Origin of the sequence: Mesorhizobium sp. M0119 (genome assembly GCF_040322615.1) — a bacterium.
Taxonomy (GTDB): Bacteria; Pseudomonadota; Alphaproteobacteria; order Rhizobiales; family Rhizobiaceae; genus Mesorhizobium.
The window spans coordinates 110,753-168,423 of the sequence record NZ_JAMYTU010000009.1; the positions used below are offsets into that span (position 1 = coordinate 110,753).

The 57,671-nt window shown below is 62.1% G+C and carries 51 protein-coding genes and 1 pseudogene (2 of these 52 running past the window's edge); 22 read left to right on the top strand and 30 right to left on the bottom strand.

Features of this window, described 5'->3' with window-relative positions; translation table 11 throughout:
• Positions 1-41, bottom strand: partial view of a GntR family transcriptional regulator gene (locus NKJ40_RS11715; RefSeq protein ID WP_352466231.1) — the beginning only. The gene continues 631 nt to the left of window position 1, outside the view; only the first 41 of its 672 coding nucleotides appear in the window; its start codon is at positions 39-41; the stop codon falls past the left edge of the window.
• A 139-nt stretch (positions 42-180) separates the two neighbouring features.
• Between NKJ40_RS11715 and NKJ40_RS11720 the strand changes: the two genes are divergently transcribed.
• The 8 genes from NKJ40_RS11720 to NKJ40_RS11755 all read left to right on the top strand — a co-directional run bounded on the left by NKJ40_RS11720 (position 181) and on the right by NKJ40_RS11755 (position 9,013).
• Positions 181-768, top strand: a complete 588-nt coding sequence (locus NKJ40_RS11720; RefSeq protein WP_352466232.1) for an amino acid synthesis family protein — start codon at positions 181-183, stop codon at positions 766-768.
• Positions 761-2,560, top strand: a complete 1,800-nt coding sequence (locus tag NKJ40_RS11725; RefSeq protein WP_352466233.1) for an alpha/beta fold hydrolase — start codon at positions 761-763, stop codon at positions 2,558-2,560. Before NKJ40_RS11720 ends, NKJ40_RS11725 begins: the two co-directional genes overlap by 8 nt.
• 5 nt (positions 2,561-2,565) lie before the next feature.
• A complete protein-coding gene (locus tag NKJ40_RS11730) occupies positions 2,566-3,636 on the top strand; it encodes an LLM class flavin-dependent oxidoreductase (protein ID WP_352466234.1) in 1,071 nt (356 codons plus the stop codon).
• Positions 3,633-5,108 (top strand): aldehyde dehydrogenase, encoded by a 1,476-nt coding sequence (locus NKJ40_RS11735; protein WP_352466235.1) that lies wholly within the window; start codon positions 3,633-3,635, stop codon positions 5,106-5,108. The genes NKJ40_RS11730 and NKJ40_RS11735 overlap by 4 nt, the downstream gene beginning before the upstream one ends.
• An 83-nt stretch (positions 5,109-5,191) precedes the next feature.
• Entirely contained in the window at positions 5,192-6,211 is a 1,020-nt protein-coding gene (locus NKJ40_RS11740) for an ABC transporter substrate-binding protein (RefSeq protein WP_352466236.1), read from the top strand.
• Positions 6,212-6,277: 66 nt separating this feature from the next.
• Complete coding sequence (locus NKJ40_RS11745) at positions 6,278-7,138, top strand: ABC transporter permease (RefSeq protein ID WP_352466237.1); 861 nt, start codon at positions 6,278-6,280, stop codon at positions 7,136-7,138.
• Position 7,139: 1 nt separating this feature from the next.
• Positions 7,140-7,940, top strand: coding sequence for an ABC transporter permease (locus NKJ40_RS11750; protein ID WP_352466238.1), 801 nt, complete (start codon positions 7,140-7,142; stop codon positions 7,938-7,940).
• A complete protein-coding gene (locus NKJ40_RS11755) occupies positions 7,937-9,013 on the top strand; it encodes an ABC transporter ATP-binding protein (protein WP_352466239.1) in 1,077 nt (358 codons plus the stop codon). The genes NKJ40_RS11750 and NKJ40_RS11755 overlap by 4 nt, the downstream gene beginning before the upstream one ends.
• A 598-nt stretch (positions 9,014-9,611) precedes the next feature.
• Here NKJ40_RS11755 and NKJ40_RS11760 read toward each other — a convergent pair.
• From NKJ40_RS11760 to NKJ40_RS11775, 4 genes are all read right to left on the bottom strand, one after another.
• A complete protein-coding gene (locus NKJ40_RS11760; RefSeq protein WP_352466240.1) occupies positions 9,612-10,649 on the bottom strand; it encodes a phosphatidylglycerol lysyltransferase domain-containing protein in 1,038 nt (345 codons plus the stop codon).
• Positions 10,650-10,915: 266 nt separating this feature from the next.
• A complete protein-coding gene (locus tag NKJ40_RS11765; RefSeq protein WP_352466241.1) occupies positions 10,916-11,638 on the bottom strand; it encodes a glycosyltransferase in 723 nt (240 codons plus the stop codon).
• Between the two features lie 108 nt (positions 11,639-11,746).
• Entirely contained in the window at positions 11,747-12,520 is a 774-nt protein-coding gene (locus NKJ40_RS11770; RefSeq protein ID WP_352466242.1) for a glycosyltransferase family 2 protein, read from the bottom strand.
• Between the two features lie 113 nt (positions 12,521-12,633).
• Positions 12,634-13,797, bottom strand: a complete 1,164-nt coding sequence (locus tag NKJ40_RS11775) for a glycosyltransferase family 4 protein (RefSeq protein WP_352466243.1) — start codon at positions 13,795-13,797, stop codon at positions 12,634-12,636.
• Here NKJ40_RS11775 and NKJ40_RS11780 point away from each other — a divergent pair.
• Positions 13,765-14,979, top strand: a complete 1,215-nt coding sequence (locus tag NKJ40_RS11780) for a glycosyltransferase family 2 protein (protein WP_352466244.1) — start codon at positions 13,765-13,767, stop codon at positions 14,977-14,979. The two genes, NKJ40_RS11775 and NKJ40_RS11780, sit on opposite strands and share 33 nt — an antisense overlap.
• 30 nt (positions 14,980-15,009) lie before the next feature.
• On the opposite strand, the gene NKJ40_RS11785 is transcribed toward NKJ40_RS11780, so the two are convergent.
• From NKJ40_RS11785 to NKJ40_RS31880, 12 genes are all read right to left on the bottom strand, one after another.
• Positions 15,010-15,699: a sulfotransferase family protein gene (locus NKJ40_RS11785; protein ID WP_352466245.1), complete on the bottom strand. Its 690-nt coding sequence runs from the start codon at positions 15,697-15,699 to the stop codon at positions 15,010-15,012.
• Positions 15,700-15,719: 20 nt separating this feature from the next.
• A complete protein-coding gene (locus NKJ40_RS11790) occupies positions 15,720-16,508 on the bottom strand; it encodes a sulfotransferase domain-containing protein (protein WP_352466246.1) in 789 nt (262 codons plus the stop codon).
• 301 nt (positions 16,509-16,809) lie between these two features.
• A complete protein-coding gene (locus NKJ40_RS11795; RefSeq protein ID WP_352466247.1) occupies positions 16,810-17,988 on the bottom strand; it encodes a glycosyltransferase family 9 protein in 1,179 nt (392 codons plus the stop codon).
• On the bottom strand, positions 17,978-19,165 hold the full coding sequence (locus tag NKJ40_RS11800; protein ID WP_352466248.1) for a glycosyltransferase family 9 protein: 1,188 nt from the start codon (positions 19,163-19,165) through the stop codon (positions 17,978-17,980). The genes NKJ40_RS11795 and NKJ40_RS11800 overlap by 11 nt, the downstream gene beginning before the upstream one ends.
• Positions 19,166-19,174: 9 nt before the next feature.
• A complete protein-coding gene (locus NKJ40_RS11805) occupies positions 19,175-20,356 on the bottom strand; it encodes a glycosyltransferase family 9 protein (protein ID WP_023674979.1) in 1,182 nt (393 codons plus the stop codon).
• A gap of 6 nt (positions 20,357-20,362) precedes the next feature.
• Positions 20,363-22,075 carry an ABC transporter ATP-binding protein gene (locus tag NKJ40_RS11810; protein ID WP_352466249.1) on the bottom strand — a complete coding sequence of 571 codons (1,713 nt, stop codon included), beginning with the start codon at positions 22,073-22,075 and terminating at the stop codon, positions 20,363-20,365.
• 312 nt (positions 22,076-22,387) lie between these two features.
• The gene (locus tag NKJ40_RS11815) at positions 22,388-23,014 is read right to left on the bottom strand and encodes a class I SAM-dependent methyltransferase (RefSeq protein WP_031211300.1); all 627 of its coding nucleotides are present in this window, start codon (positions 23,012-23,014) and stop codon (positions 22,388-22,390) included.
• 382 nt (positions 23,015-23,396) lie between these two features.
• Positions 23,397-23,651 carry a DUF6894 family protein gene (locus NKJ40_RS11820; RefSeq protein WP_023674976.1) on the bottom strand — a complete coding sequence of 85 codons (255 nt, stop codon included), beginning with the start codon at positions 23,649-23,651 and terminating at the stop codon, positions 23,397-23,399.
• A 113-nt stretch (positions 23,652-23,764) separates the two neighbouring features.
• The gene (locus NKJ40_RS11825) at positions 23,765-23,989 is read right to left on the bottom strand and encodes a hypothetical protein (RefSeq protein WP_352466250.1); all 225 of its coding nucleotides are present in this window, start codon (positions 23,987-23,989) and stop codon (positions 23,765-23,767) included.
• A gap of 263 nt (positions 23,990-24,252) precedes the next feature.
• Complete coding sequence (locus NKJ40_RS11830; RefSeq protein ID WP_352466251.1) at positions 24,253-24,420, bottom strand: hypothetical protein; 168 nt, start codon at positions 24,418-24,420, stop codon at positions 24,253-24,255.
• Between the two features lie 387 nt (positions 24,421-24,807).
• Positions 24,808-25,056 (bottom strand): hypothetical protein, encoded by a 249-nt coding sequence (locus NKJ40_RS11835; protein ID WP_156937288.1) that lies wholly within the window; start codon positions 25,054-25,056, stop codon positions 24,808-24,810.
• A 535-nt stretch (positions 25,057-25,591) separates the two neighbouring features.
• Positions 25,592-26,260 carry a DUF982 domain-containing protein gene (locus tag NKJ40_RS31880; protein ID WP_502896931.1) on the bottom strand — a complete coding sequence of 223 codons (669 nt, stop codon included), beginning with the start codon at positions 26,258-26,260 and terminating at the stop codon, positions 25,592-25,594.
• On the opposite strand from NKJ40_RS31880, the gene NKJ40_RS11845 reads away from it, so the two are divergent.
• The 5 genes and pseudogenes from NKJ40_RS11845 (at position 26,150) to NKJ40_RS11865 (ending at position 33,808) form a co-directional block, all read left to right on the top strand.
• Positions 26,150-27,211: a glycosyltransferase family 4 protein gene (locus NKJ40_RS11845; RefSeq protein WP_023674971.1), complete on the top strand. Its 1,062-nt coding sequence runs from the start codon at positions 26,150-26,152 to the stop codon at positions 27,209-27,211. The two genes, NKJ40_RS31880 and NKJ40_RS11845, sit on opposite strands and share 111 nt — an antisense overlap.
• Before the next feature lie 47 nt (positions 27,212-27,258).
• Entirely contained in the window at positions 27,259-29,421 is a 2,163-nt protein-coding gene (locus NKJ40_RS11850) for an amylo-alpha-1,6-glucosidase (RefSeq protein ID WP_023674970.1), read from the top strand.
• 180 nt (positions 29,422-29,601) lie between these two features.
• A complete protein-coding gene (locus NKJ40_RS11855; protein ID WP_352466252.1) occupies positions 29,602-31,383 on the top strand; it encodes an alpha,alpha-trehalose-phosphate synthase (UDP-forming) in 1,782 nt (593 codons plus the stop codon).
• Positions 31,380-32,222 carry a trehalose-phosphatase gene (gene otsB, locus NKJ40_RS11860; protein WP_352466253.1) on the top strand — a complete coding sequence of 281 codons (843 nt, stop codon included), beginning with the start codon at positions 31,380-31,382 and terminating at the stop codon, positions 32,220-32,222. The genes NKJ40_RS11855 and otsB overlap by 4 nt, the downstream gene beginning before the upstream one ends.
• 139 nt (positions 32,223-32,361) lie before the next feature.
• Positions 32,362-33,808 (top strand): annotated as a pseudogene (locus NKJ40_RS11865) (NCS1 family nucleobase:cation symporter-1).
• Between the two features lie 30 nt (positions 33,809-33,838).
• Here the strand turns inward: NKJ40_RS11865 and NKJ40_RS11870 are convergent.
• From NKJ40_RS11870 to tpiA, 5 genes are all read right to left on the bottom strand, one after another.
• Positions 33,839-34,378: a DUF1697 domain-containing protein gene (locus NKJ40_RS11870; protein ID WP_352466254.1), complete on the bottom strand. Its 540-nt coding sequence runs from the start codon at positions 34,376-34,378 to the stop codon at positions 33,839-33,841.
• A 10-nt stretch (positions 34,379-34,388) separates the two neighbouring features.
• A complete protein-coding gene (pyrG, locus tag NKJ40_RS11875) occupies positions 34,389-36,017 on the bottom strand; it encodes a CTP synthase (RefSeq protein ID WP_254817292.1) in 1,629 nt (542 codons plus the stop codon).
• 147 nt (positions 36,018-36,164) lie between these two features.
• Complete coding sequence (locus NKJ40_RS11880) at positions 36,165-37,286, bottom strand: L,D-transpeptidase (protein ID WP_352466255.1); 1,122 nt, start codon at positions 37,284-37,286, stop codon at positions 36,165-36,167.
• A 199-nt stretch (positions 37,287-37,485) separates the two neighbouring features.
• Positions 37,486-37,932 (bottom strand): preprotein translocase subunit SecG, encoded by a 447-nt coding sequence (gene secG / locus NKJ40_RS11885; protein WP_352466256.1) that lies wholly within the window; start codon positions 37,930-37,932, stop codon positions 37,486-37,488.
• Between the two features lie 162 nt (positions 37,933-38,094).
• A complete protein-coding gene (gene tpiA, locus NKJ40_RS11890) occupies positions 38,095-38,862 on the bottom strand; it encodes a triose-phosphate isomerase (protein ID WP_352466257.1) in 768 nt (255 codons plus the stop codon).
• Positions 38,863-39,004: 142 nt separating this feature from the next.
• On the opposite strand from tpiA, the gene NKJ40_RS11895 reads away from it, so the two are divergent.
• Genes NKJ40_RS11895 through NKJ40_RS11915 form a run of 5 tightly spaced genes read left to right on the top strand, consistent with a single transcriptional unit; the run spans position 39,005 to position 44,435 of the window.
• Positions 39,005-40,897, top strand: coding sequence for a SurA N-terminal domain-containing protein (locus NKJ40_RS11895; protein ID WP_352466258.1), 1,893 nt, complete (start codon positions 39,005-39,007; stop codon positions 40,895-40,897).
• Entirely contained in the window at positions 40,894-41,904 is a 1,011-nt protein-coding gene (trpD, locus tag NKJ40_RS11900; RefSeq protein ID WP_352466259.1) for an anthranilate phosphoribosyltransferase, read from the top strand. The genes NKJ40_RS11895 and trpD overlap by 4 nt, the downstream gene beginning before the upstream one ends.
• A 4-nt stretch (positions 41,905-41,908) precedes the next feature.
• A complete protein-coding gene (gene trpC, locus NKJ40_RS11905; protein ID WP_352466260.1) occupies positions 41,909-42,721 on the top strand; it encodes an indole-3-glycerol phosphate synthase TrpC in 813 nt (270 codons plus the stop codon).
• A gap of 2 nt (positions 42,722-42,723) precedes the next feature.
• Positions 42,724-43,230 (top strand): cyclic pyranopterin monophosphate synthase MoaC, encoded by a 507-nt coding sequence (gene moaC, locus NKJ40_RS11910; RefSeq protein WP_352466261.1) that lies wholly within the window; start codon positions 42,724-42,726, stop codon positions 43,228-43,230.
• Positions 43,230-44,435: a molybdopterin molybdotransferase MoeA gene (locus NKJ40_RS11915; RefSeq protein WP_352466262.1), complete on the top strand. Its 1,206-nt coding sequence runs from the start codon at positions 43,230-43,232 to the stop codon at positions 44,433-44,435. Before moaC ends, NKJ40_RS11915 begins: the two co-directional genes overlap by 1 nt.
• Before the next feature lie 7 nt (positions 44,436-44,442).
• On the opposite strand, the gene NKJ40_RS11920 is transcribed toward NKJ40_RS11915, so the two are convergent.
• Together NKJ40_RS11920 and kynU are read right to left on the bottom strand one after the other, a co-directional pair.
• Entirely contained in the window at positions 44,443-45,273 is an 831-nt protein-coding gene (locus NKJ40_RS11920) for a hormone-sensitive lipase (RefSeq protein WP_352466263.1), read from the bottom strand.
• 97 nt (positions 45,274-45,370) lie between these two features.
• A complete protein-coding gene (kynU, locus tag NKJ40_RS11925) occupies positions 45,371-46,618 on the bottom strand; it encodes a kynureninase (RefSeq protein WP_352466264.1) in 1,248 nt (415 codons plus the stop codon).
• A 448-nt stretch (positions 46,619-47,066) separates the two neighbouring features.
• Between kynU and lexA the strand changes: the two genes are divergently transcribed.
• Positions 47,067-47,801: a transcriptional repressor LexA gene (gene lexA / locus NKJ40_RS11930; protein WP_023674949.1), complete on the top strand. Its 735-nt coding sequence runs from the start codon at positions 47,067-47,069 to the stop codon at positions 47,799-47,801.
• On the opposite strand, the gene NKJ40_RS11935 is transcribed toward lexA, so the two are convergent.
• Complete coding sequence (locus tag NKJ40_RS11935) at positions 47,795-50,260, bottom strand: ComEC/Rec2 family competence protein (protein WP_352466265.1); 2,466 nt, start codon at positions 50,258-50,260, stop codon at positions 47,795-47,797. The two genes, lexA and NKJ40_RS11935, sit on opposite strands and share 7 nt — an antisense overlap.
• 96 nt (positions 50,261-50,356) lie before the next feature.
• Here NKJ40_RS11935 and gltX point away from each other — a divergent pair, with 96 nt between their 5' ends.
• Positions 50,357-51,778 (top strand): glutamate--tRNA ligase, encoded by a 1,422-nt coding sequence (gltX, locus tag NKJ40_RS11940; RefSeq protein ID WP_352466266.1) that lies wholly within the window; start codon positions 50,357-50,359, stop codon positions 51,776-51,778.
• A 179-nt stretch (positions 51,779-51,957) separates the two neighbouring features.
• Positions 51,958-53,286, top strand: coding sequence for a citrate synthase (gltA, locus tag NKJ40_RS11945; RefSeq protein ID WP_292653520.1), 1,329 nt, complete (start codon positions 51,958-51,960; stop codon positions 53,284-53,286).
• Between the two features lie 95 nt (positions 53,287-53,381).
• On the opposite strand, the gene lpxB is transcribed toward gltA, so the two are convergent.
• The 5 genes in view from lpxB to lpxD are tightly spaced (at most 13 nt apart) and all read right to left on the bottom strand, a layout consistent with a single transcriptional unit that may run on beyond the window.
• Entirely contained in the window at positions 53,382-54,548 is a 1,167-nt protein-coding gene (gene lpxB, locus NKJ40_RS11950) for a lipid-A-disaccharide synthase (protein ID WP_352466267.1), read from the bottom strand.
• Positions 54,538-55,440 carry an LpxI family protein gene (locus NKJ40_RS11955; RefSeq protein WP_502903705.1) on the bottom strand — a complete coding sequence of 301 codons (903 nt, stop codon included), beginning with the start codon at positions 55,438-55,440 and terminating at the stop codon, positions 54,538-54,540. The genes lpxB and NKJ40_RS11955 overlap by 11 nt, the downstream gene beginning before the upstream one ends.
• Before the next feature lie 6 nt (positions 55,441-55,446).
• Positions 55,447-56,280, bottom strand: a complete 834-nt coding sequence (gene lpxA, locus NKJ40_RS11960) for an acyl-ACP--UDP-N-acetylglucosamine O-acyltransferase (RefSeq protein WP_352466268.1) — start codon at positions 56,278-56,280, stop codon at positions 55,447-55,449.
• A 13-nt stretch (positions 56,281-56,293) separates the two neighbouring features.
• Positions 56,294-56,758: a 3-hydroxyacyl-ACP dehydratase FabZ gene (gene fabZ / locus NKJ40_RS11965; RefSeq protein WP_023674942.1), complete on the bottom strand. Its 465-nt coding sequence runs from the start codon at positions 56,756-56,758 to the stop codon at positions 56,294-56,296.
• Positions 56,751-57,671: the 3' portion of a UDP-3-O-(3-hydroxymyristoyl)glucosamine N-acyltransferase gene (gene lpxD, locus NKJ40_RS11970; RefSeq protein WP_352466269.1), read on the bottom strand. The gene runs 138 nt beyond the window's last position; 921 of the gene's 1,059 nt are visible here — the last part of the coding sequence; its start codon lies beyond the right edge, outside the window; the stop codon is at positions 56,751-56,753. The genes fabZ and lpxD overlap by 8 nt, the downstream gene beginning before the upstream one ends.

Below are 57,671 nucleotides of genomic sequence, written 5' to 3' on the forward strand. Positions count from 1 at the left end.
GTCTTGGCAGAGCGGTCGATCCGCAGCGTATCGCCTGACATTTTCTCTCCCTATTCGATCCGGCCACAAAACAGATTCCATAGCCGATTGACAAGGCTTCTGGTGCTCCATATTATGGTATACCATAAGATGGTGTAAAGATTTCGGCGCCGCACAGCGCCGTGGCGACCGAGGACTTTCATGAAACCAGCCATTCGAAAGATCGTCACCTACATCGAGAACACGTTAATCGAGGGCGGCAAGGAAGCCCCAAAACCGTTGCGCCTGATCGGCGTCGCCGCCGTGCTGACAAACCCTTGGGCGGGCCGCGGTTTCACCGACGACCTGTCGCCGGAGATCCGCGTCATTGCTCCCGTCCTCGGCGAACTGCTGACCAGCGAGATTATCGCCGTTGCCGGTTCCGGCGAGGCAATAGAAGGTTATGGCAAGGCCGCGGTCTGCGGCACGGCGGGCGAGATCGAGCATGCATCGGCGCTGATCCATACGCTGCATTTCGGCAACCATTACCGTCGCGCCGTTGGCGCCAAGACCTATCTCGCCTTCACCAATCTGCGCGGAGGACCGAACACCCCGATCATGATCCCGCTGATGGACAAGAACGACGAAGGCCGCCGCTCCCACTATCTGACCGTACATTTCCAAATCGGCGACGCGCCCGCGCCCGACGAGCTGGTGGTGGCGCTTGGCGCTTCGATTGGCGGCCGCCCGCACCATCGTATCGGCGACCGCTATCAGGACCTCAAGGAGGTCGGAGACCTGCATGGCTGACGTCGCTGCCACCGCATGGGTCCGGGACACGGCTCCGGACGGCACCGGCTTCATCCGCGCCGGCTCCGGCGCGCCGGTTCTGCTCATTCACGGTGTCGGCATGAACGCCGCGATCTGGCACGATCAGATCGCGGCGATGAAAGACCATCATGACCTGATCGCCATCGACATGCTCGGCCACGGCGTTTCACCGCTGCCGCCGGAAGAAGCCAGCCTGTCGGATTTCGCCGATCAGGCGGTTCGCTTGCTCGACCATCTTGGCCTGGCATCGGTGTCGATCGTCGGCCATTCGATGGGCGCGCTGGTCGCTCTGGAGATCGCCCTTCGCACCCCTTCGCGCGTTCGCTCCATCGTCTGTCTCAATGCGGTATTCCGCCGCCCCACGGCCTTGGCGCAGGCCGTACGCGAACGTGCGGCCGCGCTCGGCCCCCATGGCAACCCTTTCGCCATTGCGGCTACGCTTGCCCGCTGGTTCGGCGACCCGCTGCCGGCGAACCTTATCGGGGCGGCCACCACCGCGCGCGCCGCCCTTGAAAGAGTCGACCCCGAAGGCTACGCGCGCACCTATCGCCTCTTTGCCCATGCCGATGCCGAGCACGCCGATGCTCTCCCCGGTCTTGCCGCGCCGGCCCTGTTCTTAACCGGGTCGCAAGACAGCAATTCGACCCCGGCCATGTCGGCGGCGATGGCGAGGCTAGCGCCGCACGGCCAATGCCTCGTGCTCAATGGAGAAAGGCACATGATGGCAATGGCTTCTCCTGAAAAAGTGACCAAACACATCATGGAATTTCTCGACACGGCAGGAGACGCTGGCGTGAAGCCGGAGACGGATACCGTCTTTGACAGCGGCGAATTCCGGCGCGCGCTCGGCTCCTTCCTGACCGGTGTCACCATCGTCACAACGATCGGAGCGGAAGGCGAACCGCGCGGCTTCACCGCCAATTCGTTCACCTCGGTCTCGCTCGAGCCGCCGCTGGTGCTTGTCTGCATCGCCAAGAGGGCGCTGGGACACAGTGCTTTTTCGACATCGAGAGGTTTCGCCATCAACATCCTATCGGAGCGCCAGAAGGCCCATTCCGGCATCTTCGCTTCCAAAGCAGCGGACAAGTTCGCGGCCGTGGCCTGGCAACCGGGCCGCACCGGCAATCCGCTGATTGACGGCTGCGTTGCGGTGTTCGATTGCGGCATGGAGCAGCTGGTCGATGCTGGCGATCACTCGATCCTCATCGGCCGCGTCCGCGACTTCAGCCACAACGGCGCCCAGCCCCTCGGTTATTGCAGAGGCACCTACGTCACGCCCGGCCTCAGCCAGGAGGCGCTGGCGGCAGCTCCCCCCGATACGGAGGTCGGCACCATTCTCGAGAACGATGGCCGTGTGCTGTTCGTCGAAACGGCCGACGGATTTCATGAATTGCCTGCGGGGCGCGGACTGGGCACGCCGAACGATGCGCGTAGTCTCAAGGGGCGCCTTGCCGCCAGAGCTATAGAGGCCCAGCTCGGCTTCCTGTTCGCGGTGTGGGACGATGCCGCCGAACCTTGGCGCACGCATGTTTATTATCGCGGAACGGTCGAGGGCCCCTATTCCGACGATCGCCAGATGCGGCTTGTCGACATCGAGCAGATCGCCGATCTGAAGATCGCCGATCCCGCAGTGCGTTCGATGCTTGCCCGCTATGCGCGCGAACGTACGGAAGATGCATTCGGCGTCTATGTCGGCAACGAGGTCGAAGGCGAAGTCCGGCCGCTCGCCAAGCCCTCGCCTTCTCAAATTCCTCTTTCCGGCCGCGGGTGAAACCGATGAAGTTTTCGCTTTTCGTGCACATGGAGCGATCGGATCCGGCCAAGCCGCATTCCGAGCTTGTCGGCGAGCTGGAGGAGCTGGTTCTGCAGGCCGAAGAGGCAGGATTCGAGACTGCCTGGATCGGCGAGCATCACGGGATGGAATTCACTATCTCGCCGAACCCGTTCATCAACATCGCCTGGCTCGCCGCCAAAACCAGGCGCATCCGGCTCGGAACAGGAACCATCGTCGCGCCGTTCTGGCACCCGATCAAGCTTGCCGGCGAAGCGGCGATGGCCGACGTCATCACCGGCGGCCGTCTAGACATCGGCATTGCGCGCGGCGCCTACGCTTACGAATACCAGCGGCTTTTCCCAGGCCTCGAGGCCTGGGGTGCCGGCCAGCGTATGCGCGAGATGGTGCCGGCGATTCGCGGCCTGTGGGATGGCGATTTCGAACTCGCCGGCGAGTTCTGGTCGTTTCCTTCAACCACCTCGTCGCCCAAACCGTTGCAAAAGCCTTATCCGCCGATCTGGGTGGCCGCACGCGATCCGAACTCGCACGACTTTGCGGTTTCCAGCAAATGCAACGTCCAGGTGACGCCGCTTGCCTCCGGCGATGGCGAAGTGGCCAGCCTGATGGAGCGTTTCAACGCGGCGTGCAATGTCCACCCCGACGTATCAAGGCCGGAGATCATGCTGCTGATGCATACTTTCGTTGCCGAGGACGCCGCGGAGGCTGACCGGCTCGCGCAGGATCTGTCGCAGTTCTACTGCCAGTTCGGCGCCTGGTTCCAGAACAAGAAGCCGGTGCGTCAGGGCATAATGGAAGCGCTGACCGAGGACGAGATCGTGGCGTTGCCGCAGTATGCGCCAGACAAGATCAGGCAGAACCTCGTCATTGGCGAAGCCGACGAGGTGATCGCCAGGCTGAAGGCCTACGAAGCGCTCGGCTACGATCAGTATTCGATCTGGATCGACAGCGGCCTTTCCCATCAGCGCAAGAAGAAATCGCTGCAGCTCTTCATCGACAGGGTGATGCCGGCCTTTTCCGGGCCGAAAGCTGGACCGAAAGCTGGATTGCGATGAGCACCACTCAATTCAGGAACTATATAGACGGCAGCTTCGTCGAAGTGGCGGCGACCTTCGACAGCATCGATCCCTCGACTGGCGCGCCATGGACGACGATGCCCGCTGCATCGTCGGATGATGTCGACCGCGCCGTCGAAGCCGCTCACCGGGCGCTGCGCTCCGCCCCGTGGGCAGCCATGACGGCAACGGCACGCGGCAAGCTTCTGGTGCGGCTCGGCGATCTGGTGGTCGCCAATGCCGACCGGCTGGCTGAACTCGAGACGCGCGACACCGGCAAGATCATCCGCGAGACCCGCGCCCAGATCGCCTATGTCGGCGACTACTACCGCTATTATGGCGGGTTGGCCGACAAGCACGAGGGCTCATTCGTCCCCATCGATAAGGCCGACATGGAAGTAACCATCCGGCCCGAACCGATCGGAGTGGTCGCCGCCATTGTGCCGTGGAATTCGCAGCTCTTCCTGTCCGCCGTCAAGCTCGGGCCGGCGCTGGCGGCCGGCTGCACCATCGTTCTGAAAGCATCGGAAGACGGCCCTGCCCCGTTGCTGGCCTTCGCCGAACTCGTCCATGAGGCGGGATTTCCCGCCGGGACCGTCAACATCCTGACCGGCTTCGGCCACGATTGCGGTCACCGGCTGACCAGTCATCCGCTCGTCGCCCGCGTCGCCTTCACCGGCGGTCCCTCGACCGCTCGGCAGATCGTCAGGAATACGGCGGAAAACCTCGCCTTCACGACGCTCGAGCTCGGCGGCAAAAGCCCGGTCGTGGTGTTCGCCGATGCCGATCTGGACAGCGCCGCCAACGCGGTCGTTGCCGGCATCTTCGCTGCCACCGGCCAGAGCTGCGTCGCCGGCTCGCGGCTGCTGGTCCAGCGCTCCGTGAAGGACGAATTCCTCGCCCGGCTCAAGCGCAAGGCCGAGGCAATCAGGATTGGCGATCCGCAGGATCCCACGACCGAAATGGGACCGCTCGCCACCTCGCGCCAGCGCGAATGGATAGAGAAGATCGTTGCTGAAAGCCTGGCCGCCGGCGGGCGGCTGGTCACCGGCGGCATCCGCCCCACGGGCATGGCGGATGGCTTCTACTACGCGCCGACGATTATCGACGCGCCTGATCAGGCCCTTGCCTGCGTGCGCGAAGAGCTCTTTGGCCCGGTGCTCTGTGTGCTAGCCTTCGACAGCGAAGCGGAAGCGCTTTCGCTCGCCAACGACACGAAGTTCGGTCTGGCGTCCGGCGTGTTCACCACCAATCTGGCAAAAGCCCACCGCATGGCGCGCGGCATCCATGCCGGCGTGGTCTGGATCAACACCTACCGAGCGGTCTCGCCGCTGGTTCCGTTTGGCGGCTACGGCCAATCCGGGCTCGGCCGCGAGGGCGGCCTCGATGCGATCCGCGACTACACGCGTTCGAAATCGGTGTGGATACGCACCTCCGACGACCCGATTCCCGATCCTTTTGTCATGCGGTAGCCGCCGCTGGCCGGAGATGCGCGATCAAGGCGAAAACGACCGATCGCGAACAGACAACAACGAAAACAACAGAGGAGAACGACATGAATCTGATCATCACCGGCATCCTTGCCGGATTTATTGCAACGACAGTTCTGGCAACGACGGCCGCGAAGGCCGAGGACATGGTGTTCACCAGCTGGGGCGGGACGACCCAGGAAGCGCAGACCAAATCCTGGGCCGAGCCGTTCACGGCCGCATCCGGCATCAAGGTCATGCAGGACGGCCCGACCGACTACGGCAAGCTGAAGGCGATGGTCGACAGCGGCAGTGTCAACTGGGACGTCGTCGACGTCGAGATGGATTTCGCCATCAAGGCGGCCAAGGACGGTCTGCTCGAGCCGATCGACTTCAAGACCGTGCCGAAGGCCGACCTCGATCCGCGCTTCACCACCGATCACGCCGTCGGCAGTTTCTACTATTCCTTCGTGCTCGCCTGGAACAAGGGCGCCGTTTCGGGTGAACCGGCCGGCTGGGCCGACATGTTCGACCTGACGAAGTTCCCGGGCAAGCGGACCTTCTACAAATGGTCGGCGCCCGGTGTCATCGAGATCGCGCTGCTGGCCGATGGTGTTCCGGCGGACAAGCTCTATCCGCTGGATCTCGATCGCGCCTTCAAGAAACTCGACACCATCAAGTCGGACATCGTCTGGTGGGGCGGCGGGGCGGAGTCGCAGCAATTGATCGCATCCGGCGAAGCAACGTTCGGCCAGCTGTGGAACGGCCGCGTCTTCGCACTGGACAAGGATGGCGCCGATGTCGGTGTCTCCTGGAACCAGAACCTGACCGCAGCCGACGTTCTGGTGGTACCGAAGGGTGCCAAGAACAAGGATACGGCGATGAAATTCCTCGCCGCGGCGAGCGGCCCCGCTGGCCAGGCCAAATTTGCCGAAGCCAGCGGTTATGCGCCGATCAACACCAAGGCCAAGGCAGAGATGCCAGCCGATGCCGTGAAATCGCTGCCGGACGCTCATGTCGACGGACAGATCAATCTCGACATGAACTACTGGGCCGCCAATCGCGACACCATCGCCGCGCGCTGGTACGCCTGGCAGGCGAAATAAGCCCGCCCTTGAACCGCAATGGACGAGACGGTTCGCGCCGTCTCGTCCCGTAGCCGGGTCGCTGTCATGTCGGTTGAAACACGCCGGAACTTTGGAACGGTGCGGGTGCCGGCAGGTCTCAATGGCCTGCTGCCGGCCCTGATTCTGATTATGCTGTTCTTCGTCGTCCCCGTGCTGGCGCTGCTTTTGCGCAGTGTCACGGAGCCCGAGCCAGGCTTGCAGAACTATGCTGCCCTGCTTGGTGACGGCACCTATGCGCGGGTGTTCTTCAACACATTCCTGGTCGCGGCGTTGGTCACCATCGTCACGGTCCTTGTCGCCTTTCCGGTCGCCTGGATGCTGGCGATCATGCCTTCGGGACTGGCCTCGATCATCTTCGGCATCATCATTCTGTCGATGTGGACGAACCTGCTGGCCCGCACCTATGCCTGGATGGTGCTCCTGCAGCGTACCGGCGTCATCAACCGGACGCTGATGACCATCGGCGTCATCCACCAGCCGCTGCCGCTCATCAACAATCTCACCGGCGTCACCATCGGAATGGTCTATATCATGCTGCCCTTCATGATCCTGCCGCTGGTCGGCACGCTGCGGGCGATTGATCCGATGACGCTGCGTGCGGCGTCGCTGTGCGGCGCAAGCCCTTTCCAGGCGTTCCGCCGCATCCTCCTGCCGCTGTCGCTGCCCGGCGTCGCCGCCGGTGGCCTGATGGTCTTCGTCATGTCGCTCGGCTACTTCGTCACGCCGGCACTGCTCGGCGGCACGTCGAACATGATGCTTGCCGAAATGATCGCGCAGATGGTCCAGTCGCTGCTTAACTGGGGGCTCGGCAGCGCCGCAGCCTTCATCCTGCTTGTCGTCACCATGGTTCTCTACGCGCTGCAGCTGCGCCTTGTCGGTGCCAGGCGCATGAGCGGAGGCATCTGAGATGCTGCTCGACTATGACCGCATAGGTTGGCTACGGGTTGCCCTGCTCGGCTTCACCGCGCTGGTCGCCGCCTTTCTTCTGCTGCCAGTGGTCTTCATTGTCTTGCTCTCCTTCGGCTCGTCGCGTTGGCTGGCTTTTCCGCCGCCCGGCTGGACGCTCAAATGGTACCAGAAGCTTTTTGCCGATCCGGCCTGGCTCGACGCGGCGCTGACCAGCGCTCGGATCGCCACCATGACGACGATCCTGGCAGTAGCGATCGGCCTGCTTGCCTCCTTTGCTCTGGTTCGCGGACGGTTTGCCGGACGTGAGATCCTGCGCGGCCTGCTGCTGACGCCGATGGTCCTGCCCGTCGTCGTCTTCGCCATCGCAATCTACGCCTTCTTCCTTCGCCTCGGCCTCGGCGGTACCACCATCGGCTTCGTCATCGCCCACACCGTGTTGGCGCTGCCCTTCGCCATCATTCCGATCGCCACCGCGCTCGAAGGGTTCGACAAGTCGATCGAGGACGCGGCAATCGTCTGCGGGGCAAGCCCGCTCGAGGCCAGGCTCAGGATCACCTTGCCGTCGATCCGGATCGGCATCTTCTCCGCCGCGATCTTTTCCTTCCTCGCCTCGTGGGACGAAGTCGTGGTGGCGATCTTTATGGCCAGCCCCAGCTTGCAAACCTTGCCCGTCAAGATTTGGGGCAGTCTGCGGTCGGACCTCAGTCCGGTGATCGCCGCCGCCTCCAGTTTGCTGGTCGGGCTGACGCTTGCCCTGATGGTGATGACGGCGCTGCTGCAGCGAAAGTTCCGGACATGACCCAGCCTTTCCTCTCCATCCGCAATCTGCGCAAGGCGTTCGGGGCGATAGTCGCCGTGCACGACGTCACGCTGGACATTCCCAGGGGCGAGTTCCTGACCTTCCTCGGGCCCTCCGGTTCGGGAAAATCGACGACGCTCTACGCGATCGCCGGCTTTCAGGATCCGAGTTCCGGCGATGTCCTGCTGGAAGAAAAATCACTGCTTGCAGTGCCCTCGCACAAGCGCAACATCGGCATGGTCTTCCAGCGCTACACGCTGTTTCCGCATCTGACGGTGGCCGAAAACGTCGCTTTTCCGCTGCGGGTTCGCCGCCGCCCGGACGCCGAGGTGAAGAAAAAGGTCGCCGACATGCTGGCCCTGGTGCGGCTCGAAAGCTTTGCCGGGCGCTTGCCCGGTGCGCTGTCGGGCGGCCAGCAGCAGCGCGTCGCGCTGGCCCGGGCGTTGGCCTACGATCCGCCGATCCTTTTGATGGACGAGCCATTGTCGGCGCTCGACAAGAAGCTGCGCGAGGAAATCCAGAGCGAAATCCGCCGCATCCATCGCCAGACCGGCGTCACCATCCTCTATGTCACCCACGATCAGGAAGAGGCGCTGCATCTGTCGGACCGGATCGCCCTGTTCAAGGATGGCCGCATCGAGCAGACCGGCACCGGCGAGGATCTCTATCTCAGGCCGGCGACCGATTTCGTCGCCGGCTTCATCGGCAATTCGAATTTCCTCGCCGCCGAACATCTCGACACCACCAACGGCAAGACAACGATCCGCATGACAGACGGTTCGATCATATCCGGAGTCAGGGCCAACGGCACGTTCGGCAAAGGCCAGAAGACCAGGCTGATGATCCGCCCCGAAGCCTTTAGCATGGAGCGGAGCCCGGCGAGCGCTGAACTGAATGTCGAGATCGTCGACATCGCATTTTACGGCGAGCGCCGGCGGATAGTCGCGCGCATCGCCGCTGGACAGGAGGTTGACATCAGGCCGACCTCCGCCGCCATGCAATCGCAGGGTGTGTCGCCCTGCAGCCGGCAGGTCTTTTTCGATCCGGCGGCGGCGTTCCTGTTTCCGGCTTGACTAAGCCGCGGTGGATCGCCGCCATCCAACGCTTCGCAGCGATGGAGGCGTTGCTTAGGACAAGTTGTGGTTCGGTCCATTATCAACTTCGGTCGGCAAGCGCGTAACGTGTTCGACGCTACCGGCGGCTGATTGGATGGCGGGGGCAGCTCCTCTGTCCATTGACAGTCGTCATGCTCGGTTGGAAGATGAAGAAGGTCAGTGGCGATAGCCATACGGGAAGGCAATGGTCCAACCGCCAGATACCGAACACCATCCTGGCAGCGTCGTCGCGGTCATCGTCATTTGTTTGATCATCGTTGCTTTGTTCTTCATAGGCTTCAGATTCTCAAGGCCGGGCCAGGGTACTCTCATTATTCCTGGCGGTACGCAGCAGCAATAGTGAATCCGCTCGCTGGCGCGCTGATGCGGAGCTGTTCTCAGGCTGCCAAAAGTGCCCCGGACGAACTGGGGCGAAGACCGCAAGAATGGTCCGGCGCTTCGCAGCCGGTCTTTTGCATCCCGCCGCGGCATTCCTTTCCCACCTAAACGACCAAACCTGGCCGGTGTGAGGTCGTCGACCATACTGGGAGACGACGAGCCCTTCATCCACCAGGTACTAGACGGCCCTGATCAGCCGGAGCAGAGAAAGCGCTTCGAAAAAGCTCCCCTTGCGAAAGGCAAGATAGGTCGGCTCTTCGACACCGTGGAACCGGCGCTTGAAGGCCGCCTGCCCCTGCAGGTTGAAACGGGTGCGATTGACCCAGGGCGAGTCATAGGCACGCTGGAAGGCGCGCCGCCAGAAATCGCTTTCGGCAAACCCGCTAGGTCCGATTTCGACAAGCGGCGACAGGCCGAGGGTGACGGCGGAAACACCTTCGTCGCGAAAACGGTCGACCGCAAATTTGGTCAGGCCGATCTCGGCATGCGCCGAGGCATCGATGTGCTTGCGCTTGAACGAGGTGGTGTAGCCGATGATCTTGCCGTCGCTGAACAGCGGATCGAAATCCAGCAAGGCCACGAGCTCCCCATCCGGACCGTGCAGGACGAAACGGCGCATATCGACGCCAAGGTGATCGGCAAAGGGCCTGTTGAGAAATCTCATCTCCCAGCGCTTGACGATGCGGTCGGCCCGCCAATTATGGGAGAGCCTGGCAATCTCGTCGAGGAAGACGGTCCCGTTGTCCTCCGCGAAGGAAAACCCTTTCCTCAAGAGCCAGCGTTCGGAATAGCGCACTGTCTCATTGCGCTTTCCGGAAAAGTCGTGTCCGGGCAGGACAAGCTTGGTGTCAACGCCGAGGCGGTTGACCTGATAGTCAAGCCCGGCAAGCACGCGCGCCGTCTGTTCGCCGATCTGCACGAACCACGGGCTGCCGGCAGCCTCGATGAAACGTCTGATATAGTCGCGCCGAGCGGCCGGATCAGCCACTGGATCACCGAGCGCGAAATGATGTCGCGTTTTGCTGCCGTAAGCGATGTAGCCGTGGGCATCGCCGAAGTAATGAAGCCCCTTCTGCACGGCGGTCGAATAGGCAAGGGAAAAATCACCATGGCGACGAAGCAGCGCCAGGCGCTCGACATGGTTCAGCTGCAGCCGCGGTATTTTAGGCCCGCGGTTTTCCAGGAATCGATCGAGGCGTCTTCGCAGTGACGGCATGGTCGACTTTCGCGTGCCGGCTAGGCCGATGAAAGAGCTGACGGACCCCAAACCGATCATATTACCGCGAGCTGATCCTTAACTGGGTGCGGCATGCTTACACGGCCTAAACTGCCAGATTCCTAGGCGCAATCTGCCCCCGGTCCCGCCCAAAGGCGCACCGCGCATTGTTGTCGACGCCCAGCGCCTGACGGCTGGTTGCTGCGCCCTTGGCGACACGAAAATCGATGCCACTTCGGAAGCGCTCAGGTCACCTGCCGATGCTCTTATCGAACTGCGCTCTGAGAAGATTCTGCTTGATCGGAAGCCAGGAACTCGTCGCGTTCTGCTATCCACAAGTCGGCGTAGTCAACATCCTGCCACTCGGCAAACCACGGGCCGCCGCTGGTATAGTGGACCGCCTTGGGTGTGCCGACCGCAGGCTTTTCGTTCCAGCCTTCGAGCCAATTCCACTCTACTGGCAATGAGCCCAAATCCTTGTCGGCAACCCACTGCATTCGGTGAAGATAGGCGCCACTTTCCTGATTCACGACCTCTGGCGTAAGCGATTTGACCGAAGGATGCGCGCAATTGAACAGCATCAGCGACGACCAGTTTTTCCGAGGATAGGATGTCTGGACCACGCCATCCATCTTGGTCGTGGCCTTCGGCGTATAGTCATGCTGGACGCAATAGACCGCCTTGTCCGAGTCAGTATATTTCAGCAGGCCCGCGACGTCACCAAGCCACAGGAAATCGCAATCGCAAAACAGGGCCCAACCCGTGTAGTCGGCGAGAAAGGGCGTCAGAAAGCGCGTGTAGGTGAACTCCGTCGAGGCGAGCGGATCTTTTTCCCGCCAATACAGCCCGCGGTCACGCATCTCGTCCTGTTTGATCGGAATGACGGAGATAGGCGCCGACGCATGTTTGAGCAGCGAATGCCGCGCGACGTCGTACGCGATCGGCTCACGGCTGTCCCATCCGATAAATACCCTAAACGCATCAGTCATATTCACTACCCTGGCTTTCTATTTTAACGGTCGTACACTAACTAGTTGGCGATGGCTCGGCAACAATGGCGGTCAACCAAGCCGGTTTCTCACAGATTTGTCCTGGCCTCAGCCTTGCTTTTTTGGGTGGACCTGGCCTCGCATTCCCAATGCGACACGCGCCCATTTCTGATAGGTGTAGCTGGCCGAATACGCGGCCACCATCGCACCGATGGAACCGTCCAGAAATCCCAGCCGGAAAATATAGCTGCGCACATAAGCCCAGACGGAGCGCAAGACCGCCTTGCTTATCGAGCTTTTTTTGCCCTCGGCAAGCAGCTGCGCGGCGGACGCTTCTGCGTACCGGCCGATCTTGTCGTGGGCATCTGCCAAGTCGGTAATGGAATCGTGCTCGATCGGCTGGGACAATCGGCTGACCTTCCCATTCACCAATACCTTCTCGTGCACGGTGTCGTCGCTGAAGCGCCCGGACCGGCGACGGAAGAGCCTGAGCACCAGATCGGGCGACCAGCCGCTATGGCGGACAATGTGCCCGCAAAAGCGCGATCTTCTCGGTATTTCGAAGCCGTCATAGGCTTTTGGGTCGGCGATTGCGGCCCTGATTTCCGCGCCGAGCGGCGCCTCCACCCACTCGTCGGCATCCAGCGAGAGGATCCAATCCCCCGTTGCCGCGGCCAGCGCACGGTTTTTTTGCGCGCCGAAACCGGGCCAATCAACGGTCATCAGAACCTTGGCCCCCAGATCACCGGCAATCTCCCTGGTCCTGTCGCTGCTGTTGTTGTCGAGAACGACGATCTCATCGGCAAAATGGACCGACCGAAGGCATTGCGCGATGGACGCCTCCTCGTTGCGGGTGATGATAATGACCGAGAGCGCCGGCACGGTCAGAAGATTCCGGCATCAAAGCTGCCACTGTCATTCGAATGCATCTGCAGCATCGGCTCCCGGCCTGTTGGCACACTGAGGGTACTAACCTGATCTAACAAAGTCGAAAATCATTTCAGATCAAGGCTTTCATACAGCGCCATCATTCGCTTGATCATGACATTGAAATCATAGTGTTCGGCCGCCGCTCTCACCCTGGCTGCGGTCTCAGGTCGTGACGCCAACCGCAGCGCGTGCGCGAGCGCTGCTGCGAGGTCGCTTTCGCTGGCCGCATCGCAAACGAGCGTCGGCTCGAACCGCTCGACAAGCTCGCGCGCTCCACAGCCGGTGCTTACCACAGCAGGCAAACCGCTGGCCATCGCTTCGATGACCACTGTGCCGAAAGGGTCATAGATGGAAGGCAGCACGGCAATATCGGCCGCGCCGTACCACGGCAGCATGTCTTTCTGCGGCCCAAGCATCTTGAGCCGTGCGCCGAGACCGAGCCTGTCACCGGCCTGCCTGAAGGCGTTGGCGCGCGAATCATGGCCGATGACCCACAATTCAGGCTCGCCATCGAGCCTAGCGACCGCCTTCATCAGTGCAAGCAGTCCCTTTCGCGCAAAGCCCGAGCCGACAAACAGGACGACCGACCTGTTTTCGTCGACGTCGAGCCGCGCGCGGACCGCGGCCCTATGCAGCTGGCGCAGCTGCGGGCTGAAGCGGTCGAGGTCCACGCCGTTGGGGATATGGTGCACATTTTGCGCCGGATAATCGTAGTGACGGACAATGTCGTCGGCCACCATCTTCGAGATCGCTATGACAGCTTTGAGCCGAGGGCTGGCATAGGTTGCGCGTTCGAGGCGCAGCGTCTGGCGGTGAAAAGGGCTCAGCGCCATTGCCGCCCTGCCAAGCCGCGTCTCGAAACGCCGCCGCTCGGCAAGATAGGCGGCATGAACGCCCTCCCCGGCCCGGAAGACATCGCAGCACGGGAGGCGATCGTTGCTCTGCACCAGGGCCGGTGGCATCTCGGCGATCTTGCGGCAGGCGGCTTGAGCAAAGGACGTTGCCCGCAACGAGCGCGGAAAGCGGCGGCCGGCACAATGGATGAATTCTACGCCTTCATATCGCGGCCAGTCGCCGGAGAGCACGGCCACCGGCCGCTGACGCGCGGCGAATGCGGCCATGATGTTTTCCAGCATGATCTCGCCTCCACCAAAAGGCGCATAACGCTGGCGCACGAACAGGATCGGCCTGTCGAATTGAATTTCGGTGCCACGAATGCCGGCGTACATGGGGTCTGGGCTCCGGCCTGTTGCCATCCGACGATGTCTATAGAGGCCAGCGCGCATCGGCAACACTTGGAAAGCTCACCCGCCGGAACTCCGCAACTGCTTGCGATTTGCCTAACGGTGCTGCATGTAGAAATTAACTGCAAACAGCGGTTCAGCGCCAGCTCCAGCCGGGCGGTGACCGCCATGAGGGGAATCGACGGCTTGAGCAAAGCAACCTGGCCCGCCATTGTCCGCCGGACGATTACCGACACCGCCATATATCGGCTGAGACACACCTTCGGAAGGCGGGCAGAAGTGTCATCGCTGCGGCCGATAACGCCCCTTAAAGCGAATGACCTGCCTTTGATCCTCGTCATCCGCAACGAGGCGGACAGGCTACGCCCGTTCCTGAAGCACTATCGCGAACTCGGCGTCACCAGATTCGCCGTCCTCGATGATCGCTCGACCGACGGAACAGCTGAGCTTCTGGCCGAGCAGCCGGATATCGATCTATTCAGTTCGCCGATCACCTATTCGCAGTCGGACCTGGGAAATCTTTGGCGGCAGCGTATCGTGCAGATTTATGGTCAGCCTCGATGGTATCTGACCGTGGATGCCGACGAATATCTTGTCTATGACGGCATGGATCAGCATCCGCTCGGCGCGTTGGCCGACTGGCTCAAGCGACGCGGAATGACGCGTTTGCTGGCGCCGATGATCGACATGTATCCGAGCGGAAACATCTGGGACGTACCCTTCGATCCCATCGTGCCGCCATGGCAAGTTGCGGACCATTTCGACGGCAGCGGCTATGAGGTGACGAGGAGCCCCCGGCATCTGAAGATCACAGGTGGCCCGAGGACCCGGCTTTTCGCCAGAAAACACAAGTTGACTAAATTTCCCTTGATATATGTTGATCGCCAGACGATTTTTACGTCGATTCACTCACCGTTGCCTTATTGGCGGAACTATATAAAGGGATTTGGCGGCCTGCTTCATTTCAAGTTCTTCGCCGATTTCAACGATAAGGCGCAGGTCGCGGTGGCAGAAGGCCAGTATTGGAACGGCGCTTCCAAATATCGCCAGTATCATGAGGTATCGAGCGGTAAAGCCGCTCTCAGCGCGATGAACGAACAGTCAATGCCGTATGAAGGAGCTCACAGTCTGTTCAAAACGGGCTTGATCGACAGAATTGATTGGTAAATGGCATTTCCAGCAGATGCCGAACCGATATCATGCATAACCGAATGCTTTCATAAGCTTGGCACCTCGTCCTTGTACCAGATCCTGTAACTCTGCGTCTCCAAGTTCGGAGCGCCATCTTCCGCTTCCGTCATAGATCGGCTGATTGACCTGTTGGTTCCGGAGCACCGCATGTGGCGTCTCGACGCCGGCGTCGGTCGGCTTGAACCATTGCTGCGGGTTCTTGTGATAGTCAAGGAGCTCCGGGCTGAAGGTCACATCGAGAAAGCCGCATATCTGCTCGACGACTTTGGCCGGATTCTCGATCAGATCCTCATAACGATAGATCAGCACATCCGGCTTTCCCCGTTCCGCGAGAACCAGCGCATTGTCGTTGATCCAGCGGTCGAGAGCCTCCTTTGGGTCGCCAAGTCGTTTGATCAGGGACGCTACAACGTCGCGCCCGTCTCGCACCGGCATGACGAAACGCGCGCCGGGCACGAGCCGGCGAATGCGGGCGACACGACGGATATGCCGCGGTGTCTTTTCAAGCAGCACGTTCTTTCCAGCCTCGAGCGCCGCCCGCTTCAGCTTCCAGTAGCGGAACATGGCCAGTGGCGTCCACTTGAAGAAAATGTTGGTTTCCTGGAGCGGCAGGTAGACGTCTGGATGCGACGCAAGGATCGTCGCGATCAACGTCGTCCCGCTATGGCCGCAGCCGCAAATGAATCCCGTCCGCATCACCATGTCGGCAATGCTCCCTAATCCAAGGCGACCCGGGTGCGGTTATCGACGTAACACAAGCCGTTTGTGGTAAAGACCTTGTCCAGCTTCTCCCAATATTCGAACTGAGCCAACTGCTCGTCACAATAGGCCACGTCATCCTCGGAAAGATATTCGCCGTAACCGCCTATCTTGCCCTTGCGCACCTTGAAGCTTTCCGGATCGTTCGCATCGCGCGGCTGTAATATCTTGCCGTATCGATCGGACAGATCACCGGTCGATTCACTCACTTTCATCTTGTCGAACGTTCGGTTGTTCGCCACCTCGACAAGCGTCCGATCGTCAGCCTGCTGGTTCAGGAATCCAAGGATCGCGCGAAGGACACCAGCCGTATCCCGATGCATATCTTCATATTGAAGATACCGGATTTCGCGCATCCGGGGCATGGCCGCGAACCAATGCAGATTAAATCTGATGATCTTTTCAATCCCATGATTGTCGCTTCTGATAAAATCGCTGAACGATCCCGCTGGAAGCATGTGGCGCTTCTGAACCTGAAAGTACCCTGAGACCACCGTATCTCTTGGATCGCGAACAAGCATTATTGTTCTTCTCTTCTTGTATCGAGATTTATTCTCCTTGAGGCCCGATATCGGTCGAAGTAACTTGTGGTCGGTTCCGTCGTGAATGTATTGAACTTCAACTCCGAGATCGTCCAGCATGACACGTAGCCAGGTGCGCCCCGATTTTGGAAAGGATACGATAAGAGGAAGAGGCGGCGCTTTGGCCTGGAAAAATTTTAGAAAGGACATGTTTAGAAAGGACATGGAGAGACCTCCTTTAGATTATCAGAGCTGGCGCCCGAACCGCTGCCGGCCAGACCAACCCCATTACTGGGCGCCTAAGCCTACGGCTAATTCGAACACAAGGCAGAAATGCCAGCAAGAATTGCGATCCTCTGCGGGGCGAATTGGCCTTTACTATATCCCGGTTCGGAATGCCTTATGTTTTTTGGCCTGTTGCGACGACTGTTCGACACGGGCGCTCCATTCCGCGGTCCGTCGGCCGAACTCCTTAATGCGCATCGCGTCGAAGCGTATTCAGTGACGCGCTTTTGGACGACATGCATTAGCCACTCACTTTTGTGAGCCATGGCGCCAGAATGGACTCGGCCTCGCCCATCACCACGGACCAGGGGCGTTCCCGTTTCGAGACCAGCACGGCCGATGGATAGTAGGGCGTGCGGTCGCCCTCGACCGGCCAGGAGCGCTTGAAGCCGTCGCCCAGAATGAAAACCGAGGGGATGCCGAGCGCGCCGGCCAGATGCGCTCCGGTATTGCTGATGGTCACCACGGCGTCCATCGCGGCAACCTGCGCGGCGAAAAGATCCATGTCGACGAGCTGATCGACCGATCTGTCATGAAGAATGCGCTCCGGCTCACCGTCGGTCAGGATCTTCAGATCGGTCTCGATCTGGCCGTACTGCAGCGAGACGAACCGGAGGTCCGGTCGGCCGATCAGGTTTCGCCAGGCGGCAAGCGGCGGCAGGTCTTTGCCGGGATTGGAGCTGCCCCATGCGATACCGACCAACGGCCATCCTTCCTTCCGGTAGCGGGCGCGAAGTTCAGCGACCCGGGCCGGATCCGGCTTAAGGGGCACGAAATGCTCGCGGATCGTCGCCTCGTCGGTTTCGAAAACGGCAGTCAGATGCTGGACGCCGGCGAAGGCCTGCGCCTCGGCATAGGCGGCCTTGCCGCCAGCGCCGACCGGCCGCACATCGGCGGTCGGAAAAGTGCGCTGAAAGAGCGGTACCAGGCGGCGCTCGACCAGCACGATCGAGCGGGCGGCGCGCGCCAGGGCACAGCCGACGGAACTCGCATGATGGATCGCGGTGGCCAGACCCTGCTTTTCGGTTTCCATCAGATCAATCAGCAGTGTCTGGCCAGAAATATCCTGGCCCAGCCACTCGCCATCGACGCGGCCGTTGACGATGTGGCGTCGGGCGATCCTGAGTTCGGCGGCTGCGCCATAAGCGCCCATCCGCATCAGCGCCTTGCTGAGCTCGTCGATCAGGTGGACCTCGCCCCTCGACTTCGCAATGGATCCAAGAGCCAGGGCTTTCGGCAGTGCCGCCGGCCAATCGCGGGACTCGACGCTTCGCCGATAATCCGCCATCTGATCGGCAATGTCGCCGTCGCGCCAGCGAAGAAAGAGCTGCCGCCGGTGACGTCGGAACCAGACCTTGTATTTGTAGCCTGCAAGCGCGACAGCGCGGCGCAACCGGCCGAGAAGTAGGCTACCTTCCATCGCCAGCTCCGCCGATGATTTGCATGACCCGTCCGCCTGCTTCCTGCACTGCCGACGCCCAGGCTCGGCCGCCTTTTCTGACCAGTCGAACGCTCGGATATGCGGCGACGGTCTCGCCGAAGGCAGGCCAGGACAGTCGAAACCCGTCGTCGAGCATGATAATCGTCGGCACGCCGAGCGCTCCGGCCAGGTTGGCGCCGGTATTGCTGATCGTCACCACCGCGTCCAGCGCCGCAATTTGGGCGGCAAAGCGGTCCATATCCGTCAACTGGTCGACGGAAGCGTCATGGATGATGCGCCCCGGCGCGTGGCGCTCGAACTCGGAGAGGGCCGGCCCGACATCGCCATATTGCAAGCTGACGAGGCGCCCCGGCAGGCTGCTGAACAGCGTCCGCCAATCGTCCAAGGCCGGCAGATCCTTGCTCTTGTTGAGGCTTCCCCAGGCAAATCCGATCAGGGGACCTGGGCCGCCATCGAGATAGGTGCCGCGCAGCTCGGCAACCAGTCGGCGGTCCGGCTCCAGCGGAACGAAGGGCGCGCGTGCCGCCGGGTCGTCCAGCCAGAAATGCTTTGCGAGTGTCTCGAAACCGGCAACGACATCGGCGTCCACCGCCGCCATGTCCTCTTCCCCTTCAATCCTGACATCGAGCGCAGGATATGTTCTGCGATAAAGCGGTGCCAGTCGGGGCTCGACGAAAACGATGCATCGACCGGCAGCCGCAGCTGCTGGACCAAGCAAAGACGCGAACTGGAAAAAGATCGCCAGGTCGCCTTCGCGACGATCGACGAGAAGCGTGCGACCCGCAAGATCACTGCCATCCCAATCGGGCCTGCCGCGCAGCTGCTTGCTCGCCGCCATCAACTGCCAGATGCGATTTCCTCCGTCGAGACGCCTCAGTCCACGCCCCGCTTTCTTGATCAGGCCGAGATCGCCAAGCTGCTCACCAAGCACGCCAAGCGCCAGTGCATGGTCGCGAGCAGTTTGCCAGTCACCACGCTGCACGCTTTCCTCCATCAGCCTCATATGCCTTTCGGCACTTTCGTCGGCGTGGCGCGAAGGACGTCTAAGAAGTTCCTTTGCCCGCTCGAGAACCTTCTGCAGCCGCTTGCCGACGGCGCCTTGCGGGCGCAGATCGGCGGTTTTTGCCTTCTGAAGGATGGTTCGTCTGTTCTGCACGGCGATGTTCTATCGTCCTCGGGGAGCGTCGGAAAGCGTCGTCAGGATCGACGAGAGCCGCCGGCCGGCCTCGTCGAGCACCAGCGACCAAGGGCGCCCCTCCTTGCGAATGACAATGCCCTTCGGATACCAAGGTGTCCGGTCGCCGGTCACCGGCCATGCCGTCTGAAAATTATCGTCGATGAGGAAAACAGTCGGCACGCCAATGGCTCCGGCAAGATGGGCCGCCGTATTGCTGATCGTCACGACAGCATCGAGTGCGGCGACCTGTGCGGCGAAACGGTCCATGTCGACCATTTGGTCGACGCTGTCGTCAAAGATCAGACGCGCGTCGTTGCCGTTGCGAAGGCGCCGCAACGCCGGCTTGATCTGTCCGTACTGGAGCGAAACGAATGTCGCTTGTGTCTGGGCGATGAACCGTGCCCATTCAGGAAAATCAGGCACGTCCTTGGTGTGGGACTTGCTGCCCCAGGAGAGACCGACCAGCGGCAGATCCGTCATCGAGCGATAGCGCTTGCGGAATGCCTCGACGAGTTCAGGATCTGCCCGCAGCGGTACGAAGTCGGCAGCAAGCTTTTCGGCGTCGCGTCCGAACACCCAGGCGAGATCTTCGAAAGTCGCGTGTTTGTCGCCGACCACATCCCGCTGCGCCGGGACCACGGTCGCCTTCGGGAACGTTCGCTGCAGAATTGATACCAGGCGCGGCTCGACCCGAATTGTTGCGCTTTGGGCATAGGCAGCGGCAGCGCCGGCCAGTCGCGCGTGGCGGATAACCCGGCCAAGGCTGCGCGGGTCATCCTCCACAAGATCGATCAGCAGTGTATCCGATCCGAGATTCTCGCCGGTCCACTCGTTGGCGCTCTTCCCTTTCCGCAGCCGGCGAGCGGAAAGCCGAAGCTCAGCTGCCCGCGCAAAGTTGCCAAGGCGTTCGAACGCCTGGCCCGCCTTCTGCATCAGCTCCGGGTCGCGATTATGATCGGCCGTGACAGCCATCTCATTGGTACCTGCTTCAAGGCCTTTCCAGTCCCTGCGCACGATCAGGGCCTCAACCTTGGCCTGCAGCTCAAGAATGGAACGAGGCTGCTTGGGACCGGAAAACAACCTGCGCACCGCCTTTTTGTACCGGCGCACCTGAAGGCCCAGTCCACCAATCACATACCGGACATAGGAACCGTGATAAAAGCTGGTCATCGGCCGTCAGCGCAATACGCTCTGCCGCAGCTTTTTGCCGCTTTCGACCATCGGATCGGGCGTCTCCAGGTGGAATATCGAACGATATATCTCGCTGTGCTTGGCAAGCTGGTCATGCGTTCCAGCATCGACGAGCTGTCCGGCGTCAAACACGAGAATACGATCGGCCGCCTTGATTGTAGACAGCCTGTGCGCAATGCAGATCACCGTGCGCTGAAATGTGTTGTCGAAGGCTGCCTCCATAACCGCCCGTTCGTTTTCACCGTCAAGCGCGGATGTCGCTTCGTCATAGACGATTACCGCAGCATTCTTGAGCAGGGCGCGCGCGATGGCAACGCGTTGTTTCTGGCCGCCGGACAGGTTGGTGCCGCTTGGCCCGACAAGCGTGTCGAGCCCGTTTTCGAGCGCCGAAGCAAAGCTGGTGACCCGGGCGAGGTTCGCAGCAGACTCGATTTCCTGATCCGTGGCATTCGGGCGGCCGTCGCGAATGTTGTCGCGGATCGAGCCTTCGAACAGGAAGACGTCCTGGGATACCAGTGCGATGTTATCGCGAACGTCGGCCAGGCTGATCTTCGAAATGTCCTTTCCGTCGATCAGGATCCTGCCCTTGTCCGGCTCCATCAGGCGCAGGATCAGATTGACGATGGTGGTCTTGCCGGCGCCGGAGCGGCCGACGATCGCCAGCTTCTCACGAGGTCGCACGTCGAAGGAAACACCCTCGAGCGCGGGGCTGTTGCCGTCATAGGAAAAGGCCACATCTTCAAAGCGGATACCACCATCGACGTCGGTCAGACGCTCGCCCGCAATCGCGAGTCGCCGTTGCTCGGGCATGTCGATCAAATCATACATCTGCTCGACGGCGACCATTTGCTTCTGGATGTCGACATTGACCCGGGCCAACCGCTTGGCAGGCTCATAGGCAAGCAGGAACGCGGTAATGAAGGCCATGAATTCGCCGGGCGTCTTGCCGTTGCCGAGGGTCTGCCAGCTGGCGTACATAACGAAAAGCCCGATGATCACGCCGCCGCCGGTCTCCATCAATGGGCTCATCAATGCTGACGTCCGGTTGATCTGGATGCCACGTCTTTCCATCTTGCGGACGGCCTTTGCAAAGCTGGCAACGGCCTTGTCCTCGAGCTGGAAGGACTTGATGGTGCGGATGCCTTCGACGGCTTCCGTGCCGATCGACTGGACTTGTGCCGCCAATTCCGTCTCGCCCCTCGCCAGCGCCTTGAGCTTCCTTGTTATCGCGCCGACTGACAGGAACAGCATCGGCAGAACCGCCACGGATATCAGCGACATCACCGGGTCCTGCTTGACCATGACGCTGGCCAAGGCAATCAGGGTCAGCAGATCAGAGACGGCGCTGCTCGTGAGGGTGAGAATAACGGTCGCCCCGGCGCGCGCGTTGAACATGATTTTGGAGATGAATTTTGCCGGATGCTGGTTCGCGAAACGGCTGATGTCGAAATACACCATTCGGGAAAATTGCCGGTTTTGCAGGTCCGAAACGATAGCCCGGCGAATCTTTCCCGTCGTGATGGTCTGGCAGTAGGCAGCTATGCCCTTGACCAAGAAAATGCCGATGATGACGGCGCTGATACCCGATACAGCGGCGGCGTCTCGCTCGACATAGATGGTGTTGATCATGACTTTCATGATCCAGGCCGCCGCGCCGGTCGCCGCAGCAGCGGCGATCGAGCACAGCAAACCTGTCACATACAGCATCTTGTGCGGCGGCAGATTTTCGCCAATCAGACGCTTGATCAGCGGATATGCTGGGGCCGTTGACACTCGTTTCTTTGTAATCATCTCGTCGCCGCCCGTTGCGATCCCGTCCGGTCTTCGCGTTATCTTGAAGCGCGAGACGGTTTCGATCACCTGTCTGTGGCTTCGTTCCCGACCGCAGTCAATGCCGAACCGGATCCTTGCACGTCATCGGCCTATGACCGTCGGTTCCTCGCATCCGAGCATAGCGGACCCCAGCCACGCGGCTCTTGCGCCATTCGTCGTCGGCCGCGCTATGCCTGGTCAGTGTTTCGCGAGGACCATGAGATGGCTTCCAAGAGGCGATGTGTGATTGCTTTTGATTGAAAAGCCCACATCCGAAAGCACCGCGATCATCTCCTTATCCTTGCCAGGAGGGACGCGGGCAACGATCGTTTGAGCACGCCCGGCGATATCGCACAGCACGCTTCGCGCCTTGTCCGCGCCGAGGCTCCACTGCATGTGGTGGTAGACTGCCAGCAGCATGACGATGTCGTATTGCGGTTGGAGAACATTTTGCAGCTTCCGGCTGCCAAGATCGAGACAATCGAACCGGCTTTGGACCGGACAACCCAGGAAGATCATCCTGGCCGTCTCGATATGCGGCTTGAGAATGTCGATCCCATGGATCGAACTCGGTCCTAGCTTGGATATCTCATAGGCGACAACACCCATGTTGCAGCCAACATCGAGAATGGATTTCCCGGCGTAGTCGACCTCTGCTGAGAATAGGCCGTCCAGTCGGTCGTCCCACGTTCCCTTGAATCTCTTTTGCTTATTTGACCACCACAAATCATTGTTCTCCAAAAACGGCGCCGGACTGGTTTCCTTGACGGAGGGGGACTGTGCGCCCGGCCTAACTCGGTCCAGTTGCTGGCGCGCAAACGACACTGTCCTGAGCGTCCTGTAAACGCAACCGCGGGAGAAAGGAACTCCTGATCACAGCATCCTGCGAAGACGTTTCGGTAAGTTGACGAACACCCGGCCCGACAAATCGACATATGGGTTGGAAATGGCAACGTCGCTTGGCGCCCCCTACCCGTGCCTGCCCTCGAGTTCCTGAAACGCACGATAGCCCGGGCCGGCACCACGCAGGGACATAAGTAATGCCCCCGTCGGCAAGGCAAGCCATATTTGTTCTTGCTTTGTGCCGGCAGCTATGCTACTAATTTGCCTATGGTGCTGATTTGCACCAACGACCGTCTTGCCGCGACATGCGGTTTTTCAGCCAGGCTCGATCAAAGCTCGCCCGCATCGCGGGGCCTTCGGCGAATCACGGCCGAGTGCCAGCCTTTTCGGCAGCTTCCGAGAATGGAAATCGGAAAAGCAGGTTCCGGTTCTCGTCGCAGATTTCGAAGGAAAGACCTGTCAGGACCGGGCTGCCGCTGAGCAGACCCTCGGCCAGGATTTCCTTGGCCGAAGCCATGGCGTTGTCCTGGGCGGCAGACAGGCCATCCAGCTCCTGCCCCTCGAAATCTTCCGTCAAGCGGCCGTCATTGTTTCGGAAATGAAAAAAATATCTCGGCATGCCTGCTCCGGTTGGTTGGTTTATCTAGTCGCAAGCGGTCTCAGGAACAGCGTCGGATTTGTGCACGACAGCACCGTGCGATTTTGGCGTTGGGATTCATGGCGTTTAGGCCTTCATGCGTCAGGTCGATCGAACAGTACCCCCAGCCCGTGTTCGAACGCACATGCCGCAATCATGTCGTCCAGGGCTTTTCCGGAGGCCGGGCAATTCGGCATGACGGCCCTGATCGCGATCTCAGCCGCTGCGGTGGAAACCGCATCGTGGCGCCTCTTGCTGGTCTCCATGTGCTGCTCGAGCAGAATTTTCAGGCGCCGCGCGGCAATCTCGTCAACGACCATCGTTCTCCCTCGATTCGGCACAATGTCCGTCTTCCGGGTCTGTCCTCCGGATGAAGGTCCGCTGCCATTGGGTAGCAGCGGACCACTCGGCTGGGTGAGCCAATGACCCGAGGCGGGGGTGTCTCGGACCGCCACCACAATAGCTTCGGCAGGCCACTCGTTCCACAGAACGCTGTCGTTGGTAATTTTCGTACACTGAGCATTGCCACAGACAGTCTGCGACCGTGGGATTTTTGCGCTATGCCCGTAGCCTGATAACCGGATCAGCTTCGGCTTCGATCGACATAGGTGTAGATGCCCGCGCCGATCGCGACCGCTCCTACAGTGATCAGAATCGATGGCACACCCATTAACGTGGCGATGATCCCCCAGACAATGGCGACGGCAATCGCGCCGGCCGTTCCCAGCACCAGTCTAAGCCGTTTCGACATTATCCATTCCCCCAAAAGTGCATCTTTGGCCTTTTCCGGTCGAAATACCGCAATGCGGCACCATTGTCTGCGCTTCGTCCAACTTTTTATGCCGCCCCTGAGCCCCGATCACTGAGGCGTAAGCGATCCGTGTGCGGCCTTGTTGCAAACACCCACTCGACAATCAGGAAGCTTGGGCGCGGGCCCGAGAAGCGAGGCGTCAGAAAGCGAGGTATCTATGCAAAATTTTCGGAATTTACTCCGGTTCTCGATCATGGCCATGGCGGCCACGACAACCGCAATAGTCATCACCGGGCTTACCCCCGAGACAACCGAAGCGACTTTGATTTGCCATGGGTTGGTCTGCCAGAAGGCGAGCAATGAAGGCAGTGCCTTCGGCGCCAAATATCAGCGCAAATGCACCTGCGAAAATGTAAGCGAGGGCGCTAACAACCATCCCTCCCCGCACAATGTCAACAAGGGGCCCATCGGCGGCTCAAGCAGCAGCAGCGGATCGAGCGGCGCCAGCAGCTCAAGCGGCACCACCAGTTCGAGCGGCAGCAGCGGTTCGAGCGGCAGCAGCGGATCCAGTGGCGGCAACGACGGAACAAGCAGCGGCGGGTCTAACGGCAGCGGCGGAGTGTAGCGGCTGCTCAAGCGGCTCCGGTGGCGGCGCCACTCGAGTTGAACCGTGGCGGCGACCACGCGGCCGGCAACGACGATCGATCCTCACGACAACGGGAGTAGTAGTATGACGCTCCGACCGAAATCGGCGACCGCGCCCCTCACCGGCCTTGCAGGATTGCTTGGTCTTGCGCTCACCGTCGCGATGCTCGCCGACAGAAGCTGGCCTGTGCATTTGCAGGCCATGACTGTCATTGCAGCTACTACTGCAGCAATGATCGCGGTCGACACGGCTTATTTCCAGACGTTTCGAAGGCGTTCAACGGGATTGCAGGCGAAGCCGATGCGAGCGCTTGAAGTCGAGCGTGTCGTGCGCAAGCTCATCGGCTTCATCGTTACGCTCACGACCATTGCCGCAGTCTACTGGATAGTGCCGGAATACCGGCGTGAGTTTTACGCCCCCTACTGGGCAGCGCTCTACGACACCTTGCCGGCGCTGCTCGTCGGTCGCCGATCGGGCGCTCCGGCTGAATGCCACCCTTGCTCGGACCATCTGCGGCAGTCGGCGCTATCGCCTCAAGGCGTGATCGCGATGCCGATCCTCGCCGCTCATCGGCAACGGCCGATCGCCCTCGAGCAGGCGGGTGATCCGGGCGAAGCCGGCAAAAGCCTTTCTCGCTTCCTCGGCCGACATCCGGCCGGCCATGGCCGCAGCGCAGCAATTCACGGCGCACTGGTAAACCGGCCCGCGCCGCCCCGCCGGCCATTTTCGCAAGAATGCCATTGCTTCGGCAACGCTGTCGATCTCCTCCACAGGCTGTCCCTGTCCGCGCAAAACCCGCACGGGCGAAAAGAATTGCAAGCGGTCCATCATTTCCTCCCCGTCGACCGGATGCGTGCGATCGAACCCCACCAAACTCGCGAACCCGACTTTGGTTCCCGGCAAAAGAGGGCTTGGCCTGAAAAATGTTGGCTGCACGAGACGAGCAGCGGTGGACGCGCCCGGCAGCTCCAATTGGGTGACATCTTGCCCCAATTGGGTGACATCTTGCCATTGTACGGGAACGTTAGCGCGGCTGATGCATTTCGATGCCACGAGCAGTCTTTTTGAGGGAAATGCCAAAACATGAGAATAGCCCATGTGGCGCCGCTCCATGAATCCGTGCCACCCCGGTTCTATGGAGGGACGGAGCGCATCGTCTCCTATCTGACCGAAGGATTGGTCGAGCTTGGCCATGACGTGACCCTGTTCGCCAGTGGCGATACCAAGACGTCGGCGAAATTGGTGGCGTGTCGCGAGCGCGCGCTCCGTCTCGATCCGCGCCCGCACAAATCCGAAACCGCGGCGCATCTCTCGATGCTCGCCGAGGTGAGGAGCCGTGCGCAACAGTTCGACATCATCCATTTCCATCTCAGCCACTTCCTGCATTTTCCTTTCTTCGAACACATGCCCGACCGGACGGTGACGACACCGCATGGCAGGCTCGACTATGTCGACCTAGCCCCGGCCTACGAACATTTTCCGCGCTTTCCGATGATCTCCATTTCCCGCAGCCAGAGAACCGGGCTACCCAGGGCCAATTGGCTGGCGACCATCCATCACGGGCTGCCGATCAATATGTACGAGCCGACTTTCGAGACGAATGCGGACGAGCCGTATCTGGCCTTTCTCGGCCGGCTGTCGCGCGACAAGCGCCCGGAGCGTGCCATTGAGATCGCCTTGCGCTCCGGGCTGAAACTGAAGCTTGCAGCAAAGATCGGCGACGACGACCGCCCTTTTTTCCACGACACGGTCGAGCCGCTGATCGACGGCGACCGTGTCGACTATATCGGCGAGATCGAAGAGGACAGAAAAGCGGAATTCCTCGGCAAGGCGGCCGGCCTGCTGTTTCCGATCGATTGGCCGGAGCCGTTCGGTCTTGCCGCGATAGAGGCTATGGCCTGTGGCACGCCGGTAATCGCCTGGAAATGCGGTGCCCTGCCGGAGATCATCGACTACGGCGTGACCGGTTTCCTTGTCGATACGGTCGATGCCGCAGTCACCTCGATACCGGAATTGCTGCGCCTCGACAGGCGACAGGTGAGAGCCGTGTTCGAAAACCGTTTTTCTGCCACGAGAATGGCCCACGACTATGTGGCTGCCTATGCGCGCCTGATCGGTACTCCCGGTGAAGCGAGAGCGTCCTGATCGGCGTCATTGTGGACGTTGGAACGAAACGACAGAGCTTGTGACGTATGAATCAACTCGACGAGCGTAAGCTTGATCCCGCCGTAGCCCTTGCCTCCCTCGACGAGGTTGCGCCCCGGGAGCCGCACCGGCTGTTCGCCCTCAAGCAAGCCGACTGCTTCGCGGTGGCCGACGCCTATGGCGACATCCGCGGCGCCGGCGATGGCTTTTTCCGAGACGACACGCGTGTGCTTTCGGAATTCCGGCTGACGGTCGGTGGCCGGCAAATGTCGTTGCTCGGCGCCTCGCTCAGCCAGGACAATGTGCTTTTCACCTCGAACCTGACCAATCTGCCGATCCAGAGTGTCGGTGGTCGCGACATTCCGCAGGGCGCGATCCACATAGAACGCGTCAGGCTGCTTTGGCAGGACCGGCTGTTCGAGCGCATCACCCTTTCCAACTACAGCCAGGAATCGTCGGCCATTCGGGTTTCCTTGCATTTCGCAGCAGATTTCCGCGACATGTTCGAGGTGCGCGGTTCGACCCGGCTCAAGCGCGGAATAGCCCACGCCGCCGAGACCAGTCCGACATCCGTGGTGCTTCGATATGACGGGCTGGACCAGCTCGTGCGCCTGTCGGCGATCTCGTTCTCGCAGGCGCCGGACAATTTGACCGCCAGCCGCGCGGATTTCCTGGTTGCGGTGACGAAGCGCAGCAGCGAGGTCCTCTATATCGAGGTCGGCCCGGAAGTGGCGGAGACACCCGACCGCGACCGTTTTCGGGCTGCTGCCGCCCGCGCTCGCTTCGGCATGCGCGCCAAACGCCGCCACGGCGCGACGGTGCACAGCTCCGGCCGCGTCTTCAACGACTGGATCGAACGCGCGCGCGCGGACGTGGCGTTGCTGACCACCGAGCTTTCAACCGGACCTTACCCCTATGCCGGCATACCCTGGTTCTCGACGGCATTTGGCCGTGACGGGGTGATTTCCGCACTGCAGATGCTGTGGTTGAATCCTGGGCTGGCGCGCGGCGTACTCGCCTTTCTCGCCCAGCATCAGGCGACCGAAACGTCGCCGTTCAGCGATTCGCAGCCGGGCAAGATCATGCACGAGACCCGCAAGGGCGAGATGGCGGCACTGCGGGAGCTCCCGTTCGGCCGCTATTACGGCGGCGTCGATACCACGCCGCTCTACATTCATCTCGCTTGCGCCTATGCGGATCGTACCGGCGACATGGCGTTCGTCGACAGCCTGTGGCCATCGCTCTGTGCAGCGGCCGAATGGACGGAGGAGACAAGCCGCGCGACCGGCTTCGTTACCTACCAGCGCGGCGCCGAGACCGGCCTTGCCAACCAGGGCTGGAAGGACAGTTTCGATTCCGTCTTCCATGCCGATGGCCGCATGCCCAAGGGGCCGATCGCCCTGGTCGAGGTGCAAGGCTACGTCTTTGCCGCGTTCCGTGGGCTGGCGGCGCTCGCCCGCCGCCGCGGCGAGGACGACAAGGCCGATCATTGGGAGGAACGCGCCGAAACCATGCGCGCCGCGGTGGAACGCCATTTCTGGATGGACGATCTCAATTTCTATGCACTGGCGATCGATGGTGCAGGCGAGCTCTGCAAGGTACGGACGTCGAATGCCGGCCATCTTCTCTTTGTCGGGCTGCCCGAGCCGGAACGGGCGCAGATGGTCGCCGATCAGCTGCTCTCCGCGTCGTTCCACTCTGGTTGGGGAGTGAGGACGCTGGCCGACGATGCGATATTCTTCAACCCGATGTCCTACCACAATGGTTCGATCTGGCCGCACGACACCGCCATGTGCGGTGCCGGCTTGGCACGTTATGGCGTGCGCGACAGCGTGGTCCGGCTGATGAGCGGCACGTTTGAATCGGCTGTCCATTTCAACATGCGGCTGCCGGAACTGTTCTGCGGCTTTACCCGGTCGCCGGGCGAAGCGCCGATCGCCTATCCCGTCGCGTGCCTGCCGCAAGCCTGGTCAGCGGGATCGGCCTTCATGCTGATGCAGGCCTGCCTTGGGCTCGAAATCGACGGCTGGAACAGCGAAATCCGGGTCACCCGCCCAAGGCTGCCGATCGGCATCGACACGCTGACATTGCGGCATCTGGGTGTCGGCTCGACGGTGGTCGACCTCACATTCCAGCGTGTCGGCGACCGGGTCGTCGCCTTTCTCGCCGATCGGTATGAGGGAATGGTGCCGCTCATCGTGCGCACTTGATGCCGCCGCGCTGCGGCGCATCGAAAATGACGCGCAGCATTGCAATCGTCCGGAACCGATAGCCTCTTTGTGCGTTGCAAAAAATGGGCGGCGCGGGAACGCTGTCGTTGTCACACGGCTGCGAACCAGAAAAACAAATAAAAAACGGCTATCAGCTGGCCGGAGGCGAGATCACATTCCATGTCAGATTATACTGTAAACCTGCTCTGGGTTTTGCTGATTGCAAGTTTTGGCTTTTCCGCTTTTGCCATTCTCCTATCGATATCCCGCCAGCGTCGCGGCCGCGCAACGGCGGCCGCATACACGCCGAGCGAGGATGTCGCATCGGAAGCGGCACGCAAGGTGCTGCGCGAGTTCGAAAAGAACGGCCAGTCGGCCGATGCGGCACTGGTCACGTGGTCGCCCGACACTTTGCGCAAGATCCTGGCCGACGACCTGCCGGACGCACAGGTCATCGTGGTGTCCAACCGCGAACCCTACATCCACAACATCAAAGATGACGGGGTCCAACTTTTGGTGCCGGCCAGCGGGCTGGTTTCGGCACTCGAGCCCATCACCCGCGCCTGTGCCGGCACCTGGATCGCCTATGGCGGCGGCACGGCAGATCGCCTCACCGTCGACAAAGACGACCGGGTGCAGGTGCCGCCAGGCAATCCGTCCTACACGCTGCGCAGGGTCTGGCTGACGGAGGAGGAATATCAGGGCTATTATCTGGGATTCGCCAATGAGGGCCTATGGCCGCTTTGCCATATCGCCTTCACCCGCCCCGTCTTTCGCGCCTCGGACTGGGACGCCTACGAGGCCGTCAACCGCAAATTCGCCGATACGGTGGTTGCCGAAGCCCGCAACGAACGGCCGATCGTGCTGGTGCAGGACTACCATTTTGCGCTGCTGCCGCGCATGATTCGCCAGCGCCTGCCGGACGCGATAGTCATCACCTTCTGGCACATCCCGTGGCCCAATTCGGAAGTGTTCAGCATCTGTCCGTGGCGTGAGCGGATCCTGGAAGGACTGCTCGGCAGTTCGATCATCGGCTTTCATACCCAATTCCATGCCAACAACTTCACCGAAAGTGTCGACCGCTTTCTGGAGAGCCGGATCGAACGGGCAGACGCGGCAATCTCCTATGGTGGGCAGACCACATTGGTTCACGCCTATCCCATTTCCATAGAATGGCCGGCCCAATTGCTGGCAAAACTGCCGTCTGTGGAGGAGTGCCGCGCCAGCGTACGCGACAGATTCGGCCTGTCTGCGGATACCAAACTATGCGTTGGCGTCGAGCGCCTCGACTACACGAAAGGCATTCTCGATCGCTTCCATGCCTTGGACGAATTGTTCACGAGATATCCCGAATGGATAGGCAAGGTGGTTTTCCTGCAGATCGCCGCGCCGAGCCGGGGGACATTGCCCGCCTACCAGCAACTCCATGACGAATGCCGTCGCTGTGCCGAGGAGCTCAACCGGCGATATGGCAGCGAGACATACAGCCCTATCCTGATGGTCGCCGAACATCATCGGCAGGAGCAGGTCTACGAGGTCTATCGCGCCGCCGACATCTGCATGGTCACCAGCCTGCATGACGGCATGAACCTTGTCGCCAAGGAATTCGTCGCGGCGCGCGACGACGAACAGGGCGTGCTTTTGCTCAGCACCTTTGCCGGCGCCTCGCGCGAACTGCTGGAAGCACTGATCGTCAACCCCTACGATGCGGCCATGATGAGCGAGGCGCTGTTGCAGGCGCTGACGATGACGCCGGATGAGCAGCGCGAGCGTTTGCGGCCGATGCGCGAGATGGTCCGCGACAACAACGTCTACCGCTGGGCCGGCAGCATGCTGCTGGATGCCGCGCGCCTGCGCAAACGCGGCGATCTCGACAGGGTGACCGGAACCGGCGAGCGCCCGCCATCGAACACCAACAACGTCATCTCGATGTTCGAGCGGGCACGAAAGGCAGCATCGTGAAAAGCTTTGAACAACCGCCGGCGTTGAACCTGCCGGCAGGGCAATGGGCGCTCTTCCTCGACATAGACGGAACCCTGCTGGAACACGCTGCCCATCCCGACGCGGTGTTCGTCGGCGAGGAATTGCGCAACCTGCTTGGACACATCGAGCGGCGGCTGGATGGTGCGGTCGCCTTCATCACCGGCCGATCGATCCCCGCCGTGGACAAGCTGTTCCATCCGCTGAAGCTGCGGATCGCCGGACTGTATGGGCTGGAGCACCGGCTGACGCCGACCGGTCCGATCGATGCCGCCGACGCGCCGGCCGACATCTCCGCCCTTGCCGACGAGATCGAGGCCGAACTGGGCAGCGGCAAGGTCTATGTCGAGCGCAAGGGGCCGGTCCTTGCCGTTCATACAAGAGCAGCACCGCAACTGCTTGCGCCCGCAATCCAGCTGGTCGAACAGGCATTGGCCCGGCTTCCGAAGGGTTATCGGATGCTTCCGGGAAACGCCGGCGTCGAGCTCATGCCTTTGGAAGCCGTCAAAGGTGCTGCCATCCGGCGTTTTATGGACATTCCGCCCTTTATCGGCCGGCGGCCGATATTCCTCGGAGACGATACATCGGACGAACACGGTTTCGAGGCGATCAACGAAATTGGCGGCATCTCCATCCGCGTGAAGCCGAACGGACCGACGGCCGCAAACTACGCCCTCGACGACGTGACCGGCGCAATAGCCTGGCTCGAGGCCAGTTTCGAGACGTCGGCGGTGGCCGGTGCTCGACCGGCCGGCAAGCAAGCAGCGACCGAATCAGCGGCGAAGCTCAATATCGCAGCCACGGCATCGTCCGGCCGATAAGCGCGTTTCTCATTAAATGACTTTAAGCCCCAAGCCGGCAAATCGTCTGCTTGCCGGTTCCCCTGCGTCAGGCTTAACCTGCGTGCCATGCGTGGAGGCGCGTGCGGTTGCAAGGGGAGGACAAGGGGAGGACATAGCAATGACCATACAAGGCGCATCACCGGACCTGTACAATGAGGATCTCGCCCCGGCGAAGGTTCGAAACTGGGGACCGTTCTCGATCTTCAACGTCTGGACGTCGGACGTCCACAGCCTGTGGGGCTATTATCTGGCGGCCAGCCTGTTCCTGTTTTGCGGTGGCTTCGTCAACTTCATCATCGCCATCGGTATCGGTTCGCTGACCATCTATGCGTTGATGAACATGGTCGGTTATGCCGGCGTGAAGACCGGCGTACCCTACCCTGTCCTGGCGCGTGCCTCCTTCGGCATCTGGGGCGCCAACATACCGGCGCTGCTGCGCGCCATCGTCGCCTGCTTCTGGTACGGCGGGCAGACGGCGGCCGCCTCCGGCGCGATCGTAGCCCTGCTGATCCGCTCGCAGTGGTTCGCCGACTTCAACCAGAGCACACATTTCCTCGGCCACTCCGGGCTCGAGGTGATCTGCTTCGTCGTCATCTGGGCGCTGCAGCTCCTGATCATCCAGAAGGGCATGGAAACGGTGCGCCGCTTCCAGGATTGGGCCGGACCGGCGGTGTGGGTGATGATGCTGATCCTGGCGATCTATCTTTGCATCAAGGCAGGCACCTTCGCCTTCACCAGCGACATCCCGATGGATGTGCTGCTGGAAAAGACAAAGGACGCGGGCGTGCCGGGCACGCCGGGCTCCTGGACCTCGCTGTTTGGGGTGGCGGCGATCTGGGTGACCTATTTCTCCGCGCTCTATCTCAACTTCTGCGATTTCGCGCGCTATGCCCCGGACAAGGCATCGCTGCGCAAGGGCAACATCTGGGGCCTGCCGATCAATCTTGTCCTGTTCTCGCTGGTCGCCGGCGTGACCACGATCGCCGCCTTCGACGTCTATGGCGAGGTGCTGCTGCATCCCGACCAGATTTCGGCGAAATTCGACAGCTGGTTCCTGGCGGCGCTCGCAGCCCTGACCTTTGCGGTGGCGACGCTCGGCATCAATGTTGTGGCGAACTGTCGCCGGCCTTCGACTTCTCCAACGTCTTTCCACGCCAGATCGACTTCAAGAAGGGCGGCTACATCGCGGCGCTGATCGCGCTGGTGCTCTATCCATTCGCGCCCTGGGAAGGCGGTGCCGCCTCCTTCGTCAACATCATTGGCGCGACGATGGGGCCGATCTTCGGCGTGATGATGGTCGACTACTACCTGATCCGGAAGGGCGATGTCGACGTCGAGGCACTCTACAGGGAGAATGGCGAATTCCGCTTTCAAGGCGGCTGGCATGTCAATGCCTTCATCGCCGCCGCGCGGTCTTCTCCTCGATCCTGCCCAACTTCACCAGCCTGCTGCCGTCATGGTGGGGCGTCTATGGCTGGTTCTTCGGCGTGGCAATTGCCGGCGTCATCTACTACGTGCTGCGCACGATGGCACTCGGTGCCGGAGCCAGGATAGCCAAGGCCTGAACGGACTCGGGGCGGCGCGAGCCGCCCCGTTTATTCAGCGACCATCTTGGCCAGGCGGCGCACTGTATTCCAGTTGCGCGAGGTGCCGATGCCGAGACGTTTGTGGCTCACCGCCGCAAGCAGCCGCGAACTCGGCGTCTCGCGGGAAAAGACGATCCAGATGTCGCCGCCGACAATCCGCAGCTTCTCGTCGTTGCCGGCATAGGCCTCTAGCGCCGCGGCGGTCTCGGCGGGAACGGGCGCCCGCATCACGCGCACCGCCACCTGGTCCGCGGCCTCGGCCGATTCGGCTGGGAACGGATTGCCGGCCGCCAGCCTCAGCCAGCCGTCGGCGCGGCGCACGATGATGTCGACGTGGCGGCCGAAAGTCTTTGCGAACGCCGCCTCCAGCCGCTGCTCCAACGCCGCAAGTTCTGTTTCTTGCGCCTCGAAGACCAGATTGCCGGTCGCTACCAGCGTGCGCGGGTTATTCAGACCCAGGCCTTCGGCCATCGCCTTCAGATCGGACATGACGACCCGCCGCCCCTCGCCCAGGACAATGCTGTAGAGCAGCGCGAGGTAAGTTTGCATGGCGGCTAGTCTAGACCAGCCGCGACTGCTCTACCGCCGCCTCGATGAAGCTGGCAAACAGCGGGTGCGGATCGAGCGGTCGGCTTTTCAACTCGGGATGGTACTGCACGCCGATGAACCAGGGGTGGTCGGGATATTCGACCGTTTCCGGCAGCACGCCGTCCGGCGACATGCCGGCAAACACCAGGCCGCAATTCTCGAGCCGCTCCTTGTAGTCGACATTGACCTCATAGCGGTGACGATGGCGTTCGGAAATCTGCGTATCACCATAGATCTCGGCGATCTTCGATCCCTTGGCGAGGTCGGCCTGGTAGGCACCGAGCCGCATGGTACCACCGAGGTCGCCGGTTTCCCTGCGCTTTTCCAGCATGTTGCCCTTCAGCCATTCGGTCATCAAGCCGACGACCGGCTCCTCGGTCGGGCCGAACTCGGTCGATGATGCGTGCTCGACGCCGGCCAGCGAACGCGCCGCCTCGATGCAGGCCATCTGCATGCCGAAGCAGATGCCGAAATACGGCACCTTGCGCTCGCGCGCGAACTTCGCCGCCAGGATCTTGCCCTCCGAGCCGCGCTCGCCAAAACCGCCGGGGACGAGAATGCCATGGACCTTCTCCAGCCACGGCGCCGGGTCTTCCTTCTCGAATATCTCGCTTTCGATCCAGTCGAGCTTGACCTTGACCCGGTTGGCGAGGCCGCCATGCGACAGCGCCTCGATCAGCGATTTGTAGGCGTCCTTGAGGCCGGTATATTTGCCGACGACGGCAATGGTCACTTCGCCTTCCGGATTGTGGATGCGGTTGGATACCGCTTGCCACCGTTCCATGCGCGGCTTCGGCGCCGGATCGATGCCGAAGGCGGCCAGAACTTCCGAGTCGAGCCCTTCATTGTGATAGGCCATCGGCACGTCGTAGATATGCGGCACGTCGAGCGCCTGGATGACGGCGCTTTCGCGGACATTGCAGAACAGCGACAGCTTTCTGCGCTCTTCCTTGGGGATCGGCCGGTCGGCGCGGACCAGCAGTATGTCGGGTGCAATGCCGATGCCGCGCAACTCCTTGACCGAATGCTGCGTCGGCTTGGTCTTCAGTTCGCCCGCTGTCGGAATGTAAGGCATCAAGGTCAGGTGGACGTAGACGGCGTTGTTGCGCGGCAGGTCGTTGCCGAGCTGGCGGATCGCCTCCAGGAACGGCATCGCTTCGATGTCGCCGACGGTGCCGCCGATCTCGCACAGCACGAAATCGTAGTCGTCGTTGCCGTTGAGGACGAAGTTCTTGATCTCGTCGGTGACGTGCGGAATGACCTGCACGGTGGCGCCTAGATAGTCGCCGCGCCGCTCGCGCTCGATGATGTTCTTATAGATGCGGCCGGTGGTGATGTTGTCCTGCTGGTTGGCCGAGCGGCCGGTGAAGCGCTCATAATGGCCAAGATCGAGATCGGTCTCGGCCCCGTCATCGGTCACGAAGACTTCGCCGTGCTGGTAGGGCGACATCGTGCCTGGATCGACATTGAGATAGGGATCGAGCTTTTTGATGCGTGCGCGATAGCCTCGCGCCTGCAAGAGAGCCCCAAGGGCCGCTGCAGCAATGCCTTTTCCAAGTGAGGAAACCACGCCGCCTGTGATGAATACATATCGCGCCATGGGAGTCATCGCTTAACGCGGCCGAATTGATTCCGCCAGAGAAAAAACCGCCGCGAAGGCTTTTTCCCAAGAAGGCGCTCTGGTCGTTGGCGTATCAAAACAAAAGGGCCGGCGAGGCCGGCCCTTTTGGCACGATCTGTCAAAGCGTCAGATGATGACGACTTTGGTGCCTACTTTCACCCGGCGGTAGAGATCCATTACGTGCTCGTTGATCATGCGGAAGCAGCCATTGGAGGCGCTGGTTCCGATCGACTGCGGCGCGATGGTGCCGTGAATGCGCAGGTGGGTATCTTTCTTGCCGTCGTAAAGATAGATGGCGCGCGCACCGAGCGGATTGTCGCCGCCGCCGGGCATGCCGTCCTTGTACTGGCCATAGTGCTTGGGTTCGCGCTTTTGCATATCCAGCGTCGGAATCCAGCGGGGCCATTCCTGCTTGTCGCCGACGGCAACCGTACCCTTGAACTGCAGGCCTTCCCGGCCGACCGCGATGGCATAACGGCGGGCGGTTGACGATGATTCGACGAGGTAGAGGCGACGGGCGCTGGTATCGATGACGATGGTGCCGGGGTTGTAGCCGGTGAATTCGACCTCCTGCGGCACGAATTCCGGCTTGACCTTCAACTGCCGCTTGGCCTGTTTCCTTTCGAGCGCGGCGTCGAGCGCGCGCGTCTCCGGAAGCAGCGACATCGACGAAGAGGATGTGCCGCCGAACAGTCCCGCGAACAGCCCGACGCTCTGCGGCTTCTGCCCAACCGGTTCGCTGCGCAACTCGCCATTGTTGCCGGTCAGCGCAACGTTCATGGCCTCGGCCGGGATCGGCTCGGCCGACTGGATCGGCGCGATAGGCGTAATCGGTTCGATGATGTTGACGGTCTTCTTCTTGGCCGGCGTGGCGTCAGCCACCTTAGCCGCCGCGAGCGGCTGGCCCTTCTTGGCAAGGAATGCCTGCCGTTCCGCATCGGCTTTGGCTTTCGCCGCCTCCCGCATCGCCAGCTTCCTGGCTTCGAGTGCCTTGGCGCGAGCGGCTTCCTTGTCGGCCGCGATCTTGGCTTCGATCTTGCGGATCTGCGCAAGGTCGTCCGGCGTCGGATCTTTCTTCTTCTTGAGAAGCTTCAATTGCGCTGCATCGCTTTTGGCAGCGACCTTGACGACGTCGGTTGTTGTTGCGGCTTTGTGGGCCGAGTTTGCCGTCGGCATGGCCGCGTAAGCGGGCGCACCTAGGCTGAGCACGGCACAAAGGCCGGCAAAAATGAAGCTGCGAAGCTGCATGGGGAAGATCCGATCGTTCAATGCTTGTTGCCCACGGCGTCGCCCGGCGCCCCCCAAGGACGCCGAGAATGCCGCGTGCAACGTATAATCGATTAGCCGGAAGCGCCTCAAGCGTGAGGCGCGGTCGAATCTTCTTGATCGTGCGGCATTTGCCGCGACTGTGTTCAAACGACAACAGATCGCGGCATAACTTGCCCGATTACTGGTTGGGGACCTGCGGCGTGGCCGGCGCTGTGGCGCCGTTTGTCGCTGGCGGCGTCGCCGGAGCGGTTGCCGGCGGCGTCGTTGCCGCACCATTGCCGGACGGCGGGGTCGGCGCCGTGGTGCCCGAAGGCGGCGTCGGCGTCGTGGTTCCGGGCAATTGGTTGAGTACGCCCTTGCCGTCCGAGGTTGCCGGCACGCGATCGAGAATGTCGATCGGCTTCTCGCCATAACGCGCGACAATCGACAGTGTCAGCGAAGTGACGAAGAAAGCCGCGGCCAGGATCGCCGTCGCCCGCGTCAGCGCATTGGCGGCGCCTCGCGCAGTCATGAAGCCCGATCCGCCGCCGATGCCGAGGCCGCCGCCTTCGGAGCGCTGCAGCAGCACCACGCCGACAAGCGCGAGCACGACCATGAGGTGGACGACGATCAGTACGGTTTCCATAATTTATCCTGGCAAGGCCTTGCGCGGCCGCTGATTTGGAGGCGGCTCAATACAATGCTTTGACGGCATTTCCAAGCCCGTGGCCGGAATATGGGGAGCAATGCGTCCTTTGCAACGATTTCGGCGCCGGCCGTCGCTCAAATCCAGCAAGCTGTCCCGGTATCAAGCGATGTTTCGATAGGCTTCCGCGATGCCGAGGAAGTCCGCTGCCTTCAGGCTGGCGCCGCCGACCAGCGCGCCGTCGACATTCCTGACGCCGAGCAGCTCGACGGCGTTGGACGGCTTGACCGAGCCGCCGTAGAGAATGCGCATCTTGGCCGCCGTATTGCCAAGCTTCCGCGCCAGTTCTTCGCGGATATGGGCATGTGCCTCGGCGACGTCGGCGGCAGTCGGCGTCAAGCCGGTGCCGATCGCCCATATTGGCTCATAGGCAATGACGGTGTTGGACGCCGTGGCATTTGGCGGGACCGAGCCAGAGACCTGGCGCGACAGCACGTCGAGCGTGGCTCCTGCTTCGCGTTCGGCTCTTGTCTCACCAATGCAGATGATGGCCACCAGCCCGGCGCGCCATGCAGCGGAGGCCTTGGCCTGCACAATGGCATCGTCTTCCTTGCGATCGGCGCGGCATTCGGAATGGCCGACGATGACATGGCTGGCACCTGCATCCTTCAGCATCTCGGCCGAAATGCAGCCGGTATAGGCGCCGCTTTCCTCGGTATGGCAGTCCTCCCCGCCGGCCCGCACCGGCGTGCGCGACAGAATCTCGGCGGCGTGCGCAAGCAAGGTCGCCGGCACGCAGACCACCGCTTCGGTCTCTGCGTCGAGCCCGCTCATGAAGCCGTTGCCGATCATCCTGAGCTCGTTGAGCGAGGCGCTGGTGCCGTTCATTTTCCAGTTGCCGGCGACGAGCGGGCGGATTCCAGGCGTCATAGGATTTGTTTCTCCGGGCAATTTCAAGCTGGCCCTCACTATCAAAATCAGGCCACAAAGCAATCGACAGTGGGCAGGAAGGGCGCTATTGCGCTTGTTTCAGACTCGGCGCATGCGAAATGCGCAAAAATCGGAAGTACTCATGCTTGGTATGTTGAGAAGCGCGGCGGGGACCTGGGTCGCGAAACTGCTGCTGTCATTGTTGGTGTTGAGCTTCGCCATCTGGGGCATCTCGGGGCGGCTGATGGGCGGTCTTGCCGGCCATGACGCCGTGATTACGGCCGGAGGCACCAAGGTCTCGATTAACGAATACCGCCTCGCCTACGATCGCCAGCTCAGCGTCATGTCGCAGCAATTCGGTCAGCGCATCAGCCGTGAGCAGGCGACGGCGCTCGGCATCGACAACCAGGTGCTGGCGCAACTCGTGTCGGGCGCCGTCCTCGACGAGCAGGCCCGCAAGCTCGGCCTCGGCCTGTCCAAGGACCGGCTCGCCGAACTGACGCGTGAAGACCCGGCGTTCAAAGGGCCTGGCGGAACCTTCGACAGGCGAACCTTCGAGTACCTGCTTCGGCAGATCGGCATGCGGCCGGAAGACTATTTGAAGAACCGCGCCCAGGTCGCGGTCCGCCAGCAGATCGTCGAGGCGGTTTCGGATGGCCTCAAGGCTCCGGATACGTTCTTCAAGGCGGTCGCGCTCTATCGCGGCGAAGATCGCACCATCGATTACCTGACCTTGCCGAAATCGCTTGTCGAGCCGATAGAAGCGCCGTCCGACAGCGTGCTTTCGGCCTATTTCGGGGAAAACAAGAAGACCTACGCCGCGCCCGAATACCGTAAGTTCTCCTATGTCAGGCTCGAACCGGAAGACATCATGGATTTGAGCGCGGTGACCGACCAACAGGTCAGCGACGACTACAACAAGAACAAGGCGCGCTACACCACGCCGGAGATGCGCACCATCGAGCAGCTTGTATTCAAGACGCCTGACGCTGCAAAGGCGGCGCTCGATTCGCTCAGGACCGGCGCGACCTTCGACAAGATCGTCGCCGCCGAAGGCAAGACGCCGGCCGACACGCTGCTCGGCACGCTGGCCAAGGACAAGATCGCCGACAAGGCGGTTGCCGATGCTGCCTTCAAGCTCAACGTCAATGAAGTCAGCCCGGCCGTGCAAGGCGCCTTTGGCCCCGTTCTGCTGCGCGTCACCGAGATCAAGCCGGAAGTGGTGAAGCCGTTGGCCGAAGTATCCGAGCAGATCCGCAAGGATCTGGCACTGGGCGAGGCAAGCCGCATCTTGCTGGACGTCCACGACAATTATGAGGATACGCGCGCCTCCGGCAGTTCGCTCGCCGAGGCAGCCGCCAAATTGAAGCTGAAGGTCGTCACTATCGACGCCATCGACCGCACCGGCCGAAGGCCGGATGAAAGCATCGTCAAAGACCTGCCGGAATCGCCGGCCCTCATCAAGGCGGTGTTCGAATCCGAACCCGGAACCGACAATGAAGGTCTCACCACCGCCGATAACGGCTTCGTCTTCTACGACGTGAGCGCGATCACGCCGGCCCGTGACCGCACGCTGGACGAAGTCCGCCAGAAGGTCGTGGCCGACTGGACCGCGGCGGAGACTACCAAACGGCTTACCGCAAAGGCACAAGAGCTCGAGAAGCGTCTCAAGGCCGGCGCCACGCTCGAGGTGATCGCCGGTGAGCTCAAGCTCGAAAAGCAGACCAAGCGCGGTGTCAAGCGCGATGCTGACGACGTCGATTTCGGCAAGGAAGGGGCCGCCGCGATGTTCGGCGTCGGCGAAGGCGGCACCGGGCTGATCCCCTCGCCCACCGGCGACGGACAGATCCTGTTCAAGGTTGCCGAGGTATTCGAGCCCGCCGGGGCCGACGCCAGCTCAGTACCCCAGGACGCACAGAAATCCTTCACCTCCGGCATGTCCGACGATCTGCTCGACCAGTTGGTGGCGCAGTTGCAGACGCAATATGACGTCCGCATCGATCAGACGGCCGTAACCCAAGCCCTGGCCAGATGAGCGCGCTGAAGATCCACATCGCCAAGGTCGCCGCCGGCAGCGCTCTTTCGTTCGAGGAGGCGCGCGAGGCCTTCGACATCATCATGTCCGGCGATGCCACCCCCGGCCAGATCGGCGGCTTCCTGATGGCATTGCGCGTGCGCGGTGAGACGGTCAGCGAGATCGCCGGCGCCGTCGCCACCATGCGCGCCAAGATGCTGCGCGTCGAAGCTCCCGAGGGCGCCATCGACATTGTCGGCACCGGCGGCGACAATTCGCACAGCGTCAACATTTCGACCGCATCCGCTTTCGTCATCGCCGGCAGCGGCGTGCCCGTCGCCAAGCACGGCAATCGCGGACTGTCCTCGCTGACCGGCGCCGCCGATGTGCTGATCGCATTGGGCGTCAAGATCGACATCCCTCCGGAGACGATCGGCCGCTGCATCCACGAGGCCGGCGTTGGCTTCATGTTCGCGCCGGCGCATCACCCGGCGATGAAGCATGTCGGCCCGACCCGGGTCGAGCTCGGCACCCGCACCATCTTCAACCTGCTGGGCCCGCTTTCCAATCCGGCCAGTGTCAGACGGCAGATGGTCGGCGTGTTCCTGCCCGAATGGATCATGCCGGTGGCAGAAACGTTGAAGGAGCTTGGTGCCGACCATGCCTGGGTCGTCCATGGCGACGGCTATGACGAGATCACCACCACCGGCGAGACGCAGGTCGCCGAATTGGCCGGCGGCGAGATACGCAGCTTTACGCTGACCCCTGAAGCAGTCGGGCTGACGCGTCACACCAAGGACGAGTTGCGCGGCGGCGACGCCGCCCACAATGCCCAGGCAATGCGCGACATGCTCGGCGGCGCCGCCGGCGCCTTTCGCGATACGGTGCTGATGAATGCCGGCGCCGGGCTGGTGGTGGCCGGCAAGGCGACGACACTTGCCGACGGCATGGTGACGGCAACGCAGGCCATCGACAGCGGCCGCGCGCTAAAAGTGCTCGACAGGCTGGTCGAGATTTCGAACGGTTAAAACTATGTCCGACATCCTGCGCAAGATCGAGGCTTACAAGCGCGACGAGATCGCGGCGGCCAAAGCGCAAGTGCCGTTTGCCGAGATCAAGGCACGGGCGACGGATGCCGACGCGCCGCGCGGCTTTCTTTCCGCCCTTGAGGCAAAGCGCAAATCCGGCAGGTTCGCGCTGATTGCCGAAATCAAGAAGGCTAGCCCGTCCAAAGGCCTGATCCGCGCCGATTTCGATCCGCCGGCGCTGGCCAGGGCCTATGCGAAAGGCGGTGCCGCCTGCCTTTCGGTGCTGACCGACGCGCCCTCCTTCCAGGGGGCGCCCGCGTTCCTCAGCAATGCGCGCGCCGCCGTCGAATTGCCTGCCTTGCGCAAGGATTTCCTGTTCGACCCCTATCAGGTCTACGAGGCCAGGGCCTGGGGCGCCGATGCCATCCTGATCATCATGGCCAGCGTCGACGACGCGTTGGCAAGAGAACTCGAAGCGACAGCTTTCGGGCTGGGCATGGACGCGCTGGTCGAAGTGCATGACGAGGCGGAAATGGAACGTGCGCTGCGGCTGTCATCGCGGCTGATCGGCATCAACAACCGCAATCTCCGGACCTTCGAAACCAGCCTCGAGACCTCGGAACGGCTGGTCGCGATGGTGCCGGCCGACCGCCTTCTGGTCAGCGAAAGCGGTATCTTTTCGCATGACGATTGCCGCCGGCTGGAGCGGAGCGGCATCGCCACTTTCCTCGTCGGCGAGAGCCTGATGCGTCAACAGGACGTGGCCGTGGCAACCCACCTGCTTTTGACGGGCAAGGCGCCGGCAGAGGCGATCTGACGATGGCTGCCGCCCTCACCCATCTTGGCGCGCAGGGCGAAGCCAATATGGTCGATGTCGGCGACAAGGCTGAGACGGTGCGCACGGCAGTCGCCGAGGGCTTCGTATCGATGCGGCCCGAGACGCTGGACATGATCCTCGCCGGCAACGCCAAGAAGGGCGACGTGCTGGGCACCGCGCGCATTGCCGGCATCATGGCGGCCAAGAAGACGCATGAACTGATCCCGCTCTGCCATCCGCTGCTGCTGACCAAGATATCTGTCAATATCGAGCCGGACGCCGCGCTGCCCGGCCTGAAAGTGACGGCATTGACCCGCGTCACCGGCAAGACCGGCGTTGAGATGGAGGCTCTTAGCGCCGTCTCGGTCGCTTGCCTGACCATCTACGACATGGCCAAGGCGGTCGACCGCGCCATGGTCATCTCCGGCATCAGGCTGGTTGAAAAGACCGGCGGCAAATCCGGCGACTACAAGATCACCGGAGACGGGGCCACCGAGGCAGGCCGATAATGGCGCTAGTCCCAGTTGCCGAGGCGCTCGAGCGTCTGCTGGACGGCGCAGCAGCGCTGCCGGGCGAACGCGTCGCACTGCTGGATGCCGCCGACCGCGTGCTGGCGGAGCCGGTTGTGGCGCTCCGCACCCAGCCGCCGTTCAACGCCTCCGCCATGGACGGCTATGCCGTGCGGGCGGCCGACATCGCGTCCGTACCGGCAAGGCTTTCGGTGATCGGCATGGCGCCGGCCGGACGCGGCTTTGCCGGAACGGTGCAGCAGCGGCAGGCCGTGCGCATCTTTACCGGCGCGCCGCTTCCCGAAGGCGCCGACACCGTCGTCATCCAGGAGAACGTCCGCGATCTCGGTGGCGGCAGCGTCGAAGTGACGGAACCGACGGTGCAGGGGCGCAACATCCGCCGCCTCGGGCTCGATTTCGCCAAGAGCGATGTCCTGCTGCCCAAAGGCCGCCTGCTCGATCCGGCGGCCTTGTCGCTGGCGGCGTCGGCCAACCACCCCGAGGTCCGCGTGGTCAAACGGCCGCTGGTCGCCATCATCGCCACCGGCGACGAATTGCTGCCGCCGGGCAGCGATCTTGGCCCCGACCAGATCATCTCCTCCAACGCCTATGGTGTCGCCGCTGCCGCACAGTCGGTCGGTGCGCGCGCGCTCGACCTTGGCATCGCGCCGGACCGCAGGGAGGCGATCGCTGCGCTGGTTGAAAAGGCCGTGAAGGCTGGCGCGAACGTCATCGTCACGCTGGGCGGTGCCTCGGTCGGTGACCACGACTTCGTCCATGACGTGCTGACCGGGCAAGGCGTGACGCTCGATTTCTGGAAGATCGCCATGCGGCCGGGCAAGCCGCTGATGTTCGGGCGGCTGGGCGACATTCGCTGCATCGGCCTGCCCGGCAATCCGGTGGCGAGTCTGGTCTGCACCCAGCTCTTCCTGAAGCCGCTGCTGGCGCGCCTCGGCGGTCGCGCCTTTCAGCAGGATATACGTCAGGCACGGCTCGGTGCTGCCATGCCGGCCAACGATCTCAGGCAAGATTATGTGCGGGCTGTTGTCACAGACGACGCCGGTACGCTCGTGGCGACGCCGTTCGGCATCCAGGACTCCTCGATGCTGAAAATGCTGGCCGATGCCAACGGGCTGATCGTCCGCGCGCCGTTCGCGCCTGCCGCGGCGGCGGGCTCCCCCTGCGGCGTGCTGATGCTACGCTGAACCTGCCTCACTCCCAGATCAAGGTCCGGGTCAGCGGATGGTCTGGATCGGCCAAACCGTCGATGATGTTGAAATGATGCCGGTCAGGCTCGACCACCGAGCTGGTCGCGGCACCCAGACCGATCCAGATATTGGCCAGCAACGCGCTCTGGCGCAGGAATTCGGCGCGCTCGCCGCCGCCGGCCCAGCAGGTCAGGCGGGCCTTGTCCATCGGGCGCAGCAGCACCGGGCTTTCGGCCTGCGCCTCGGCCTCATCGATCGCGATCGTCTCGTTCATGCCGGTGCGCATGATCGGGCGCAAATCGTGCACCCCCGAGATCGACACCACATGACGAACGCGCCGGACCACTTCGGGCGCCAGCGGCGTCGTCGCCGTAACCATCCGGCTAACAAGATGGCCGCCGGCCGAGTGTCCGGTCAGCATCAGCGGCCCTGCGACCATCGCCGCCGCCTTGCCGATCGCCGCGCCGACTTCCTTGACGATGCCGCCAATGCGTATCTGCGGACAGAGCGTGTAGGACGGCATCGCAACCGCATAGCCACGATCAACAGCGCCAGCGGCAAGATGCGACCAGAAACTCTTGTCGAAAGCCATCCAATAGCCGCCATGAACGAACACCACGAGTCCCTTGGGCTTGATGGCCGGCAGGAAAAGATCGAGCCGGTTGCGTGGGTTATCGCCATAGGCCATGTCGAGCTGCGCCCTGCCTTGCGTCGAAAGCACGTTGCGGAAAACCCGCGCGGGCTCGATCCAGGCCGCCGGCCAGCGATCGCTGCCGGCTATGTTGGCGCCGTTGGCATAGGCGTTGTCCCAATCGGCAATGTGACGTTCGAACACCCTGCGCCCTCCCTTGGCAATATGGCCTTGCAACGTAGCCGTAAGCATCGCGCGGCGCGTCGTCGCCAGCCTCACGATTCCAGCTCTCGCATCAATCTCAAGTGACAGCCGCCTTGATGGCGAAGCGCGCATCCTTCCACGCACCGGTGCGCAGGATGTCCTCAAGCACTTCGACGGCCTGCCAGACATCGGCATAGCCGACATAGAGCGGGGTGAAGCCGAAGCGCATGGTGGATGGCGCGCGAAAATCGCCGATCACGCCACGTTCAATCAGCGCGCGCATGATCTGGTAGCCATGCTCGTGCATGAATGAAATCTGGCTGCCGCGTTTTTCCCCGTCGCGCGTGCTTTCGAGCGTGAGCCCGTAAGCGCCGCACCTTGCATCAACAAGCTCGATGAACAGATCGGCCAGCGCGATGCTCTTCTTGCGCACCGCCGTCATGTCGACATCGTTCCAGATGTCGAGCGCGCCTTTCAGCGTCCGCATCGACAGGATCGGCTGGGTGCCACACAGAAACCGGCGGATGCCGGTGCCGGCCGCATAGCCTGGCTCGAAGGCGAAGGGCCGTGCATGGCCCCACCAGCCGGTGAGCGGCTGCTGGATGTCGGCAAGATGCCGCTCAGCCGCATAGATGAAGGCAGGTGCACCCGGTCCGCCATTCAGATATTTGTAGGTGCAGCCAACGGCAAAATCGGCGTTTGCCTTGTCGAGCTCGACTGGCATCGCACCGGCGGTGTGGCAGAGATCCCAGACGATCATCGCCCCGGCCTCCTGGGCCCTGCGCGTCAGCCCCGGCATGTCGCGCAGTTCGCCCGACTTGTAGTTGACGTGGTTCACCAGCACCACGGCAGTGCGTTCGTCGATCAGCTCTTCGATGGTCGGCGCGTCGACCCCCGAGAGGCGCAGCAGCGTATCTTTTCGCGTCGAAACCACACCTTCAGCCATGTAAAGGTCTGCCGGAAAACTATCGCCCTCGGCGACGATGACCCGCCGCTGCGGCCGCATGGCCATGGCGGCGTGCAGCAGCTTGTAGATGTTGACCGACGTCGTGTCGCAGACCACCGTCTGGCCGGTCGCGGCACCGATCAGGCGCCCGAGCTGGTCGCCAAGTTCAAGCGGCATGTTGAACCAGCCGGCCGTGTTCCATGCGCGGATGAGATCATGCGACCATTCTTCGGTCGCGGCCTTGCGCAATTCATCGAAAGCGGCACGCGAAGGAGCCCCTAGCGAATTGCCGTCGAGATAGATCACTCCTTGCGGCAACACAAAGCGGTCACGCATCGCGCGCAGCGGATCTGCGGCATCCATCGCCTTTATGGCCGCGAGATCGGGAATTCCTGTCATGATTTGCCTGCTTCCCCAAAGATTCGACGCAACGCCGGACACGCATCGACTGTTCTTCCATTACCGGATAGCGCGCAGCAAGGCTCCACCAGCGAGAGGCAGCCTGACCAGGCGGTGGAAACCAGGAGTTAACCCGAGGTTGGCGTTTTGAGTTCGTTTCGTTCACGGTGCTTTGACCAAACCACACAGTCGATACGGGTTCACTTCCGTGCCCTTTGCCGACCGACGGCGGATGCCAGTGGCGCATTCTAGGAAGCCAGAAGGGCGCAAACGACAGCAGAATCAAGGCGATGAGGCTCGCGGCGGGTGAAAATGCGGCATTCCGGTAAGGGCGTGGTTTGTTTCCCGAGCCTTAACGCATTCATTAAACTTTAAACAGTTGCGGAACACAACTGGAACAGATAGTGTTTGTTCTGGGTTTGTTTTTCTGATTCTGTTGGGGGTCGCTATGCTGACACGCAAACAACACGAACTGCTTATGTTCATCCACGAAAGGTTGAAGGAAAGCGGTATCCCGCCTTCCTTCGACGAGATGAAGGAAGCGCTCGACCTGGCTTCCAAATCCGGAATCCACCGGCTGATTACAGCGCTGGAGGAGCGCGGCTTCATTCGCCGTTTGCCCAACCGGGCCCGTGCGCTGGAGGTGCTGCGCCTGCCTGACTCGATCGCCCCCGGCCTCAATGCGGCACGCAAGTTCTCGCCGAGTGTCATCCAGGGCAGTCTTGGGCAAGGCGCCCCTCGGCAGGGCAAGCCGACATCATCGCGCGTCCCTGCAGCCGGCAATGACGACGATGTCGTCGCCGCCGTTTCGATTCCGGTGATGGGCCGCATCGCCGCTGGTGTGCCGATCGACGCCATCCAGCACCAGACGCATTCGATTTCGGTGCCGCCGGATATGATCATGGGCGGCGAGCATTATGCGCTCGAGGTCAAAGGCGATTCGATGATCGAGGCGGGCATTTTCGACGGCGACACGGTGATCATCCGCAATGCCGATACGGCGAGCCCCGGTGAGATCGTGGTGGCACTGGTCGACGAGGAAGAAGCGACGCTGAAGCGGTTCCGCCGCAAGGGCGCTTCGATCGCCCTGGAAGCCGCCAATCCGGCCTACGAGACGCGCATCTTCGGACCAGACAGGGTCAAGGTGCAAGGCAAGCTCGTCGGACTGATCCGCCGCTACTGAGCTCCGCCCTTGGCGCCGGCTTTTGGCTTGTCGGTCCTGCGGTATGGCGGCAGGCCCCGCGCCGCGCGTGAAAATCTCCGCTGCATGTGCCAGGGCCGGTATGATTTTTCGACGGCGAAACGGATTTCGGCGCGTGTTGCCGCTTGTGGATCGAAATAGACGGCCGCACTTCCCGCGCGCGCTAGTTGCCGTTTGGTGACGACGAGGACCAGCCGGTCATAGTAGCAGGGATTATGGGCGGTGGCGTCGTCGATGACGATCAAGCTGGCAAAGGCGCAGGCTGGCCGTGCAGTATCGCGGTCCTTGGCTTGCGCGATGATCGCGCCGGATGGATGCCTGGCAAGGCAGAGGCCGTCCGTGCAAATGAACGGCATGCCCGGCGGTAGGTCGGCCGGATCGGCAATGTCGAATTGCGGATCGTTCTTTCCAGGTGTTTCCGGCGCGACGATAGCCTCTGATGTGAGCGCGCGTTTCCAGTTGTCGATGGTGAACTCATTCGGGCGTGCCCGGTTGACCGCAAGTTCACCGCTGCCGATCGGCAGCGCGACCAGCCGTGCGTCCTCCGAGATCAATACGTCGGGTACACGCGTCTGCGTTGTCGTTAGCAAGCCGGCGAGCGCAAAAGGAAGTGCCGCGAGCCGCAACCAGGTCGTCGCCATGCTGGCAATGACGAGGGCGATCGTCACCAGAAGGACGGATCTCAGCGAAATCAGCCCGACCGCATCGATCGGCGAGCGCTCGGAGATCCACCCGGACAGGGCGATCATCGCCGTCAGCCCCTTGCCCATCACGTAGAGGAAAGGCCCATCCGCGCCGAACGGCATCGCCAGCGCACTGAGGACGGCGAAGGGCATGACGACCAGTGAGACGATGGGCATGATGGCCAGATTGGCGAACAGGCTGAGCGGCGCCACGCGCTGGAAATGCCATATGGCGAAAAGCGCCGTGGCGCTCCCTGCAATGATCGAGGTCATCGCCAGGCCGCCCATGCCCAGCAGGACCTTTCGAGTGGCAAAGCGTAGCGGCGACCGCCGGGGCGGCGGGGTGGTGGCCCTGCCGGCGAGGTAATCGGACCAGCCTGCATAGGCGCCGACAAGGGCCGCCGTCGCGGCGAAGGACATCTGGAAGCTCGGACCGACCACCTCGTGCGGCGACACCAGAATGACCGCGATGGCCGAGATCGCCAGGTTGCGCATGGTGAGCGCGGCCCGGTCGAACAGCACGGCGATAAGCATCACCGCCAGCATGATGAAGCTGCGTTCGGCCGCTACCACAATGCCGGAAAAGACGAGGTAGGCCGCAATCGAAAAAAGCGCGGCGGCCGCGGCATATTTCTTGACCGGCCGTCGCGATGAGAAATCGGGAAACAGCGCAAAGGCGCCGCGTAGCAGCGCCATGATGGTGCCGGCGACCAACGCCATATGCAGCCCCGAGATGGAGATGATGTGGTAGATGCCTGTACGCCGCATCGCTTCGTTGATCTCCTCGGGAATGCCGGCGCGCACGCCGACGATCAGCGCAGCAGCAATCTCGCCCTCGGCGCCGCCAATGCGGCTGCGGATATGGTCGGCGATGGATTCGCGCGCGTCTTCGATCGCCGAAGAAAGCCGCGCGGCAAGCGGGATGCTGCCCGACGACACGACTTTCGGATTGCCGAGAAAAAAGCCGCTGCCGCCGATACCGGCGAAATAGCTGTCGAAGGAGAAATCATAGCTGTCGGGCCGCACCGGCCCGGTCGGCGGCAGCAGCCGCACATAGCCGGAGATCTCGGAACCGGCGGTCAGCTCAGCCGGTATTTTCATCGCCGAAACGCGGACCCGTTCCGGCATGTAGCGCAGTGTCGGCCTGGCGGTTGAGATCACATCGATCGTCAGCCTGATGCGGCCGCTCGCCATGGGCTCGTACGATACGACGCGACCCGTCAGCCGCGTCGAGATTTCGGAACCGAGCATATGCGTCCCGACACGCCAGGTCTCGAACTTGGCGGCAAGCACGCCAAGCGCGCAGAGCAACGCCACCATGAAGCACAGGCGCGTCCTGGGCCATGACCGCGAGACGACGGCACAAAGGGCTGCCAAGGCGACGATAGCGATCGGCTGTGGGAAGGCCAGCTCGGCCGCCATCGCGAAATACACGACCACCCCGCATGCGAGGAACACCGGCACCAGCAGGAAGGCGACGCCGCGGTCGAGTTCCAGGCCGGCCGCCGAGGTTACGCTGTTGCGGATACGGGACGGTGACGGAAGGCGGAAACGCCGGCGTAGGCGCACGATGGGCTCGCCCGCGGGCACGGAAACCGTTGCTGGGTCGCTGGCCGGCAGCGACGGAGCATCGAAGCGCGGAGCGGGCAGCAATGCCGGTGTCGGCAGGACAGGCAGGGGAGCGGCAAACAGCAAGCGTTCGCTGACGCCGCTACCAGCGTCCTCGCCCTCGCCCGCACCACGGCCTCGCACAGCCATCGGGTCTGCCCCTTGCGCCCTCGACCTCCTATGCTACATGAACGCGCAACGCGCGAAAGTCCGCAAACCCACTTCCTTCGCCCGCCTGAGAGTTCCATGCCCGATAAGGTCGTCACCCGTTTTGCCCCCTCGCCCACCGGCTATCTGCACATTGGCGGCGCGCGCACGGCGCTGTTCAACTGGCTGTATGCCAAGCACACAGGCGGCACGATGCTGCTGCGCATCGAGGACACCGACCGCGAGCGCTCCACCGATGCGGCAACCGCGGCCATTCTCGACGGGCTTTCCTGGCTTGGCCTGGCATGGGACGGCGAGCCGGTGTCGCAGTTCGAGCGTGCGCCGCGCCATCGCGAGGTGGCCGAGGAGCTCGTTCGCATGGGCAAGGCCTATTATTGTTATGCGACGCCTGCCGAGCTGGAAGCAATGCGCGAGAGCGCACGGGCCATGGGGCTGCCTCCTCGCTATGACGGACGATGGCGCGACCGCGACCCCTCGGAGGCGCCGGCCGGCGCCAAGGGGGCGATCCGCATCAAGGCGCCGACAGACGGCGAGACGGTGGTGCATGACCGCGTCCAGGGCGACGTGCGCTTTCCCAACAAGGATCTCGACGATTTCATTATTCTGCGCTCGGACGGCAATCCAACCTACATGCATGCCGTCGTCGTCGACGATCACGACATGGGCATCACCCACATCATCCGCGGCGACGATCATTTGACCAACGCCGCACGCCAGACCGTAATCTACCAGGCCATGGGCTGGGAGGTGCCGTCGATGTCGCATATCCCGTTGATCCACGGTGCCGACGGCGCCAAGCTGTCGAAGCGGCACGGTGCGCTTGGCGTCGAGGCCTATCGCGCCATGGGCTACCTGCCGGAGGCGCTGCTTAACTATCTGGCGAGGCTTGGCTGGAGCCATGGCGACGATGAGATCATGTCGATCGCCGACATGATCGCATGGTTCGACATTGGCGACGTCAACAAGGGCGCCGCCCGTTTCGACTTCGCCAAGCTCGAAGCGCTCAACGGCGTGCACATGCGCCGCATGAACGAGGCAGCGCTGCTCGACATCTTCATCGCCACTCTGCCCTATCTAGAAGGCGGCCCGGCAATCGCCGCGCGCCTCGACGACAGACGCAAGGCGCAACTGCTTGCCGCTTTGCCCGGCCTGAAGGAGCGCGCCAAGACGCTGGTCGAACTTGTTGAAGGGGCTGCATTCCTGTTCGTCGAGCGGCCGCTGCCGGTCGACGAGAAGGCGGCGGCGCTGCTCAGCGGTGAGGCGCGCGCGATCCTGCGGGGCGCTCATGCGGCACTAGCCACGGTTTCGGCCTGGTCTGCCGCCTCCGCGGAAGCTGCGATCCGCGACTATGCGCAGGCCGGCGGCCATAAACTCGGCGCCGTGGCCCAACCTTTGCGCGCCGCGCTCACCGGCAAAAGTACCTCGCCAGGTGTCTTTGATGTGCTTGCCGTGCTTGGCCGCGAGGAAAGCCTGGCGCGGATCGCTGATCAAATCGATTAGCAAACTGGCCCAAGAAGATTGGCATTGAAAGGTGTGTTTCGCAGTGCAACATTGGGTCTTGGCCTAATCTGGCGCGCAGATTCAATTGCGGGCGCAAATGTGCGTGTTCCGATGCTTTTGACGTGTTGGGTTCAGATATTTTGCCTTTGCCGGCCTGAGGAAACAAAAAGGAGTTTGCTATGACCGAACCTGCGACAAAAATGGAATTTGGCGGCAAAACCCAGGCATCGACGGCAAAGCTGGAACTCGGCGGCAAAACCCATGAATTCAAGATACGAAGTGGTTCGGTAGGACCTGACGTCATCGACATCGGTTCGCTCTACAACACCACCGGCGTCTTTACCTACGATCCCGGCTTTACGTCGACGGCGAGCTGCGAGTCGGAAATCACCTTCATCGATGGCGATGCCGGCATTCTCTTGCACCGCGGCTACCCGATCGACCAGCTGGCTGAGCACGGCGACTTCCTCGAAGTCTGCTACCTCTTGCTCTACGGTGAACTGCCGACCAAGGCGCAGAAGGACGATTTCGACTACCGGGTGACGCGCCACACCATGGTGCATGAGCAGATGTCGCGCTTCTTCACCGGCTTCCGCCGTGATGCGCATCCGATGGCGGTGATGTGCGGCGTGGTCGGCGCGCTGTCGGCCTTCTACCACGATTCCACCGACATCTCGGACCCTTATCAGCGCATGGTCGCCTCGATGCGGCTGATCGCCAAGATGCCGACGATCGCGGCCATGGCGTATAAATACCACATCGGCCAGCCATTCATTTATCCGAAGAACGAGCTGAATTTCGCGGCCAACTTCCTGCATATGTGCTTCGCCGTGCCTTGCGAGGAATACAAGATCAATCCGGTGCTGGCCCGCGCGATGGAGCGCATCTTCATCCTGCACGCCGATCACGAACAGAACGCCTCGACTTCGACCGTCCGCCTGGCCGGCTCGTCGGGCGCCAATCCCTTTGCCTGTATCGCTGCCGGTATCGCCTGCCTATGGGGTCCCGCACATGGCGGCGCCAACGAGGCAGCCCTGAACATGCTGGGCGAGATCGGCCATGTCGATCACATCCCGGAATTCATTGCGCGCGCCAAGGATAAGAACGATCCGTTCCGATTGATGGGCTTTGGCCACCGCGTTTACAAGAACTACGATCCGCGCGCCAAGATCATGCAGAAGACCGCGCACGAGGTCCTGGGCGAGCTCGGCATCAAGGACGATCCGCTGCTCGACATCGCCATGGAGCTGGAAAAAATCGCGCTGACCGATTCCTATTTCATTGAGAAGAAGCTCTATCCGAACGTCGATTTCTATTCCGGCATCACGCTGAAGGCGCTGGGCTTCCCCACCACCATGTTCACCGTGCTGTTCGCGGTCGCCCGCACCGTCGGCTGGATCGCGCAGTGGAAGGAGATGATCGAGGACCCGCACCAGAAGATCGGTCGTCCGCGCCAGCTCTATACCGGCGCGCCGGAACGGGATTATGTGCCGATCGCGAAGCGGTGAATGATGAATGGTGAATGGTGAATGGTGAATGGTGAATGGGAGTAGCAAAGCGTCGCTCCCTGTCTAGAAACTACTATTCACTATTCACTATTCACTCACTTCCTCACCATCCCCATCACCACCCCCGCCGCCATCTCGCCTGACGGCTTGGCGGTTGCCATACGCCCGGCAATGTCGGCAAAACCGTGCTTCTGCCAGGCGCGGTAGGCGGTATCGAAGAACAGCGCCTCCAGTTGCCGCGCCAGATAATGCGGCCGCACATATTGATTGTAGTGTTCCGGCACAACCGGCCGGTCGGCGATGAGATTGGGCAAGGCTGCGCTCCATACTTTGATCAGCGGCTGCGCCATGCGCATGACCGGATCGAGCCGGTAGCAGGAGATCATCGGCACACCCGCCAGTGCCAGTTCCAGCGATACCGTCCCCGACGCGATCAGCGCCGCATCGGCCTTGCCGAAGGCCTGCCATTTGCGTTCGGCATCGAGGATGATCTCCGGCTTCTCGTCCCAGCTCGCGACCGAGGACCTGACCAGGTCGGCGACGTGCGGCACCGTCGGCAACAGCAGGCGCAAGCGGTGCCCGCGCGCCCGCAGGATCGACACCGTTTCGCCGAACGGCCCAACCAGGCGCCGCACCTCACCACGACGCGAACCGGGCAATACAAGCAACGTTTTAACGTGATCTGCAGACAGATCACGCGGCTGCCCCTGCGCCCTGACGGCACTGATTATGCCCGGATCATGTGCAAGGCGATGCCCGACATAGGTGCCGGGCGGCCCGCCCAGGCGGGCGAGTTCCTTCACCTCGAACGGCAGGATGCAAAGGATGTGATCTACATATGGCTTCATCGCCGGCGCCCTGCCCGGCCGCCAAGCCCAAACGCTCGGGCAGACATAATGGACGATCGGGATCGTCGGGTCGGCAGCACGCACCTTCTTGGCGACGCGCAGCGAGAAATCCGGACTGTCGATGGTGATAAGGCAATCGGGCTTTTCACCGGCAATCGCGTTTGCCGTATGGCCGATCCGCCGCATCAGGCGCGGTAGGTCGCGCAGGATGGCGCTAAGCCCCATCAGTGCGATCTCGCTGCCGTCGAACAATGGCGCCAGGCCGAGCGCCTGCAAATGGCGGCCGCCGATGCCGACAAGCCGAACTTCGCGCCCGGTCATCCGCTTTAACGCCTGCACAAGGTCGGCGCCAAGCAGGTCGCCGGACTCTTCGCCGGCGACGACGGCTATCTTCAACGGCCGGTCATTCGCCATGCGCCGGCTCCGCAGCAGGCAGGCCGACCACGAAAAGGCCGAGCGCGTTGGCACGTCCGATGGTGGCGGGACCTTCGAGCACCAGCGAGCGACCGGCTTCGACGGCAATGCCGGCCAGTCCGGCGGCATGCGCCGCATCGACGGTCAGCGGACCGATAGAGGGCAGATCGGCGCGCAGTTCCTGACCAGGCTTGGCGCATTTGACCAAAACACCACGGCTCCTGCCAGCCAGCCTGCCGTGCCCGCGCAACTCCCTTGTCCGCTCGAGCAGCCCGTCGGTGCCTTCGACGCCTTCCAACGCAATGGCGCGGCCACCGACCGCAACAGCCGCCTGGCCGATATCCAGCGCGCCAATTGCTTTTGCAGCAGCGTGCGCCGCCTCGATGTCGCGCCAGTCGGATTTGCGTGGCGCCGCCTTGGTCAGCAGGCCTTCGGCGGCGACCAGCTCCGGCACGATCTCGTGAGCGCCGACGACCTTGATGCCGCTGCGCTCGATCCTGCGCACGAACAGTTTCAGCACGGTATCGTCCCCTCGGGTCACACCGACGAAGAGGCTGGGTAGCCAGGCGAGCAGGCCCAAATTGAGGCGCATGGCGCTCAGCCTGGGGCGGCGCGTGATATGACCCGCGGTCACCAGATGCGTAACGTGATGCCGCTTGAGCATCGGCAGCAGCGAGCCGACGTCTTCCAGCCTCAAGACTGCCTGCTCATAGGGCTCGAAATCGGCTATGCGGTCGACCTCGCCCGCCGCCATCACGACGAATGCCGATTTGCCTTGCCGGGCGAGCGCTCGGGCAATTTCGACCGGGAGACTGCCGCCGCCGGCGATGATGCCGACCTTGGCATCTGGCGCGAGATCAAGGCCCTTTCCGGCAGCCTCAATCTTCGTCATCTGCTCTCAGTCTTCATCATCGGTATCGTCGCCGTCGCCACCCTTGAGCGACGGCACGGCATAGTGCCGCTTGCCGCGACCGGCGATGAAATCGACGATCTTCATGGCAGTCGGCGACGAGGCGAACTCCGCCTTGGCGAATTCGATGTTTTCGCCGACGGTCCGAGAACGATCGAAGATCGTCTTATAGGCTTTGCGCAGCAAGTGGATCTCCGAACGCGGCAAGCCGGCGCGCTTCAGGCCAATGATGTTGAGGCCGCGAAGGCTGGCACGGTTGCCAACGGCGATGGCGTAGGGAATGACGTCGCCGACGATCGCCGAGCAGCCGCCGAGAAAGGCGTTATCGCCGATGCGTACAAACTGATGAACCGCGGTAAGGCCGCCGATGTAGACATTGTCACCGACTTCGCAATGCCCGCCTAACGTCGCTTGATTGGCGAAGGTGGCGTTCTTGCCGACCACGCAGTCATGGGCAATGTGGGCATAGGCAAGGAAATTGCCGTTGTCGCCGATCGTCGTCTCGCCGCGGCTGGAATCGGTGCCGACATGCATGGTGACGCCTTCCCGGATCGTGCAGTTCTCGCCGATCACCAGCGTCGTACGGCCGCCCTTGTGCTTGGTGTTCTGCGGCGGCCCGCCCAGTATCGCCATCGGATAGACCTTGGTCGATGCACCGATGGTGGTCGCGCCAATCACCGAGACATGGCTGACCAGTTCGACGCGGTCGCCGATCACGGCGTCGGAACCGACGTGACAGAAGGGCCCGATGCGGGCGCCTTCGCCGATTTGGGCGCCTGCCTCGATGACCGACGATGGATGGATGACTGTCTGGATTTTCATTAGCATTCGTTTGTCAGCCGCTTGCGACCATCATCGCCGAGATCTCGGCTTCCGCCGCCTTGGCGCCATCGACGAGGGCCTCGCAAGCGAATTTGAGAAGATTGCCGCGTTTCTTGATTTTCTTCACATGAATTTTCAACTGGTCGCCTGGAACGACCGGCTTGCGGAACTTGGCATTGTCGATGGTCAGGAAATAAACCAGCGACGGCTTTTCCGTACCGAGGCTGCGGATGCAGATGGCGCCGGCCGTCTGCGCCATCGCCTCGATAATCAGCACGCCGGGCATGACCGGCTGGTCGGGGAAATGACCTTGGAAATGCGGCTCGTTTATGGTGACGTTCTTGATGCCGATGGCGGATTCGTCGCCATCTATGTCGACAATACGGTCGATCATCAGGAACGGATAGCGGTGCGGCAGGAGCTTCATCAGCCGCATTATGTCAACCGCTTCGAGCGTCGCCGCTGCGATGTCAGCCATTTCCCCCCTCACCCTGTTTGCGCGTCCGTGCAAGTCTGCGCAAGGCCGCTATCTCGCGCATGGCTTCCGCCATCGGCTGCGCCGGATATCCTCCCCAAATCTCACCGGCAGGCACATTGCTCATAAACCCGCTTCTTGCCGCAAGCTTGGCCCCGGACCCGATGGTCAAATGATCCGCAAGGCCGACGCCGCCACCCATAGTGACGTTGTCGCCTACCGTCACGGAACCGGAAATACCCGAAAGCCCGGCTATTATGCAATTGCGGCCGATGCGAACGTTGTGCGCGATCTGCACCAGATTGTCGATCTTGGTGCCCTGGCCGATGATCGTGTCGGACATGGCGCCGCGATCGACGGTCGTATTCGACCCGATCTCGACGTCGTCCTGGATGATGACGCGGCCGATCTGCGGAACCCGCTCCGGACCCTTGGCGCCGGCCACGAAACCGAAGCCATCCTGGCCGATCCTGGCACCGCCATGGATGATGACGCGATTGCCAATCAACGCATATTGCACGCTGGCACCTGGACCGACATAGCCGTCGCGACCGATCTGAGAGGACGGACCGATGACCGCATGCGGGGCAATGACGGTCCCGCTGCCGATGGCAGCGCGCGGTCCGATGACCGCACCCGCTTCGATGATCGCACCTGCCTCGACATGGGCGGTCGCATCGATATGGGCGTGCGGCGAGATACCGGTTTCGCCGGTCATCGGTCCAGGCGTTGCAGCCGCCGGAAAAAGCAGGCGCCCGACCATTGCGAAAGCCTGCTGCGGGCGCGGATGCACCAGCACCGCGATGCCCGCCGGCGCCTTGCCGGCAAATTCGGCAGGGCAGAGAACCGCTGCCGCCCGCAGTGCCTGCATCAGCGCGAAATTGCGCCTGCCATCGACGAAGACAAGCGCGTTCTC

What these genes read in the sequence shown, in the direction of transcription:
- NKJ40_RS11720 (WP_352466232.1), top strand. Translation starts at nt 181, where the DNA reads ATGAAACCAGCCATTCGAAAGATCGTCACCTACATCGAGAACACGTTA.
- NKJ40_RS11725 (WP_352466233.1), top strand. Translation starts at nt 761, where the DNA reads ATGGCTGACGTCGCTGCCACCGCATGGGTCCGGGACACGGCTCCGGAC.
- NKJ40_RS11730 (WP_352466234.1), top strand. Translation starts at nt 2,566, where the DNA reads ATGAAGTTTTCGCTTTTCGTGCACATGGAGCGATCGGATCCGGCCAAG.
- NKJ40_RS11735 (WP_352466235.1), top strand. Translation starts at nt 3,633, where the DNA reads ATGAGCACCACTCAATTCAGGAACTATATAGACGGCAGCTTCGTCGAA.
- NKJ40_RS11740 (WP_352466236.1), top strand. Translation starts at nt 5,192, where the DNA reads ATGAATCTGATCATCACCGGCATCCTTGCCGGATTTATTGCAACGACA.
- NKJ40_RS11745 (WP_352466237.1), top strand. Translation starts at nt 6,278, where the DNA reads ATGTCGGTTGAAACACGCCGGAACTTTGGAACGGTGCGGGTGCCGGCA.
- NKJ40_RS11750 (WP_352466238.1), top strand. Translation starts at nt 7,140, where the DNA reads ATGCTGCTCGACTATGACCGCATAGGTTGGCTACGGGTTGCCCTGCTC.
- NKJ40_RS11755 (WP_352466239.1), top strand. Translation starts at nt 7,937, where the DNA reads ATGACCCAGCCTTTCCTCTCCATCCGCAATCTGCGCAAGGCGTTCGGG.
- NKJ40_RS11760 (WP_352466240.1), bottom strand. Translation starts at nt 10,649, where the DNA reads ATGCCGTCACTGCGAAGACGCCTCGATCGATTCCTGGAAAACCGCGGG.
- NKJ40_RS11765 (WP_352466241.1), bottom strand. Translation starts at nt 11,638, where the DNA reads ATGACTGATGCGTTTAGGGTATTTATCGGATGGGACAGCCGTGAGCCG.
- NKJ40_RS11775 (WP_352466243.1), bottom strand. Translation starts at nt 13,797, where the DNA reads ATGTACGCCGGCATTCGTGGCACCGAAATTCAATTCGACAGGCCGATC.
- NKJ40_RS11785 (WP_352466245.1), bottom strand. Translation starts at nt 15,699, where the DNA reads ATGCGGACGGGATTCATTTGCGGCTGCGGCCATAGCGGGACGACGTTG.
- NKJ40_RS11790 (WP_352466246.1), bottom strand. Translation starts at nt 16,508, where the DNA reads ATGTCCTTTCTAAACATGTCCTTTCTAAAATTTTTCCAGGCCAAAGCG.
- NKJ40_RS11795 (WP_352466247.1), bottom strand. Translation starts at nt 17,988, where the DNA reads ATGGAAGGTAGCCTACTTCTCGGCCGGTTGCGCCGCGCTGTCGCGCTT.
- NKJ40_RS11805 (WP_023674979.1), bottom strand. Translation starts at nt 20,356, where the DNA reads ATGACCAGCTTTTATCACGGTTCCTATGTCCGGTATGTGATTGGTGGA.
- NKJ40_RS11820 (WP_023674976.1), bottom strand. Translation starts at nt 23,651, where the DNA reads ATGCCGAGATATTTTTTTCATTTCCGAAACAATGACGGCCGCTTGACG.
- NKJ40_RS11825 (WP_352466250.1), bottom strand. Translation starts at nt 23,989, where the DNA reads ATGGTCGTTGACGAGATTGCCGCGCGGCGCCTGAAAATTCTGCTCGAG.
- NKJ40_RS11830 (WP_352466251.1), bottom strand. Translation starts at nt 24,420, where the DNA reads ATGTCGAAACGGCTTAGACTGGTGCTGGGAACGGCCGGCGCGATTGCC.
- NKJ40_RS11845 (WP_023674971.1), top strand. Translation starts at nt 26,150, where the DNA reads ATGAGAATAGCCCATGTGGCGCCGCTCCATGAATCCGTGCCACCCCGG.
- NKJ40_RS31880 (WP_502896931.1), bottom strand. Translation starts at nt 26,260, where the DNA reads ATGGCCAAGCTCGACCAATCCTTCGGTCAGATAGGAGACGATGCGCTC.
- NKJ40_RS11850 (WP_023674970.1), top strand. Translation starts at nt 27,259, where the DNA reads ATGAATCAACTCGACGAGCGTAAGCTTGATCCCGCCGTAGCCCTTGCC.
- NKJ40_RS11855 (WP_352466252.1), top strand. Translation starts at nt 29,602, where the DNA reads ATGTCAGATTATACTGTAAACCTGCTCTGGGTTTTGCTGATTGCAAGT.
- NKJ40_RS11870 (WP_352466254.1), bottom strand. Translation starts at nt 34,378, where the DNA reads ATGCAAACTTACCTCGCGCTGCTCTACAGCATTGTCCTGGGCGAGGGG.
- pyrG (WP_254817292.1), bottom strand. Translation starts at nt 36,017, where the DNA reads ATGGCGCGATATGTATTCATCACAGGCGGCGTGGTTTCCTCACTTGGA.
- NKJ40_RS11880 (WP_352466255.1), bottom strand. Translation starts at nt 37,286, where the DNA reads ATGCAGCTTCGCAGCTTCATTTTTGCCGGCCTTTGTGCCGTGCTCAGC.
- secG (WP_352466256.1), bottom strand. Translation starts at nt 37,932, where the DNA reads ATGGAAACCGTACTGATCGTCGTCCACCTCATGGTCGTGCTCGCGCTT.
- tpiA (WP_352466257.1), bottom strand. Translation starts at nt 38,862, where the DNA reads ATGACGCCTGGAATCCGCCCGCTCGTCGCCGGCAACTGGAAAATGAAC.
- NKJ40_RS11895 (WP_352466258.1), top strand. Translation starts at nt 39,005, where the DNA reads ATGCTTGGTATGTTGAGAAGCGCGGCGGGGACCTGGGTCGCGAAACTG.
- trpD (WP_352466259.1), top strand. Translation starts at nt 40,894, where the DNA reads ATGAGCGCGCTGAAGATCCACATCGCCAAGGTCGCCGCCGGCAGCGCT.
- trpC (WP_352466260.1), top strand. Translation starts at nt 41,909, where the DNA reads ATGTCCGACATCCTGCGCAAGATCGAGGCTTACAAGCGCGACGAGATC.
- moaC (WP_352466261.1), top strand. Translation starts at nt 42,724, where the DNA reads ATGGCTGCCGCCCTCACCCATCTTGGCGCGCAGGGCGAAGCCAATATG.
- NKJ40_RS11915 (WP_352466262.1), top strand. Translation starts at nt 43,230, where the DNA reads ATGGCGCTAGTCCCAGTTGCCGAGGCGCTCGAGCGTCTGCTGGACGGC.
- kynU (WP_352466264.1), bottom strand. Translation starts at nt 46,618, where the DNA reads ATGACAGGAATTCCCGATCTCGCGGCCATAAAGGCGATGGATGCCGCA.
- lexA (WP_023674949.1), top strand. Translation starts at nt 47,067, where the DNA reads ATGCTGACACGCAAACAACACGAACTGCTTATGTTCATCCACGAAAGG.
- NKJ40_RS11935 (WP_352466265.1), bottom strand. Translation starts at nt 50,260, where the DNA reads ATGGCTGTGCGAGGCCGTGGTGCGGGCGAGGGCGAGGACGCTGGTAGC.
- gltX (WP_352466266.1), top strand. Translation starts at nt 50,357, where the DNA reads ATGCCCGATAAGGTCGTCACCCGTTTTGCCCCCTCGCCCACCGGCTAT.
- gltA (WP_292653520.1), top strand. Translation starts at nt 51,958, where the DNA reads ATGACCGAACCTGCGACAAAAATGGAATTTGGCGGCAAAACCCAGGCA.
- lpxB (WP_352466267.1), bottom strand. Translation starts at nt 54,548, where the DNA reads ATGGCGAATGACCGGCCGTTGAAGATAGCCGTCGTCGCCGGCGAAGAG.
- NKJ40_RS11955 (WP_502903705.1), bottom strand. Translation starts at nt 55,440, where the DNA reads ATGACGAAGATTGAGGCTGCCGGAAAGGGCCTTGATCTCGCGCCAGAT.
- lpxA (WP_352466268.1), bottom strand. Translation starts at nt 56,280, where the DNA reads ATGAAAATCCAGACAGTCATCCATCCATCGTCGGTCATCGAGGCAGGC.
- fabZ (WP_023674942.1), bottom strand. Translation starts at nt 56,758, where the DNA reads ATGGCTGACATCGCAGCGGCGACGCTCGAAGCGGTTGACATAATGCGG.